The organism is Sphingomonas sp. GM_Shp_2 (assembly GCF_026540875.1).
GTDB classification, from domain to species: domain Bacteria; phylum Pseudomonadota; class Alphaproteobacteria; order Sphingomonadales; family Sphingomonadaceae; genus Sphingomonas; species Sphingomonas carotinifaciens.
Genome location: NZ_JALNUQ010000024.1, coordinates 1 through 50,956, shown reverse-complemented (window position 1 = coordinate 50,956; position 50,956 = coordinate 1). Strand labels below are relative to the sequence as shown.

Sequence of the window (50,956 nt, the reverse complement as noted above, 5' to 3'; positions counted from 1 at the left end):
GCAACGCGGCCCATGGCCACAATGCCAGCAGCCTGATCGTCACCACCATCGCGATCCCCACCGCCGCAGTGATGTGCAGCCCGCTCACCGACAACAGATGCGCCAGCCCCGCCCTGCGCATCGCCTCCGCATCCGGCTCCGCGATCGCCCCCACATCCCCCGTCGCCAAAGCCGCCGCAATGCCACCCGCGCTCCCCGGCAACCGGCTGATGATATGCGCGGACGGTCGCGCCCGCACCCGCCCGGCCGCCGGGTCGCTCTCCTCCACCACGACCGGGCCCAGACTGCGCCCCATCGCGCCGATGCCGTTGAACCATGCCGCCCGCGCCGCATCATAGGCGCCCGGCACCGCCGGGTCCGGCGGCGGCATCAGCCGCGCCCGCAACCGCACGACCTTCGCCCCGCCAAGATCGGCAGGCGCGTCGCGCTCCGCGACGTTCACCCGCACCCGCGGTGGCAGGCCCCCGCCATGTGCGACCCTGAGCGTCAGGCGCACCAGCTCCCGCGCCGGCAGCGGTTCGACCCGCTCGACCCGCGCGGTGAATGCCGCCACCACCGGCCGCACCAGCACTGGCGCCGCCACCCGTTCGGCGCGCCACCATATCCATCCCAGCCCAAGCGCGATCATCAGCCCGGCCATGCCGATCGCCCGCGCGAGGCGACCGCCCCCGGCCATCGCCAGCGCCACCGCGGCCACGCCGCCCCCGCCCAGCATCACCCCTGCCCAGCCCAGCGGGTCCGGCAGCACGAACCACAGCGCGACGCCCAGCCCCGCCATTACCGGCACCCACAGCGCCAGTTGGTCGCGCTCCGCCTCCAGCCACCGTTCCACGGCACCTGATCCCGGTATTTGGCGCCGGGGGAGCGACATGCTAGGGGCGGCGGCGGCTGAACTGGCCATGGATCATCCAGCTTGGGAGCAAGCGCGCTTGGGCGCAACCACCGATACCGGCGCAGCACCTGCGCCCCACCGCGACGCAAACGTCGTCACCCGCTTCGCCCCGTCGCCGACGGGGTTCCTGCATCTGGGCGGCGCGCGCACCGCGCTGTTCAACTGGCTGTTCGCCAAGGCGAATGGCGGCAAGTTCCTCCTGCGGATCGAGGACACCGATCGGGCCCGCTCGACGCAGCCTGCGATCGACGCGATTCTGGAGGGGATGCGCTGGCTGGGCCTGGACTGGGACGGCGATGCCGTGTTCCAGTTCGCCCGCAGCGCCCGCCATGCGGAGGTCGCGCACCAGATGGTGGCGAACGGCCATGCCTATCGCTGCTACATGACCGCCGAAGAGATCACCGCGCAGCGCGAGGCGGCGCAGGCCGCCAAGCAGCCGCTGCGCATCCGCTCGCCCTGGCGCGATGCCGATCCCGCGACCGCACCGGCCGACCAGCCCTTCGTCGTCCGTCTGCGTGCCCCGCGTGAGGGCGCGACCACGATCGCCGACCGCGTACAGGGCAGCGTCACCGTGCAGAATGCCGAGCTGGACGATCTCATCCTGCTCCGCTCGGACGGTACGCCGACCTATATGCTCGCGGTGGTGGTGGACGATCACGACATGGGCGTCACCCATGTCATCCGCGGCGACGACCATCTGAACAACGCCTTCCGCCAGCTGCCGATCTACAAGGCCAATGGCTGGCCCGAGCCGATCTATGCGCATATCCCGCTGATCCACGGATCGGACGGCGCCAAGCTGTCCAAGCGCCACGGCGCGGTCGGGATCGAGGCCTATCGCGACGAGATGGGCATCCTGCCGGAAGCGCTCGACAACTATCTCCTGCGCCTCGGATGGGGTCACGGCGATGCCGAGATCATCACCCGCGAAGAGGCGATCGAGTGGTTCGACCTCGCCGCCGTCGGCAAGGCGCCGTCGCGTTTCGACCTGAAGAAGCTCGAAAATCTGAACGGCCACTATATCCGCGAGGCGGACGACGCAGCCCTGGCACGTCTCGTCGCAGGCCGTATCGGTGATTCGGCCGATGTCGAGCTGCTCACCCGCGCCATGCCGTCGCTCAAACCCCGCGCCGCCAACCTCGGCGAACTGGCGGACGGCGCCGCTTTCCTGTTCCGCCAGCGCCCGCTGACGCTGGACGATGCCGCCGCCGCCCTGCTCGACGACAAGGGACGCGAGACGCTTGCCGCGGTGCACGCCGCGCTTGACGCGGTGCACAACTGGGATACGGAGACGCTAGAAGGCGCGGTACGGCAGGTGGCAGAGACCCGGCAGCAAAAGCTGGGCCAGGTCGCACAGCCGCTTCGCGCCGCACTCACCGGTCGCAAGACGTCGCCGGGCATCTACGACGTGCTGGTCCTGTTGGGCCGGACCGAGAGCCTGGGGCGGATCGCCGACCAGACGACCGCAGAGAGGAAGGACATTACTGCATGACCGACACCGCGAAAATCAACCTCGGCGGCAACGATCTCGAATATCCGGTCCTGTCGGGCTCGGTCGGCCCCGACGTGGTCGACATCCGGAAATTCTATGGCCAGTCGGGCGCCTTCACCTATGATCCCGGCTTTACCTCGACCGCCTCGTGCCAGTCGAAGCTGACCTATATCGACGGCGACGAAGGCGTTCTGCTGCACCGCGGCTATCCGATCGGCGAACTGGCAGAACATTCCAGCTTCATGGAGGTCGCCTATCTGTTGCTGAACGGCGAGCTGCCGTCCTCGTCGGACCTGTCGACCTTCACCAACACGATTACGCGCCACACCATGGTGCATGAGCAGCTGGCGAACTTCTTCCGCGGTTTCCGCCGCGACGCGCACCCGATGGCGATCCTGTGCGGCGTCGTCGGCGCGCTCAGCGCCTTCTACCACGATTCGACCGACATCCACGATCCGGTACAGCGCACCATCGCGTCGCACCGCCTGATCGCCAAGATGCCGACGATCGCGGCGATGGCCTACAAGTACAGCGTCGGCCAGCCCTTCCAGTATCCGGACAACTCGCTGTCCTATACCGGCAACTTCCTGCGCATGACCTTTGGCGTGCCGGCCGAGCCCTATGAGGTGAACCCGGCGGTCGAGCGTGCGATGGACCGCATCTTCATCCTCCACGCCGATCACGAACAGAACGCGTCGACCTCGACCGTACGTCTGGCGGGTTCGTCGGGCGCCAACCCGTTTGCGTGCATCGCGGCCGGCATCGCCTGCCTGTGGGGCCCGGCGCATGGCGGCGCCAACGAGGCGGCGCTCAACATGCTGCGCGAGATCGGCACCCCCGATCGCATTCCGGAATTCATCGCCCGCGCCAAGGACAAGAACGATCCGTTCCGCCTGATGGGCTTCGGCCACCGCGTCTACAAGAACTACGATCCGCGCGCGACCGTCATGCAGAAGACGGTGCGCGAGGTGTTCGACGCGCTCAAGGTCAACGACCCGCTGTTCGAGACCGCGTTGCGCCTTGAAGAGATCGCGCTGTCGGACGATTACTTCGTCGAAAAGAAGCTGTTCCCGAACGTCGACTTCTATTCGGGCGTGATCCTGTCGGCGATCGGCTTCCCGACCGAGATGTTCACTGTGCTCTTCGCGCTCGCCCGCACCGTCGGCTGGGTCGCGCAGTGGAACGAGATGATCACCGATCCGGACCAGAAGATCGGCCGTCCGCGCCAGCTCTACACCGGCCCGACGCAGCGCAGCTACGTCCCCGTCGGCCAGCGCTGAGCCGATGCCGAGGCTCCGTCCGATCCTGATCGCGCTCGGCGTCCTGGTGGCGCTGATCGGGGCGCTCTGGATCGGCCAGGGTCTCGGCTACATATCCTGGCCGGCGTCCAGCACGATGCTGGACGACCGCGCCTGGGCCGACCGCGGCGCCGCCGTCGCGGTCATCGGCCTGCTGCTGATCCTGGTCGCCCGCCGCCTCCGCCGCTGACCGCCCGATAGATCAAGCGCACCGCATCCTCCCCCACCTCCGCTCGTGCTGAGCGAAGTCGAAGCACACGCGCCGCCCCATGGACTGCGACTTCGCTCAGTCCGAACGGTGGCACCTTCGATGTCAGCGCAAAAGCCGCCCCGCCAACAAAGCAACGATAACGGCAGGCAGGGCCAACACGCCGAGCATCAGCAGACCCACCGCCCATAACGGCCCGGCCGCACCCCCGATCGCCATCACCGGCGCTTGCGCAAAGGTGACGATCACCCCGGCCAGCCATGCGCGTCGTCGCAGCAAGCGCCCGCCGACACCGGCGATCACCAGCGACAATGGATACCAGAGCCACCAGTAACGCGCCGCATCCCAGGGTTCACGCACGCCCGACAGCGCACCGACCATGAACCAATAGGCGATGGCAACGCCGGCAAGGCCGATCGCCCGTGCCGCCCCCGCGCTCACCGTTCGGGCAGGCTCAGCGTAAAGGTCGCGCCCTCGCCGGCGGCGCTCTCCACGGTCAGGTCGCCCCCCATCGCGCGGGCCAGGCGCCGTGCGATATACAGGCCCAGTCCGTTGCCCCCCGGCTCGCTCGGATCGACCCGCTCGAATTTTTCGAAGATGCGCATCTGGTCGGCCGCCGCGATCCCCTTGCCCCGGTCCGCGACGCGCACGCAGACGCACCCCTCGCCCTGCCCGACCGACACGGTCACCGCCTCGCCATGCGGGGAGTAGCGCAGTGCATTGCCGATCAGGTTCAACAGGATCTGCAACACCCGCCCGAAATCGCCCCAGGCCGGGCCGCTCGCCTCGAACCCCGGTCGCGCGATCCGCACGCCCGCCGAATCGGCGCGCACCGCCAGCAATCCCGCCGCGCGCCGCGCCACATCCGCCAGGTCGATCGGCTCGGGGCGAAGCGCGAAATCCGGCTGCTCGATCAACTGCAACTCGACCAGATGATCGACCAGCCCCAGCAGGTGCCGGCCCGCCGTCGCGATATCGGCGGCATAGTCGGTATAGTCGTGCAGCATCGGCCCGTCCGTCTGCGCCTGGATGCTGTCGGCACTCGCCACGATCCGCGCGAGCGGGGTGCGCAGCGCCCGGTCCAGCCCTGCGGTAAAGGTCGCGGTCAGCGCCGTGCCATCCACCGGTGCGCTGCCGGCGGGTTCGCCCTCCTCGTCCATCCGCGCGGTGCCGACAAAGCCGGCGAACATGCCCTGCCCGTCACGGTGGATCGCCGCCGACAGCCGCACGCCCCGCCCCGATGTCTTCAGCCGCGCACGTTGCCCATCCAGCGGCCGCCGCCGCGCCAGCGCACCCAGGATCGGCAGGTCGCCCTGCCCATCGGCCTCCAGCGTGAACAACGCCGTCAGCGGTTGCCCGAGCAGCGCCAGCGCGTCGAAACCGTATCGCGGCCCCGCATCCAGCGACAAAAAGGTCAGGCGCAGACCGGCATCGGTTTCCCACCGCCAGTCGGCTTCCGCACGCGCGGCCTGCATCTCGCCATCGTCCGCCGGTCGCCAGGGCCGCTGCTCGTGCCAGCCGCTCGCCGCCAGTCGCACCCGCCCGCCCTCGGGCTGGGCGCGCAGCCACAAGGTGATGTCGGCATCCTCGTCCGCCACCGTCACGCTGCGCGAGACCACGATGCCCAGCCGCCGCGCCAGCCGCACCACCGTCGCCAGTTGCGGCACTGCCAGCGGCTCGCCCAGCGCACCGCCGGCCCGCCGGTTCAGCGCATCGATCGCCGGCTCGGCCGAGATCAGGATGCCCTCGGCATCGATCACCGCATGCGCCACCGCCTGCGCCCCGCCGTCGCCGCCCGGTGCCATCATGCCGCCGCCCGCTCGATCGCGCCGATCGCTGCCCGAAAGTCGCGCGGCAATCCGATCGGCCCCAGCGCGTGGCGTGCCGCCTCGGGCGGGATCGCCACGATCGCATCCAGTTGATCGGCCAGTGCCTCGATATCGCGCCGTGCATCCGCCTCCGACAGGGACAGCGCGATCTGCGCGATCGTCGGCCGGTCCAGGTCCAGCGCCCGCGCCGCCAGCCACAGCCGGTCGCCCTCCGGCTCCAATACCATCGCGCGCGCTTCCTCGATCTCGATGTTCAGCGCATGCGCCAGCAGCGCCATGAACAGCGCCAGCCGTCGGTCGCCCAGCGCCTCGATCAACAGGTCGGGCAGCTCGTCCGGCCGCGCGTCGATCGCCACCGCCAGCCGCAACGCCGCCGCCTCCGGCCGCTCCCCCTCGTCATGCGCCGCCAGGCTGCGCGCCGCCGCCTCGGCGATCGCCCGGTCGATATCCGGGGCATCGCCCGGCCGCACCGCCGCCGCCACCCACCACACCAGCCGGTGGTGCAGTTCGGCGGGCAGGTCGCTGCGCCCGGTCGCCTCGTCCAGCGCGGTGCGCCGACGGCTCTCCGCCGCCAGCAGCGCCCGCGCGGCTGCCGCGATCACCCCGTCCGGCGCATCCGCCAGTCGGACCAGCAGGCTGGGCGCATCCGGCCCCGCCACCGCGGTCGGCAGCGAATCGGCCAGCATGTCCGCACGCACCCGCGCTATCATTTCATCCATCAACGCCGGGTCGCGCAACAATCCCGCTTGCGTCAACCGTTCGGCGACATCGTCGCGCGCTTCCAGCAGCGTCTCGGCCAGCGCCGTGGCACCGCGCCCGGCCAGCACCCGTGCGGCATGACGGCGCAGGTCCTGCGCGATCGCACCCACATTGGCCCGCAGGCTGCGACCCAGCATCCAGCGCGTGCGATCGTCCAGCCGCGCGGCATCGTCCAGGAACAGGTCGGTCGTCGCGCCCGACAGCCGGGCATCGGCAAGCACCCGCGCCCGCGACGCCCGCGCGCTCAGCGCGGACGCGTCCCAGGCGTCCGGCCAGGCATCCGGAAAAGGGGCTTTGCCGACCGACATCGGCGATGTGCTACCGTGTCGAACATTAAAGCGACACTAAGCTTGCGTGCGAAGTGTCTCAATTGCGGACGCCAGGCTGGCCACCGCATAGCCACATGCCAGCACCAGCCCGAACACCGGCAGGCCCAGCAGCGCCGGCAACAACAGCACCGGCAGATACGCCGCGGGCACCGCCCACCAGCGCCGCCGCACCCGCTCCACCACCGCCCGCGCCGCCAGCCCGCCGCTGACCACCAGCGCGACCGCGAGCAGCAGCGGCACATCGTCGGCGCGCGCCTCGCGCAGCATCCATCCCAGCGCCAGCACCGCCGCCGCCGGGATCGCCGCCATCGCCCCGTCCATCAGCCGGGGCTGCCCCGCCTCGTCCCGCAAATCGCTCAGCGTCCGGCCCAGCCCCAGTCCCAGGCATCCGATCAGCGTCAGCAACAGTCCGGCGACCGGCGCTCCCATCAGGATCGCCGCGCATCCGGCCACCCCCAGCGCCCCGCCCGCACCGCCGACCACCGCGCTGCCCACGCCGCGTGCCACCAGCCGCGGCAGCGCAATCCGCGCGATCGGCGCCAGCAGCCAGCGATCAAACCCGCTACGCCGCCCGGATACCAGCGCCGCCAACACCGCGCGGCTGCGCTCGTCCAGCATCCGCCCGTCGCGCACCACGCCGTGCCCGGCCCGGATCGCCTCGCCGGGCACCAGCACATGCGTCGCCCGCGCCTGCGCCGCCATGCGCAGCAATGTCGATTGCAGGTCGTAATCACGCGGCAGTGCCGCCACCTCGGCCACCCGCTTGGGGTCCAGCCGGGCGACGCCGGCCCAGGCCATCTGGCCGCCGACCCGCTCCAGCCCGGCCTGCGCATCCACCTCCGGCACCACCAGCAGGGCGTCGCCGCCTTCCTGCGCCAGCGCCGCCACCGTCGCCTCGTTTGCCACAAGCCCGTCCGCCAGCATCACCAGACGCGACAGCGGGTGCAGCTTCTCCACCGTTTCGGCGGCGGAGCGCACCGCGTCCACCACCACCCCGCGCTGCCCGATCCGCGCGATCGCACCCAGCAGTTCGGGGGTAAGTCGCGCCACCACCACGATGATCTGCGCGGCGCCCGCCGCCATCAGCAGGCGCGCCTGATATTCGATCAGCGTCACCCCCGCGAACGGCAGGGTCGCGGTCAACCGCCCGGGGCGGTCCTCGGCGTCGTCTATGGCGAAAAGAAGCCCGGCAAGCATGATCGGCTGTTAGGCGGGTCGCGGGCTCACGGCCAGCCCCGTTTCCAACGCCGTCGCACCCGCACCATAGCCGGTCCGGGCGAGCGCCGCGCCGAGCCGGTGCGGCGAAGCGTGCGCTATCCCCTTCCTGATGCCGACAAACATGATAAACCGGGCCCGTGAACGGGGGCCAGAAATGATCGTAGATTTGCGCGCGGATCAACCGCGATCGGCCATGGAGCCCATGGAAGACGACCTCGCCCCCGAACCGGCATCCGAAAACCACTTCGCCTTTGCCGAGCATCAGGCCGCCGATCCGCTGCCCGATACGCCGTCGCGCCTGCCGCTGATCCTGGCCGTCGCCGCCACGCTCGCCTGGATCGTCCTCGTCCTCGCACTCGCCGGATCGCAACTGACCCGGCTGACCGCGATCGAGGGCGTACAGTTCGTCGCCGCGCTGGCCAGCGTTCCCATTCTTATCGCCCTCGTCTGGCTCCTTACCCAGCGCAACAGCCGCGCCGAGGCGGTCCGCTTCGGCCTCACCGCGCACGGCATGCGGCAGGAGGCCGCCGCGCTCCAACACAGCGTCGCCGCCGTCACCCGTTCGCTCGACGCCAACCGCGTCGAACTGGCCAAGCAGGTGTCCGCGCTCATGGAAATGGGCCACGCCGCGCAACAGCGGCTGGGCGCGGTCAGCAGCGGGTTCGCCGACGAGATCGCCGCAGCCGACGCGCACGCCCGCAGCCTGTCCGACGCCGCGGCCGCCACCCAGGCCAGCCTCGGCGTCCTTCTCGCCTCCCTCCCCCGCGCCACCACCGACATCGAAGCCGTCGCCACCCTCCTCGACCGCGCCGCGCACTCTGCCGGCGACCACGCCGCCGCCCTCGACGCGCAACTCGTCGCCCTCGGCCGCCGCGGCGAGGATGCCGACATGATCGCCACCGGCGCCGCCCAGCGCCTCGCCGCGCATATCCAGCGCATGGAGGCATCGGGCGACAATGCCGGCGCGCGGCTGGAGTCGGTGGCGGCCGAGATGTCCGCCACCGTCGACCTGCTGCTCGACCGGACGGCGCATGCGGTGGACGAATCGCGCAAGTCGATCGCCGCGCAGGGCGAGGCGATGCTGGCGATGGTCTCCACCCACCAATCCGCGCTGGAGATCAGCGCGCGTGACAGCGCCGACGCGCTCGCCGACCGCATCGGCTCGATCGACACCGTGATCGAGCGCGTCACCGCACGGCTCGACGCGCACCGGGTCGCGGGCGATGCGATGGTGGACCAGCTGCACGCCGGCATCGATCAGGTCGAAACCCGCATGGCCGCGCTGCAGGCTCAGGGGATCGAGCGCAACCAGATGCTTGCCGCCTCGATCAGCGCGCTCACCGGCTCGGCCGATGCGATGACCGTCGCGCTGGAGGCGGGCGATGCCATGGCGACCCGCACGATCGTCTCGGCCGAACAGTTGCTGGTCGCGCTCGATGCCGCCGCGCGGGAGATCGACGAAACCCTGCCCGAGGCGCTGGCGCGGCTCGATACCCGCCTGACCGCCAGCAAGCAGGTGGTCAGCGCCGCCAAGCCGGAGCTTCTCGCCCTCGTCACCGCCGCCGAAAGCACGCATGACGCGATCGAGGCGATCGCGGGCGTGATCGCCGAACAGCGCCGCACACTCGACACCCTCTCCGCCACCCTTCTCGACACCCTCTCCGCCGGCCGCGCCAAAGCCGACGCACTCGGCCACGTCGTCGACGAGACGATCGAGCGCACGCACCGCTTCGCCGAAGAGGCCGCACCCCGGCTGGTCGACGCCTTGCTCCGCGTTCGCGAAACCGCCGTCACCGCCGCGGACGAGGCCCGCGATACGCTCGCCGGCATCGTGCCGCAGGCGGCAGGGCTGCTGGAACAGGCGAGCAGCGAGGCGATGCGCCGGGCGACGGCCGATACCGTGCAGCGCCAGATCCAGGCCATCGCCGACGCCACCGACCAGGCGGTCGCCGCCGCCACCCGCGCCACCGAACGCGTCGCCGCGCAGGTCCAGTCGATCGCCGAGCAGGCCGCGGTGGTGGAAACCCATGTCGAAGAAGCGCGAAACGAACGCGAGGCGGCCGACCGCGACACCTTCGCGCGCCGCGCCTCGCTCCTGATCGAATCGCTCAACTCCGCCGCGATCGACCTGACCAAGATCTACGCGCCCGACGTCACCGACAGTGCTTGGGGCGCCTATCTGAAGGGCGACCGCGGCGTCTTCACCCGCCGGGCGGTCCGCATTCTCGATGCGGTGCAGGCGCGCGACATCGCCCGGCTTTATGACGACGACGCCAAGGTCCGCGAGCAGATCAACCGCTACATCCACGATTTCGAAGCGATGCTGCGCGGCGTGCTGGCACAGCGCGACGGCTCCCCGCTCGGCGTCACGCTCCTGTCGTCGGACATGGGCAAGCTCTATGTCGCGCTTGCCCAGGCGATCGAGCGTCTGCGCTGATCGCACGCGGCGGAGCAAAACATATGCTGACGGGTTTGGCCCAGGTCAGCATTGCCGGGTGCAAGGCGCCGGCTACGGTCTGATCCCCACAGGGACACCTCCGGCACCGCCTTTGTCACCATCAGGGGGGTTTGAAGCATATGTCCGTCGATCGTGGCCGGGTGGAAAATGGCGGATTGATCCTGTTCATCGCCGGGATCACCCTGGCACTGGCGCTGGTGGTATCCAGCTTCGCCGGCGCGCTGCTCTGGGCGGCGCTCGCTGCCCTGCTGTTCCAGCCGCTCTTCCAGCGCCTGCTCGCGCGCTGGCCCGACCGCCGCAACATGGCGGCGGCGGTGACGCTGCTCATCATCACCGTCGCGGTCGTCATCCCCGCGATCGTGATCACCAGCCTCGTGATCGACCAGGCGGCGGGCGTCTATACCCAGATGCGCAGCGGCCGGATCAACTTCGCCGCCTATTTTCAGCAGGTGCACGATGCCCTGCCGCTGCGGCTCCAGCATCTGCTCGACAATTCCGGTTTCAACAGCTTCGAGCGTGCGCAGGCGCGCATCTCCGCGGTCATCAGCAACAGCGTCAGCGTGATCGCGTCCCAGGCCCTGTCGATCGGACGCAACGCCGCCGCCTTCCTGCTCGCCTTCGGCGTCGGCCTCTACGTCACCTATTTCCTGCTGCGCGACGGCGATCGCCTCGGCCCTGCCGTCGTCCGCGCGCTACCCCTCCGCCCCGCCGTGGCGGAGCGCATCGCAGACAAGTTCGTCGCGGTGGTCCGCGCCACCATCAAGGGCTCGGGCGTCGTCGCCCTGGTGCAGGGTGCGCTTGGTGCGATCACCTTCTGGATCGTCGGCATTCCCGCCGCGCTCCTCTGGGGCCTGCTGATGGCGATTGCCGCGCTGCTGCCCGCGATCGGGCCGGCGATCATCTGGGTCCCGATCGCCATCTATCTGCTGGCGACCAGCGCGATCTGGCAGGCGGCCGTGGTCATTCTCTCGGGCGTCCTCGTGATCGGCCTTGCCGACAACATCCTGCGCCCCATCCTCGTCGGCCGCGATACCGGCATTCCCGACTGGCTGGTGCTCGTCACCACGCTGGGTGGCATCGACCTGATCGGCCTCAGCGGCATCGTCGTCGGGCCGCTGGCGGGCGCGCTGTTCATCACCGGATGGCAGATCCTGACCGAACAGCGCGAGGCACAGGCTACACCTTCGGAACGCCCACCCAGTCCAGCATATCGGCCGTGATCCAGCCGAACACATAGTTGGCGTAGAAGGCGACGAACATGGCGGTGGCGACGATCGTCACCCAGACCGCGGCCCGCCCCGGCCGGAATGTGTGCGGCGCGCTTTCGGCGGTGCCGGGGACATGCTCGCCCCCGGCCTCGTGTGTGGTCCTGACCCCGAAGGGCAGGACCAGAAACACCGCCAGGAACCAGAACAGGACGTAGATCGCAAGTGCCGACGTCCAGTGCATGGTCCTTACGCCTCGATTACCAGCACGTCGACGATCGGCTTCTTGCCGGTCCAGCGCGTCGCGACACGGCGCACGGCCAGCCGTACGTCCTCACGCATCTTCTCCATCGGACGCCGGCCATTCTCCACCGCCTTGGCTGCGGCTTCGACGGCCTCGGCGATGAACGCGTCGCGCTCATCCTCCACCGGCACGCCCTGCACCCGCACCTGCGGCCGGCCGAACGCACGCCCCTTGGCCGTCGCCACCGCGACCGAGATCTGTCCGTTCAGCGCCAGCTTGCGCCGCTCGTTGATCGTCGAGCCATCGGACGGCAGGATCACGTCCCCGTCCAGCACCAGCCGGCCGATGCTGGCGCGGCCGACCTTCTTGGGGTCGCCGGGCAGCAGGCGCACGATGTCACCATCGGATTGCACGATCGCCTGCGGCACGCCCTTCGACAGGCCGAAGCGGGCATGCTCCATCATGTGCCGCATCTCGCCATGCACCGGCACCAGCGCATTCGGTTTGATCCAGCTATACATCTGCGCCAGCTCGGGCTGGCCCGGATGGCCGGAGACATGGACATGCGCCTGGCGCTCGGTCACCATCCATACGCCCTTGCCGGCCAGTGTGTTCTGGATGCGGCCGATCGCCACCTCGTTGCCCGGGATCTGCTTGGACGAGAAGACGACGGTATCGCCCGCGTCCAGCCGAACCGTGTGGCTGCCCTCCGCGATCCGGGCCAGCGCGGCACGCGCCTCGCCCTGCCCGCCGGTCGCGACGATCAGCACCCGGTCCCGCGGCAGCTTCATCGCCGTCTCGGGATCGACCGTCTCCGGGAACCCCTTGAAGTAGCCGCAGGCGCGGCCGACCTTCAGGATGCGGTCGAGCGAGCGACCGGTGACGCACAGCTTGCGCCCCGTCTCCTTGGCCACCTCGCCCAGCGTCACGAGCCGCGCCGCGTTCGACGCGAACGTCGTCACCACCACACGCCCGCGCGCCTTGGCCACCGTCTCTGCCAGACCCTTGCGGACGCTGGCCTCGGAACCCGACGCCTCGGTGTTGAAGATGTTGGTCGAGTCGCATACCAGCACGTCGACGCCCTTGTCGCCGATCGCGCTCAACTCGTCGGCGGATGCCGGATTGCCGATGATCGGCGTGGCATCCAGCTTCCAGTCGCCGGTATGGAACACGCGGCCGGCCTTGGTCTCGATCAGCAGCGCGCTCGATTCCGGAATCGAGTGCGACAGCGGCACGAAGGTGAAGCCGAACGGCCCCACCTGGAAGCTTTCACGCTGTTCGATCACGCGCAGCTTTACGCGGTCGGCAATGCCTTCCTCGTCCAGCTTGCCGCGGATCAGGCCTGCGGTGAACGGCGTGGCGTAGAGCGGCACGCCCAGATCTTCGGCCAGATAGGGCAGCGCACCGATATGGTCCTCATGCCCGTGGGTCAGCACGATGCCGACCAGGTCGTCCAGCCGGTCCTCGATAAAGGCCAGGTCGGGCAACACCACGTCGATACCGGGATAGGCCGGATCGGCGAAGGTGATGCCGCAATCGACCATCACCCACTTGCCCTCGGTGCCGTACAGATTGACGTTCATGCCGATCTCGCCGGAGCCGCCGAGTGCGCAGAACAGAAGTTCGTTGGTCTTGGGAGTCATTCATTTCCTGTCAGAAGGGCCCGGTTGTATCCGGGTCTTGGGGAATGGCACCGCCATCGGTGCCGTCATACGTTGCGTTGCTGGGCACGGGCAGCACGCCCGCGCGGGAATTCGTTTCAATGAATATGGGCGCGTTCCCACATGATCGCCAGCCCCTGGATCGTCAGATCCGGCTCGATATGGTCGAACACGGCCGTGTGCCGCTCGAACAAGGTCGCCAGTCCGCCCGTCGCGATCACCTTTACCGGCCGCCCGACCTCCGCCTTCAGGCGGGCGACGAGCCCTTCGATCATCGCGATATAGCCCCAGTAGATGCCGATATGCATCTGGTCGACCGTGTTGCGCCCGACTACCGTTTCCGTCTCCGGCGCCTCGATCGCGATGCGCGGCAGCTTGGCCGCCGCGGTCACCAGCGCATCCAGCGACAGGTTGATGCCCGGCGCGATGATGCCGCCCTTATACGCGCCGGAATAATCGCTGACGTCGAAGGTCGTCGCCGTGCCGAAATCGATCGTGATCAGGTCGCCGGGATAAAGGGCATGCGCCGCGATCGTGTTGACCGCCCGGTCCGCCCCCAGCGAGGCCGGCTCGTCCACGTCGATCGCAATACCCCATTCCAGCGGCGCACGCCCGGCGATCATCGCGTCCGACCGGAAATATTTGCTCGCCAGCACCTGCAGATTGTGGAGCGCACGGGGCACGACGGTGGCGATGATCACGCCCTTCACGTCCTCGCGCGCATAGCCCTCCAGCGCCAGCAACTGGCTCAACCAAACCGCATATTCGTCGGCGGTGCGCCGCGGATCGGTCGCGATGCGCCAGCGGCCTTTGATCGTCCGCCCGTCGAGCAGCGCGAAGACCACATTGGTGTTGCCGGCATCGATCGCGAGCAGCATGGTTTTCCTCAGATCAGGAAGATGTCGGCGGCGTGCATGACACGGACGGCCCCGTCCGCCAAGCGCAGCCGCAACGCACCATCACGCGCCAGCCCGTCGAACCGCCCCTCGACCACCGCCCCGTCCGGCACTCGCGCCGTAATCGGCGTCCCAACCGGATGCGCGCCGGCGAGCCATCGATCGATCACCGGCTCCAAACCTTTGTTTCGCCAGATGCTTATCCATTGCCCGACCGCTTCGGCCAGGCGATTGAGAAAGGCTTCCGGCGTCACCGACACGCCGTGCATCGCCAGGCTCGTCGTCGCTCGATCCGGCAGATCGGGGTGATGCGCCAGATTGACGCCGATGCCGATGACCAGTGCATCCTCTGCGCGCTCCAGCAAGATGCCCGACAGCTTCGCGCCCGACAGCAGCAGGTCGTTGGGCCATTTCAGGCACAGCGTCCCTGCGTCGCGCGCGTTCAACAGGTCGCGTACCACCTGTTCCAGCGCGACGGCCGCGGCAAAGGCCAGCCCCGACGCGCCGGGATCGCCCGGACGCAGCCGGACGAGGGTGCTGGCATAGAAATTACCCGGCGGGGATATCCAGGCCCGCCCCTGCCGCCCCCGCCCCGCGGTCTGCCGGTCGGCCCGAAACCAGCTTTCCTCCTCGACCCCGGCCTTGGCCAGCGCGAGGAGGTCGGCATTGGTGGAGCCCGTTTCCGCGACGTGAACGATACGGGTCAGCGTGGCATCCCGATCAGAACAGCGCCTGCGCCGCCGCCATCGTCCAGACGCCCAGCGCCGGGATCAGGAAATATCCCAGCGGCGACACGAAGATCGCCGTCAGCGCGATCAGGCCGCCCTCCACCGGATTGGCGACCGGGGCGAATGCGGGCGCAGGCTCGTCGAAGTACATCGTCTTGACGACACGCAGATAATAATAGGCACCGATTACCGAGGCGGCGATACCGATCACCGCCAGCGGGAACAGCCCGGCATGAACCGCCGCCTGGAACACCGCGAACTTGGCATAGAAGCCGAACAGCGGCGGAATACCAGCCAGCGAGAACATGAAGATCGCCAGTGCCGCGGCAAGGCCGGGCCGCGTGCGCGACATGCCCGACAGGCTGGCGATGCTTTCCACCGACTGTCCATCGGCGCCGCGCATCTGCAATACCACCAGGAAGCTGCCCAGCGTCATGACCACGTAGATGGTCATGTAGGTCAGAACCGAGGCGACACCCTCGGCGGTCCCGGCCGCCAAACCGATCAGCGCGAAGCCGACATTGTTGATCGACGAATAAGCGAGCAGCCGCTTGATGTTCGTCTGGCCGATGGCGGCGACCGCACCCAGCACGATCGATGCAAGCGCTGCGAAGATCACGATCTGACGCCACTGGTCCGTCGCCGGACCCATCGCCTCCACCGCGACCCGCACGCTGAGCGCCACGGCGGCGACCTTGGGTGCGGAGGCGAAGAAGGCCGTGACCGGCGTCGGCGCGCCCTCATACACGTCGGGCGACCACATGTGGAACGGGACGGCGGCAATCTTGAACGCCAGGCCGGCGAACACGAACACCAGGCCGAACATCAGCCCCAGCGAGCGCGCTTCACCTGCGAGCAGGTGATCCGCTGCATAAGCGTTGGCGATGCCGTCGAACATGGTCGTGCCGGTAAAGCCGTACACCAGGCTGATCCCGTAAAGCAGGATGCCCGAGGCGAGTGCGCCCAGCACGAAATACTTCAACCCCGCTTCGGCCGAGCGCGTGTCCCGACGCATGAAGCTGGCCAGCACATAGGCGGACAGGCTCTGAAGCTCCAGACCGACGTACAGCGTCAGCATGTCACCGGCCGACACCATCATGCCCATGCCCGCTGCCGACAACAGCATCAGCACCGGATATTCGGGCCGCAGGTCTTCCCCGGAGGTTCGCTGGAAGAAGCCCGGCGCCATGATGATCGCCACGGCGGTCGCGATGTAGATCAGCACCTTGGCGAAGCTGGAGAACGCATCCGCGAGGAACAGGCCACCGAACGCCGCGCCGCCGCTCGACGCCGGCCCGGTCAGCGCGACCAGCGCGCCTGCCAGGACGAAGATCGCCGCGATCGATACCGCCCGCGTGGAGCCGTTACCGCCCCAGGCGGACACCAGCATCAGGGCAATGGCGCCGAGCGAGAGCACCAGCTCCGGCAGCACCATCGCCAGGTTCATCGAAGTATCCATCAGTGCGCCTCCCCATGCGTGGGCGCATGGGCATTGTGTTCAGTTGCAGCAGCGGGCCTGCCGGCGGTCGGCTGCGAGTCGCTGTGCGGCGACGCGCGTTCGATACGGGCGAGCAGCGTCGAGACATCCTGCCGCATCGGCGCCAGGAAGCTTTCCGGATACACGCCCATCCACAGCACCACCGCCGCGATCGGCGCGAGCAGCCACAATTCGCGGCTCGACAGGTCCGACATGCCACGCACCTCGTCCGACTTGATCTCGCCATAGGCGACCCGCCGGTACAGGTAGAGCATATATGCCGCACCCAGGATGATGCCCGTGGTGCACAGCAGCGCTGTCCAGGTCGACACCTGATAGGTGCCCATCAGCGACAGGAACTCGGCGACGAAGCCGCTGGTGCCCGGCAGGCCGATGGAGGCCATGGTGAAGAACAGGAAGAAGATCGCATAACGCGGCATGTTGATCGACAGGCCGCCATACCGCGCGATCTCGCGGGTATGCAGGCGGTCGTAGATCACGCCGACGCACAGGAACAGCGCGCCCGACACCAGGCCGTGGCTCAGCATCATGATCATCGCGCCCTCGATGCCCTGCGCATTGAAGGCGTAGAGGCCGATGGTCACGATCGCCATGTGCGCGACCGACGAATAGGCGATCAGCTTCTTCATGTCGCCCTGCACCAGCGCGACGAGGCTCGTGTAGATCACCGCGATCGACGACAGCGCGAAGATCAACCAAGTGAGCTGCCCCGACGCTTCCGGGAACATCGGCAGCGAGAAGCGCAGGAAGCCGTAGCCGCCCAGCTTCAGCAGCACGCCCGCAAGGATCACCGAGCCTGCGGTCGGAGCCTGCACGTGCGCGTCGGGCAGCCAGGTGTGCACCGGCCACATCGGCATCTTCACCGCGAACGAAGCGAAGAAGGCCAGCCACAACCATGTCTGCACCGAAGCGGGGAAGTCATAGTTCTGCAGCGCCGGGATCGACGAGGTGCCTGCGGTGCCCGCCATGTAGAGCATCGCGATGAACATCAGCAGCGAGCCGAGCAGCGTGTACAGGAAGAACTTGTACGACGCGTAGATGCGGTTCGCCCCGCCCCAGATGCCGATGATCAGGTACATCGGGATCAGGCCGGCTTCGAAGAAGACGTAGAAAAGAAACAGGTCCTGCGCCGCGAAGGTGCCGATCATCAGCACCTCCGTGAACAGGAACGCCGACATATACTCCGGCACCCGGTTCGTCACCGACCGCCAGCTCGCCCCGATACAGATCGGCATCAGGAACACGCTCAGCATGATCAGCATGAGCGCGAACCCGTCGATGCCCAGCGACCAGCCGAACGGACCGAAGAGACCCGGCGCATTTTCCACGAACTGCCACTGCGGGCCGCCCACCTGGAAGTTGGACCAGAGGATGATGCCGAGGACGAAGTCGATCAGCGTGGCGACCAGCGCGGTGCGCCGCGCGGCCTCCGCACCCAGGAACAGGCAGGCGACCGCGGCAATCGCGGGCACCGCCAGCATGACGGAAAGGATCGGAAAGTCGAACATCAGCCGATCACCCCGCAATGGCCCAGGTGACCGCGGCGGTAAGCCCGATCAGCATGACGAACGCATAGGTATAAAGATATCCCGTCTGAAGGTGCGCTGCCGCCCGGCTGCCCGCCTGGACGATCCAGGCCGAACCGTTGGGGCCGAAGCGGTCGATCGTCTTCTCGTCGCCGCGATGCCAGAGCAGGCGGCCGAGCGCGAAGGCGGGGCGCACGAAGAGGAAATGGTAGATCTCGTCGAAATACCATTTGTTGAGCAGGAAGCGGTACAGGATGCGGAACTGGTCCGCGAACTTCGCCGGGAAGCCGGGCGAGACGATATACGTCAGGAACGCGATCGCCAGACCGATCAGCATGACCACGGTCGCCGCCAGCTTCACCCAGATCGGCACGCCGTGCATCTCGTGCATCAGATGCTCGTTGAAGAACAGCGAACCCTTCCAGAACGCACCGGCGCTTTCCGGCTCCACGAAGAAGCCTGCGAACACGAAGCCCGCCGCGACGGCACCGATCGACAGGACGATCAAGGGGATCAGCATCACCAGCGGGCTTTCGTGCGGGTGATAGCCCGCCGTGCCGGTGGGCAGTTCCTCATGCGACGGACCATGGACGTGCGGCTCGTCACCGGCATCCTCGGCATGCGCCACATTGTGATGCGCTTCGTCGTGATGATGCGCATCATGCTGGTCGTGGCCATGCGCCCCGTGTCCATGCGCATCGTGAACGGCATGCTGGATATGCTCGGAAGCGGCCCAGCGCGGCTTGCCCCAGAAGGTCAGGAACATCAGGCGCCAGGAGTAGAAGCTCGTCAACAGCGCCGCAAACGTACCCACCCAGAAGGCACCCGGCGAACCGCCGGCCCACGCGACCTCAAGGATCGCATCCTTGGAGTGATAGCCGGCAAAGCCGCCCACGCCATAGATGCCGACACCGGTGATCGCCAGCGTGCCCATCATCATGCCCCAGAAGGTCACGGGGATGTGCTTACGCAGGCCGCCATAATAGCGCATGTCCTGCTCGTGGTGCATCGCGTGGATCACCGAGCCCGCACCCAGGAACAGCAGTGCCTTGAAGAAGGCATGCGTGAACAGGTGGAACATCGCCGCGCCGTACGCGCCGACGCCCGCTGCAAAGAACATGTAGCCGAGCTGCGAGCAGGTCGAATAGGCGATGACGCGCTTGATATCGGTCTGCACCGTGCCGACGGTCGCCGCGAACAGGCAGGTCGCCGCGCCGATGAACGTCACAAAGGTCAGCGCCGTCGGGCTCGCCTCGAACATCGGCGACAGGCGGCACACCATGAAGACGCCCGCGGTGACCATCGTCGCCGCGTGGATCAGCGCCGACACCGGGGTCGGGCCTTCCATCGCGTCCGGCAACCAGGTGTGGAGGCCGAGCTGCGCCGATTTGCCCATCGCGCCGACGAACAGGAGCAGGCACAGCACGGTCATCGTGTCGAAGCGATAGCCGAGGAAGCCGATCGTCGAACCCGCCATGTTCGGCGCTTCCGCCAGGATCGCCGGGATCGACACGGTGCCGAACACCAGAAACGTCCCGAAGATGCCGAGCATGAAGCCCAGATCGCCGACGCGGTTTACGACGAATGCCTTGATCGCGGCCGCATTGGCCGAAGGCTTGCGGAACCAGAAGCCGATCAGCAGGTAGGATGCGAGACCCACGCCTTCCCAGCCGAAGAACATCTGCACCAGATTGTCCGCGGTCACGAGCATCAGCATCGCGAAGGTGAACAGGCACAGATAGGCGAAGAAGCGCGGCTGATCCGGCTCCTCGCTCATATAGCCCCAGCTATACAGGTGGACGAGCGCCGACACGCTGGTGATGACCACCAGCATGACCGCGGTCAGCGCATCGACGCGCAACGCCCAGTCCACGCTCATGTCGCCGCTGGTGATCCAGTGCAGCACAGGCGTGACGGTCGCACCGTTCGCACCCGTCAGGAAGCCGATGAAGATCGGCCAGGACAACGCACAGGACACGAACAGCGCGCCGGTCGTGACCAGCTTGGCCGGCGTATTGCCGAGCGCCTTGTTGCCGAGGCCCGCGATCGCGGACGCCAGCAACGGCAGGAAGACGATAAGGAGGATCAACCGTTTACCCCTTCATCCGGTTGACATCGTCGACCGCGATCGTGCCGCGGCCACGGAAGTAGATCACCAGGATCGCAAGCCCGATCGCGGACTCGCCGGCGGCGACCGCCAGCACGAACATCGCGAACACCTGGCCCACCAGGTCCTGGAGATAGGCGGAAAAGGCGACCAGGTTCAGGTTCACCGCGAGCAGGATCAACTCGATCGCCATCAGGATGACGATCAGGTTCTTCCGGTTCATGAAGATGCCCAGCACCCCCATGGTGAACAGGATGGCCGCGACCACCAGATAGTGGATCAAGCCGATCACAGCTGCACCCCCTGCCCCACGGGCTGGTTGACGTTGCGCGTGGCATCCTGCGGACGCCGCGCGATCTGGCGCGCGATATTCTGCGGGCGCGTACCACCGCGCGGACGATGGGTCAGCACGATCGCGCCGATCATCGACACCAGCAGGACCAGGCCCGCTCCCTCGAACACGAACAGGTAGCGCGAATAGAGCAGGTTGCCGATCGACTGGATGTTCGACACCGTCGCATCCATCGGGGCGACGCGGCGGGCAAGCTGCACGCCGCCCGCGCTCCATGCGCCGAGCGCGATGATGATTTCGGCGGCGAGTGCGATCGACAGCGCAAGCCCGATCGGCAGATAGCGCGCAAAGCCAGCCCGCATCTGTGCCACCTCGATGTCGAGCATCATGACGACGAACAGGAACAGCACCGCGACCGCGCCGACATAGACGATGACCAGCAGCATCGCGATGAACTCGGCGCCGCACAGCACCATCAGTCCGGCCGCGTTGAAGAAGGCCAAAATCAGCCACATGACCGAGTGGACCGGGTTGCGCGACGAGATCGTCATCGCAGCAGACCCGATCACCACGATCGCGAAGATGTAAAAGGCGATAGCCTGTATCACTGCCTGTCAGGCCCCTTATTGTGTCGCCCCGAAGCGCCGAACATGTCGGTCGCGGCGGGCATTAACGGTACGGCGCATCGGCGGCAAGGTTCGCCGCGATGGCGCGCTCCCAACGGTCGCCGTTGTCGAGCAGCTTCGCCTTGTCGTAGATCAGCTCCTCGCGCGTCTCGGTCGCGAACTCCAGGTTCGGCCCCTCGACCACCGCGTCGACCGGGCACGCTTCCTGACACAGGCCGCAATAGATGCACTTGGTCATGTCGATGTCATAGCGCGTCGTGCGGCGACTGCCGTCGTCACGCGGTTCGGCCTCGATCGTGATCGCCTGCGCCGGGCACACCGCCTCGCACAGCTTGCACGCGATGCACCGCTCTTCCCCGTTGGGATAGCGACGAAGCGCATGCTCGCCGCGGAAACGGGGCGACAGCGGGTTCTTCTCGAACGGATAGTTGATCGTCGCCTTGGGCTTGAAGAAGTAGCGCAAGGTCAGCGCATGCGCCTTGACGAACTCCCACAGGGTAAAGGCCTTCACATATTGCGCAACGCTCATGCGCCCACTCCCGTCCGCACCCACATCAGGATGCCCGACACCAGAAATACCCAGAACAGCGACACCGGCAGGAACACCTTCCAGCCCAGCCGCATCAGCTGGTCATAACGATACCGCGGCACCGTCGCCTTGACCCAGCTGAAGACGAAGAAGAAGAATGCGATCTTGCCGAGCAGCCAGATGATCCCGGGAACCGCATAAAGCGGCGCCCAGTTGATCGGCGGCAGCCAGCCACCCCAGAACAGCGTCGCGTTCAGCGCGCACATCAGGATGACGTTGGCATATTCGCCCAGCCAGAACAGCGCGAAGGACATCGAGCTGTATTCGGTCTGATAGCCGGCGACGAGTTCGGACTCCGCCTCGGTCAGGTCGAACGGCGCGCGCTGCGTCTCGGCCAGTGCCGAGATGAAGAACATCACCGCCATCGGGAACAGCAGCGGGTTGATGAAGAACCCGTTGATCCCGGTGTTCAGCGTGCTTTGCTGCGCCATCACGATGCCGGACAGGTTGAACGTGCCCGCCCACATGACGATCGAGATCAGGATGAAGCCGATCGCCACTTCATAGGACACCATCTGCGCCGCCGCACGCAGCGCCGAGTAGAAGGGATATTTTGAGTTCGACGCCCAGCCCGACAGGATCACGCCGTACACGCCAAGCGACGATGCCGCGAGGATGTAGAGCAAGCCGACATTGATGTCGGCCAGCACGACGCCAGGTGCGAAGGGCACGACGGCCCATACGATCAGCGCGGTGGTGAAGGTGATGATCGGCGCGAGCAGGAAGAGGCCGCGGTTGGCGGCCGCCGGAATCATGGTTTCCTGCAGGAACACCTTCAAACCGTCGGCAAACGACTGGAGCAGGCCGAACGGCCCCACCACGTTCGGGCCGCGGCGCAGCGCCATCGCCGCCCAGATCTTGCGATCGGCATAGATGATCATCGCCACCGCCAGCATCAGCGGCAGCGCGATGACCAGGATGCCGACGATCGTCGCCAGGAACCAGCTCCATCCATAGGACAGGCCCAGCGTCGTGTTGAAGAACGCGGTCACTCCGCTGCCTCCGCAAATTCCTCACCATGGACCAGTTCGGCCGAGCAGCGCTGCATCGTCGGGCTGGCCCGGCAGATCGCGTTGGTGAGATAGAAGTCCTTGATCGGATAGCCTGCGATCGATCCGGTCGCCGTCGCATTCAGCGAGGGCACCGACCAGTCGAACGTCACCAGCCCTTCCTTCGCCAGCATCGGCACGGCATCCGCCATGGCGAGGCGCAGCGCCGGCAGCGTGTCGAACGGCAGGGTGTGGCCCAGCACTTCGGACAAGGCGCGGAAGATCGTCCAATCCTCGCGCGCGTCGCCCGGTGCGAACACCGCCTGCTCGCCGCGCTGCACGCGACCTTCCAGATTGACCCACGTACCCGACTTCTCGGCATAGGTCGCACCGGGCAGGATCACATCGGCGTGATGCGCGCCCTGATCGCCATGATGGCCGACGAACACCTTGAAGCTGCTGCCGAACTTCGCGAAGTCCACCTCGTCCGCGCCCAGGAAGAAGGCCAGCTTCGGCGCGGCGTTCGCCACGTCGGCGATACCACCCTTCTGCGCATAGCCGAGCATCAGCCCGCCCATCCGCGACGCCGCCATATGAACGACGTTGAACCCGTTCCAGCCGTCACGCACCAGGTTGAAGCGCTCGGCGAACTTCAGCGCAGCGCCGTGGCCGCCCTTCAGCGCCCCGCCGCCGACGATCACCGCCGGCCGCTCCGCCTTGGCGAACAGGTCCGCCACCGCCTGCGGCACGTCGCCCAGCACGCCCAGATCGCTGCCCAGCCATTCGATCTTGTAGGTCAGATCGGTCTCGGGCCCGATCGCGAACACCTTGGCGCCGCGCTTGATCGCCTTGCGGATGCGCGTGTTCACCAGCGGCGCTTCCCAGCGCAGGTTGGTGCCCACGAGCAGGATCGCGTCGGCCTGTTCCAGCCCTGCGATCGTCGTGTTGAAGTTGACGGCCGCCAGGCTGGACACGTCATAGTCCATGCCGGTCTGCCGCCCCTCGAGCAGCGTCGAGCCCATTTTGCCGAGCAGCGCCTTGGCCGCGAACATGGTCTCGCAATCGACCAGATCGCCCGCGATCGCGGCAACGCTGGAGCCGGCATTCACGGCCTTGATGGCGGCGAACGCCTCGTCCCAGGTGGCCGCGACGAGCTTGCCGTCACGTCGGATATAGGGGCGGTCGAGACGGCGACGGACCAGACCGTCGACGGCATGGCGCGTCTTGTCAGACGCCCATTCCTCGTTCACCTCGTCATTCACTCGCGGCACGGCGCGCAGCACCTGGCGGCCACGGCTGTCGAGGCGGATATTGGTGCCCACCGCATCCATCACGTCGATGGCGAGCGTCTTGCGAAGCTCCCAGGGGCGCGCCTCGAACGCATAGGGCTTCGACGTCAGCGCGCCGACCGGGCACAGGTCGACGACATTGCCCGAAAGCTCGCTGGTCACCGCCTGTTCCAGATAGGAAGTGATCTGCATATCCTCGCCGCGATAGATCGCGCCGATCTCCTCCACGCCGGCCACTTCCTCGGCGAAGCGGACGCAGCGGGTGCACTGGATGCAACGGGTCATGATCGTCTTGACGATCGGGCCCATATACTTCTCGGTCACCGCCCGCTTGTTCTCGGTGTAGCGGCTATGGCCCTTGCCGTACGCGACCGACTGGTCCTGCAGGTCGCATTCGCCACCCTGATCGCAGATCGGGCAGTCGAGCGGATGGTTGATCAGCAGGAATTCCATCACGCCTTCGCGTGCGGCCTTCACCATCGGCGTGGTGGTGAAGATCTCCTGGTTGTCCGCGGCCGGCAACGCGCAGGACGCCTGCGGCTTGGGCGGCCCCGGCTTCACCTCGACCAGACACATGCGGCAATTGCCCGCGATGGACAGCCGCTCATGATAGCAGAAGCGCGGGATTTCCTTGCCCGCGATCTCGCACGCCTGCAGGACGGTGGCGCCCTGCGGAACCTCGACCTCGACGCCGTCGACTTTGACCTTTGGCATTATTCGGCAGCTTCCATCATCGGCGCAAGGTCGCCCCCACGCTCACGGATACGGCGCTCCAGTTCGGGGCGGAAATGGCGGATCAGGCCCTGGATCGGCCACGCCGCGGCATCGCCCAGCGCGCAGATCGTGTGGCCTTCCACCTGCTTGGTCACCTGGTGCAGCGTGTCGATCTCGGACACATCGGCATCGCCGGTGCGCAAACGCTCCATCACCCGCCACATCCAGCCGGTGCCCTCGCGGCACGGCGTGCACTGGCCGCAGCTTTCATGCTTGTAGAAATAGGACAGGCGGCTGATCGCGCGCACGATGTCGGTGGACTTGTCCATCACGATCACCGCCGCGGTACCCAGACCCGATCCGACCGCCTTCAGCCCGTCGAAATCCATCGGCGCATCGATGATCTCGCGCGCCGGCACCAGCGGCACCGACGATCCGCCGGGGATCACCGCCAGCAGATTGTCCCAGCCGCCACGAATGCCGCCGCAATGCTTTTCGATCAGCTCGCGGAACGAGATCGACATGGCTTCCTCGACCACGCAGGGACGATCGACATGGCCGGAGATCTGGAAGAGCTTGGTGCCCTTGTTGTTCTCGCGCCCGAAGGAGGAGAACCACTCGGCCCCGCGCCGCAGGATCGTCGGCGCGACCGCGATCGACTCGACGTTGTTGACCGTCGTCGGGCAGCCATACAGGCCCGCACCCGCCGGGAAAGGCGGCTTCAGACGCGGCTGGCCCTTCTTGCCCTCCAGCGACTCCAGCATCGCGGTTTCTTCGCCGCAGATATAGGCGCCGGCGCCGCGGTGCACGAACACGTCGAAGTTGTAGCCCGAGCCACAGGCGTTCTTGCCCACGAAGCCGCGGTCATATGCCTCGGCAACGGCGGCGAACAGCGTCTCCGCCTCGCGGATATATTCGCCGCGGATATAGATATACGCGGCGCGCGCGCGCATCGCATAGCCCGCGATCAGCGCACCCTCGATCAGCTTGTGCGGATCGTGGCGGATGATCTCGCGGTCCTTGCAGCTGCCCGGCTCGGACTCGTCGGCATTGATGACCAGGAAGCTGGGGCGGTCCGGCTTCGGTTCCTTGGGCATGAAGCTCCACTTCATGCCGGTCGGGAAGCCTGCCCCGCCGCGCCCGCGCAAACCCGACGCCTTGATCACGTCGATGATCGCGTCCTGCCCGCGGGCCATCAGGTCCTTGGTATTGTCCCAGTCGCCGCGCATGATCGCTGCGTCGACGTTCCACGGCTGATAGCCGTAGAGATTGGTGAAGATGCGGTCCTTGTCGGCAAGCATCACGCCCACTCCCCGCGATAATCATGGTTCTCGCCGACCATCGCGGTCAGCGTCGTCGGGCCGCCGACCGGCTCCACCGTGTGGCGGCCGGGCTCCTGCGTACCCGTCTTCGGGCTTTCGCCACGCGCCAGCGCTTCCAGCAGCGCGGTCGTGCGGTCGTAGTCCAGATCCTCGTAATTGTCGTCGTTGATCTGGACCATCGGGGCCGACGCGCAATTGCCCAGGCATTCCACCTCGGTCAGCGTGAACATGCCGTCGGGCGTAGTGCGGCCCTTGATCAGCCCCTTGTTCTTGCACGCCGCCAGCACGTCGTCCGACCCGCGCAGCATGCACGGCGTCGTGCCGCACACCTGCACGTGATAGCGGCCCACCGGCGCGAGGTTGAACATGGTGTAGAAGGTCGCGACCTCGTACACGCGCATATACGGCACGCCGATCGAACGCGCGACGAACTCGATCACCGGAACCGGCAACCAGCCCTGCGTGTTCGTCTCGGCACCCACCTGGCGCTGCGCCAGATCGAGAAACGGGATCGACGCCGACTGTTCGCGCCCCTTGGGATAGCGCGACAGGATTTCGTTCGCCTTGCGCTGGTTCTCGTCCGACCAGGCGAAATTGCCCCAGCGTGCGCGGGTCTCGGCCTCGTCGGGGATCTGCGGTGCTTCAGCCATCAGCGGTCACATTCACCAAAAACGATATCCATCGCGCCCAGGATCGCGGTCGTATCCGCCAGCATGTGGCCCTTGGACATGAAGTCCATCGCCTGCAGGTGGCTGAACGCGGTAGGCCGGATCTTGCAGCGGTACGGCTTGTTGGTCCCGTCCGACACCAGATACACGCCGAACTCCCCCTTGGGGCTTTCCGTCGCGACGTACACTTCGCCCGCCGGGACGTGATAGCCCTCGGTATAGAGCTTGAAGTGGTGGATCAGCGCTTCCATCGAGCGCTTCATCTCGCCGCGCTTGGGCGGCACCACCTTGCGATCGGTCGCCGCGATCGGTCCTTCGGGCATGTCGTTCAGGCACTGCTTCATGATCCGCGCCGACTGGCGGACCTCTTCCACGCGCACCATGAACCGGTCGTAGCAATCGCCGCGCGTGCCAACCGGCACGTCGAACTCGACGCGGTCATAGGCATCATAGGGCTGCGACTTGCGCAGATCCCACGGAATGCCCGCCGCACGGATCATCGGCCCGGAGAAGCCCCAGGCGATCGCGTCCTCGCGGCTGACCGTCGCGATGTCGACGTTGCGCTGCTTGAAGATGCGGTTGTCCGCGACGAGGCTGATCGCATCCTCGAACAGGCGCGGCAGGCGCGTATCGAGCCATTCGGCCAGGTCGGCGAGCAGCTTGACCGGCAGGTCCTGATGCACGCCGCCGACGCGGAAATAATTGGCGTGCATGCGCGCGCCCGAAATCCGCTCGTAGAAGCCCATGCAGTCTTCGCGGATCTCGAACAGCCACAGGTTCGGCGTCATCGCGCCTACGTCCATGATATGGCTGCCCAGATTGAGCATATGGTTCTTGATGCGCGTCAGCTCGGCGCACAGCACGCGGATATATTGCGCGCGCAGCGGCACTTCGAGGTCGAGCAGCTTCTCGATCGCCAGCACGAAGCTATGCTCCATGCACATCGGCGAACAGTAATCGAGCCGGTCGAAATACGGGATCGCCTGCGCATAGGTCTTGTATTCGATCAGCTTCTCGGTGCCACGGTGCAGCAGGCCGACATGCGGATCGATCCGCTCGACGATCTCACCGTCCAGCTCCATCACCAGGCGCAACACGCCGTGCGCGGCCGGATGCTGCGGGCCGAAGTTGATCGTGTAGTTCTGGATCGACACGTCGCCGACCGTGGGGTCGACGCCGTCCGTCTTGTGCATCAGTTCGTCGACATAGTCGCTCACTGGTTCTGTCCTCCGCCCTTGGCCGTCGGGACGTCCGACTCCTCGGGCTTATGCTCGGGCTTGTTGCCCGGATGCGGCTGCCCGGCACCCGTCTGCGCCGGACTTTCCGTCGTCTTGGTATCGCGGGCCTTGGGATCGGCATTGGGGGCCGGCGGGGCATCCGCCTTCTTCACCGCCTCGGCATTTGCCGGGGTCTGTGCACCCTTGGCCTGGGGCTGCGTGCCCTTCTCGTCGCCCGGCAGCACATATTCCGCGCCTTCCCATGGGCTCATGAAGTCGAAGGTGCGGAAATCCTGCGCCAGGCTGACCGGCTCGTACACCACCCGCTTCTCCTCCTCGGAGTAGCGAACCTCGGTATAGCCCGTCAGCGGGAAGTCCTTGCGCAGCGGATGGCCGCGGAAACCATAGTCGGTCAGGATGCGGCGCAAGTCGGCATTGCCCTCGAACAGCACGCCGTACAGGTCATACACCTCGCGCTCCAGCCAGCCGGCAACCGGCCACAGCCCCGTCACCGACGGCACCGGCTTGGCGTCGTCGGTCGAGACATGGACGTGCAGGCGGTGGTTGCGGGTCAGCGACAACAGGCAATAGACCACCTCGAAACGCTCCGCGCGTTCGGGATAGTCGACGCCTGCGATCTCCATCAGCTGCTGATATTCCAGACCGCGCGTATCGCGCAGCGCCGCCAGCGCGTTGACCACGTTGACGCGGTCGACGACCAGCGCCACCTCGCCCGCATGGTCGCGCGCATCCAGCAGCCACGGGCCGAGCGCGGCCCGGGCCGCGTCGATCACGCCGTCATTGCTGGCGAAACGGGGTGCAGGCGCCCTCACCGTTCGATGCTCCCCGAACGGCGGATCTTCCGCTGCAACTGCATGATGCCGTAGAGCAGCGCCTCCGCGGTCGGTGGGCAACCGGGAACGTAGATGTCCACCGGCACCACGCGATCGCAGCCACGGACCACCGAATAGCTGTAATGGTAATAACCGCCGCCATTGGCGCAGCTACCCATCGAGATGACGTATTTCGGCTCCGACATCTGATCGTAGACGCGGCGGAGCGCCGGGGCCATCTTGTTGCACAGCGTGCCCGCGACGATCATCACGTCCGACTGACGCGGCGATGCGCGCGGCGCGGCACCGAACCGCTCCAGATCGTAGCGCGGCATGTTGACGTGGATCATCTCGACCGCGCAGCAGGCGAGGCCGAACGTCATCCACCACAGCGAGCCCGTACGCGCCCACTGGAACAGCTCCTCGGTCGAGGTGACCAGAAAACCCTTGTCGGTCAACTCGCCGTTAAGGCTGTCGAAAAAGCCCTGATCGGGCGGGACGACGCCCTGCCCGCTGGCCGGAACCTTGAGTTCGACCGGACCGGAGTGAGGAATTACTCCCAATCCAACGCTCCCTTCTTCCATGCATATACAAGCCCGAGGCCGAGCTCGCCGATGAAGATCATCATCGAGATCCACGCGGTCCAGCCGAGGCTGAAAACGCTTACTGCCCAAGGATATAGGAACGCCGCCTCCAAATCGAAGATGATGAACAGGATGGCAACGAGATAAAAACGAACGTCGAACTGGGAGCGCGGGTCCTCGAATGCGGGGAAGCCGCATTCATACTCGGCGAGCTTCTGCTCGTTCGGTTTGTGCGCGCCCGTCAGCCGGCCGACGACCATCGGCAGGAACACGAACGCACTCGACAGGACCAGGGCGACGCCCAGGAACAACAGGATCGGCAGATATTGCGACAGATCGACCAAGGCTTCTCTCGCGGGTGCGGAATGGATGAAGGCGCTTTAAGCCGATGCCACCCGAGGGGCAAGCGGCGGAGCCTGTGAGAATGAATCGCAACTTAACGGGTGGCTTAGCACCCTATTCCCTCTCCCCCTCGGGGAGCATCAGGTAAACAGCGCCCCGCGCTGTTTAGTCGATGCCGGGGGGCATGGACGACCTGATGCTGGAGGGGCCCGTCGCGAAGCGATGGGAGGGCGAGGGGCCGCCAAGCAGCGCAGCACTGCTGGTCTACCCCCCACCCTTCCCCCTCCCCAACTGGAAGAGGAAGGCCACTCAGCGCAAAGCGTTCGCGACCAGCTTGTGCAGTCGCGAGTGCAGCGCCTCGTTGCCCGCCAGATACTCGCCGCGTTCGATCGAGCGATCGGTGCCGCGGAAGTCGGTGACGAAGCCGCCGGCTTCCTTGACCAGCAGCATGCCCGCCGCCCCGTCCCACGGCTTCAGCCCGGATTCCCAGAAGCCGTCATACCGGCCCGCCGCCACCCAGGCGAGATCGAGCGCGGCCGAACCGAACCGGCGAATGCCCGCCACTTCCGGTGCCACCGCACCGAATATGCGGCTCCATTCGACGAAGTCGCCATGCCCCAGAAACGGAATGCCGGTCGCGATCAGCGCTTCCGACATGTCGCGGCGTGACGACACGCGCAGGCGTCCGCCCTGCAACCACGCACCGCGGCCCTTTTCCGCCCAGAAGCTTTCGTCGGTCAGCGGCTGGTAGATCAGGCCCGTCGTCACCTCGCGCTTGCCATTCGCCAGCGGCTCCTCGACCGCGATCGAAATGCAGAAATGCGGGATGCCGTGCAGGAAGTTGGAGGTGCCATCCAGCGGATCGACGATGAAGCGCGGCTTGGTCGGGTCGCCCGCGATCTCGCCGCCCTCTTCCATCAGGAAACCCCAGTCGGGCCGCGACTTGCGCAGTTCCTCGAAGATGGTTTCCTCGGCACGCTTGTCGGCCATCGACACGAAGTCGGCAGGCCCCTTGCGGCTGACCTGCAGGTGCTGGACCTCGTTGAAGTCGCGACGCAGCCGCGGCGCGGCCTTGCGCACCGCACGCTCCATGATGGTGAGAAGACCGGAATGGGAGGGCATGGCTCTGTTCTTTCTCTCCGTTCACGATGGCGCGAACGGAGCCTGTTCTTGTCGCCCCGGCCGCGTCGAGGCGACCGGAGCGAAGGTTTGGATCAATCCGCGCGGCGGACGTAGGTCTGCTCGTACACGTCGACCACAATGCGCGTGCCGGCCGCGATGTGCGGCGGCACCATCACGCGCACGCCATTGTCGAGCATCGCGGGCTTGTAGGACGACGAGGCCGTCTGCCCCTTCACCACCGCATCCGCCTCGACGATGGTCGCCTCGATCGTGTCGGGCAGCTGGACGCTGATCGGCTCTTCGTCATAGAGTTCCATGACCACGTCCATGCCGTCCTGCAGGAACGCGGCGGCATCGCCCAGCAGATCGCGCGGCAGCGAGACCTGGTCGTAGGTGTCCTTGTCCATGAAGACCAGGCTATCGCCGTCGGCGAACAGGAACTGGAAGTCCTTGGTGTCGAGGCGGACGCGCTCCACCGTCTCGGCCGAGCGGAAGCGGACATTGTTCTTGCGGCCGTCGCGCAGGTTCTTCAACTCGACCTGCATATAGGCGCCACCCTTGCCGGGCTGCGTATGCTGGATCTTCACCGCGCGCCAGATGCCGCCTTCATACTCGATGATGTTGCCGGGACGAATGTCCACGCCGCTGATCTTCATGGGGTTCAACCTGCTGGAAAGAGCGAAGGGCGTCGCTACGCCCGGTGTCGCGCGATCTAGCGATTGGCGTCCGGTTCGGCAAGCAGCGGGTATGGGTTGACGTTCGTGCCCTGCCACCAGCGCTCGCCCGGCGCCATCCGCTTGATTTCGAAATGCAGATGGGGTGCGCCGGGATCGGCATTGCCCGTCGCCCCGACAAAGCCGATCGCCTCGCCGCCGCGTACCGCCTGCCCTTCGTGCAACCCGGGCCGATATCCCGCCAGATGCGCATAATAATAGACGGTGCCGCCGTCGGTGCTGCGCTGGTAGATGGTATGCCCGCCGTCATGGCTGTCGAACAGCTTCTCGATGGTGCCCGGCGCGGTCGCGAGTACCGGCGTTCCCGTCGCCGCCATGATATCGATGGCATGATGTTCGCGCGATCCACCGGCCCGCGCCTCGCCCCAATTGTCCCGCAATGCCGCCATGGAGGCACCGCGCACCGGCACTCGCAAGCCCTTCGCCACTACCTCGACTGCCGGAGCCGAAACCCGCGGGGTCGGCACAGGCGCCGGCGACGGCCCGAAGGACAGCATCGAGGCAAAGGCGCCAGCCACGAGCAGGATCAGCACCAGGATAGCCCAACCGAGCCGCGTCACCGCATCACGCCCGGCACATCACGCCAACGCTCATTCTCATCATCCGCAACGATGGCGCCCAGGCCCGACACGGCACATCCGGATCAGCGCGTTCCCGTGTCGCCGCTCGCCGCCACATGAAGAGCCGTCGTCGGACCATGATGCGGCTGCGTACCGTCACCGGCACGCGATTGTGCCGGCGCCGGCCCGGTCGCGACGGCCACTACCGCAGCGGCGATACCACCCGCCATCGCCATACCCAGCTTCCGCATCACACGCTCCACACACCCATCGCCCAGATCGATGAAAAACGCAGCGCCTGCTGCTTGTTTCCGATCCGCAATGAGTTCCGCGGCTTATCTGGCGTTCAGCACCTCGGAAAAGGCACGCACTGCCGCAGCCTCGTCGCCGTTCCACACCGCACCACAGGTCGCGATGAAGTCGGCGCCCGCCCGGATCAGCGGCGCGGCGTTGTCCGGGGTGATCCCCCCGATCGCCACCGCCGGCAGTTCGAACACCGTCGACCACCAGGATAGCAGCACCGGTTCCGCCTGATGCTTCACCGCCTTGGTCGTGGTCGGATAGAAGCTGCCGAACGCGACATAATCCGCGCCGCGCTCGCCCGCCTCCATCGCCAGATGGCGGCTGTCATGACAGGTCACGCCGATCTGCACCGACGGCCCCAGCACGTCGCGCGCCTCGCGCGGGTCGCCGTCATCCTGCCCCAGATGCACGCCGTCCGCCCCGAGCCGCTTGGCCAGGCTGATCGAATCGTTGACGATAAAGGCGACCTCGCGATCGGCGCACAGCCGCTGCAACGGCTCGGCCAGCTTGGCCGCGACATGCTGGTCCATGTCCTTGACCCGGAACTGGAACGCCGCCACCGGCCCGGCGTCCAGCGCGCGCGCCAGCCGATCGGGAAAGTCGCCCCCGACCTCCAGCGGCGAGATCAGGTAGAGCTGGCACGGCGGGCGCCGCACGTCGCGCGTGAACGCGGCGGCGAAATCGGGGTCGAGCGGGCCAAGCGGATCGTCTTCAAGCGTCATGCCCCGCTCCTAGTCGCGCAACCGGCGCGCAACAACTCCCCTCCCGCAAGCGGGAGGGGAAGATGGCTCATGCCTCGCCCTTGTAGATCGCGACCAGCTTGTCGAGCATCGCCACCGCATCGGCCCGCGGCCGCTGGAAGGTGTTGCGCCCGATGATCGATCCGTTGCCGCCCCCGGCCAGAATGTCGCGGGCATCCTGATAGACCGCGTCCGCGCCCTTGGCCGCACCGCCCGAGAACACCACGATCCGGCGCCCGGCAAAGCTCGCCTGCACCACATGGCGCACGCGGTCCGCCTGGTTGGACCAGTCGGTGCCCTCATACACCTTTTGCGCCTCCGGCTGCTCGATATGCGCGGAGGGCAGCTTCACCTTGATGATGTGCGCGCCCAGCAGCGCCGCCATGTGCGCGGCATAGGCCCCGACGTCCAGCGCCAGCTCGCCGTCCTTGGACAGCTTGCCGCCGCGCGGATAGCTCCAGATCACCGTGGCGAGGCCCGCCTCCTTGGCCTGTGCGGACAGGATGGCGATCTGGTCCATCGCATCGAAGATGCCGTCCGACCCGGGATAGATGGTGAAGCCGATCGCCGCGCAGCCCAGCCGCACCGCGTCCTCGACGCTGCCCGTCACCGCCTGGTTGATCGAGGTGGCCCAGCTGTTGGAGCTGTTGATCTTCAGGATGGTCGGGATCTGCCCGGCAAAGGTCTCCGCGCCCGCCTCCAGCATGCCCAGCGGCGCGGCATAGGCCGACAGGCCGGCATCGATCGCCAGCTGGAAATGGTAATGCGGGTCGTAGGCGTCGGGGTTGACCGCAAAGGAGCGCGCCGGCCCATGCTCGAACCCCTGATCGACCGGCAGGATGATCAGCTTGCCGGTGCCGCCCAGCCGTCCCTGCATCAGGATGCGGGCCAGATTGGCCTTCACCGCCGGATTGGTGCCTTCGTACTTGTCCAATATGGCCTTGACGATCGGGGTCATCGAACTCTCCTGAGGAAGGTGACGTGAAAGGATCGGGATCAGAGCATCAGCCAGCGCCGGAGCGCCTGGTCCACCTGCTCCATCCGTGTGGGCGAGGCATGGCCCAGCACCTTGACGATGCGCCCGCGCGGCACCGACAGGATCTTGTCGCACTGCACCTCGCACTCGACGGTGAGGCCGGTATGCTCGCGCGGGGAGAAGGCGACGCGGAACAGCGCCTCGCCCCCCACCACGCTGGTCATCGGGCACAGGGTGATGGTGTTGTGCGTCTCGTTGTACAGGTCGGACTGGACCACCAGGAACGGGCGGTGATCGCCGCCCTCCTCCCCGGTGCCCGCCAGCACGATCGCGCCGTGGCTGATCTTCATGCCGCGTCCTCGGCCGCCATCGCATTCCACAGCGCGAAATCCTCGGCCTTGTCCCGCCGCGATGCGCGCTCGGACTGACGGCGTGCCTCCCGGCGATACGCTTCGTCGTGCAGGTCGACATAGCGCCGCACCGCCTCGCGCGCGATGTCGCTCTTGCTGCGCCCCTGCGTGCGCGCCACGGCCGCCAGCCGTTCTTCCAGTTCCGTATCCAACCGGACGCCGAGCATCCATCACTCTCCGTTTAACGCGTTTAACCTACGCCGCTTGGCCGTGCATTGCAATGCACCATGACGAAAAACGCCGCGGCGGCCCGTAAGCCCCCGCGGCGTCTAAATGTCTAACCTTTTGAGGGTGTTCAGGCGCGAAGCGCGGCCACCCCCGGCAGTTCCCGGCCTTCCATCCATTCCAGGAACGCACCGCCTGCGGTCGAGACGAAGGTGAACTTGTCCCCCACGCCCGCCTGGTTCAGCGCGGCCACCGTATCCCCGCCGCCGGCGACGGAGACGAGGCTGCCATCCTGCGTCAGCGCCGCGGCGGTCTTGGCCAGGCTGACGGTGGCGGTGTCGAAGGGCGGCGTTTCGAACGCACCCAGCGGCCCGTTCCACACCAGCGTCCGGCAATTCTTCAGTACGTCGCCCAGCGCTTCCACCGCGTTCGGCCCCAGGTCGAGGATCATCTCGTCCGCGGCCACTTCATGGACGTTCACCGTCCGCGTCGCGGGGTTCGGCTTGAATTCGGTGGCGACCACCACGTCGTACGGCAGGTGGACGGTGCAGTTCGCCCGGTCCGCCGCCTCCAGAATCTCTTCGGCCGTGTCGGTCAGGTCGTGTTCGCACAGCGACTTGCCCACGTCGACGCCGCGCGCCGCCAGAAAGGTATTGGCCATGCCGCCACCGATGATCAGGTGATCGACCTTGCCGACCAGATGCTTCAGCACCGCCAGCTTGGTCGAGACCTTGGCCCCGCCGACCACGGCCGCCACCGGATGCTCGGGCGCGCCCAGCGCCTTTTCCAGCGCGTCGAGTTCGGCCTCCATCGCGCGGCCCGCATAGGCGGGCAACACCCGCGCCAGCCCCTCGGTCGAGGCATGCGCCCGGTGCGCGGCGGAAAACGCATCGTTGACGTACAGGTCGCCGAGCTTCGCGAACCGCTCGACCACCGCCGGGTCGTTCTTTTCCTCGCCGCCGAAGAAACGGGTGTTCTCCAGGATCGCGATGTCGCCCGGCTGCATCGTGGCCACCGCCGCCGCGTCGCCTTCCCAGTCGATGTAGCGCACTTCGCGCCCCAGCACCGCGCCATAGGGCCGCGCCAGCATCGCCAGCGACATGTCCGGGTTCGGCACGCCCTTGGGCCGGCCGAAATGCGCCAAGATCAACACGATTGCGCCCTTGTCCGCCAGTTCGGTGACGGTCGCGATCGTGGCGCGCAGCCGGGTGTCGTCGCTCACCTGTCCGTCCGCCATCGGTACGTTCAGGTCCTCGCGCACCAGCACGCGCCTGCCATGGAGTTCGCCGATATCGTCGAGCGTCTTGAATGCCTTGGTCATGCTTCCTCGATCCTGATCTGATCGCCGACAGCGATCGTTCCGCCCTCGATCACGCGCGCCAGCGCGCCGCCGCGCCAGTCCGGGGTCAATGCCGCCTCCAGCCCGGGCGCCACCGCCTCCATCCGGATGCACGGATCGCATTCCACCGTGATTTCCAGCAGCACCGGGCCGATGCGCAACCGCGTCCCCGGTACCTGCGGCAAGTCGAAATCATCGACCAGCAGGTTCGCGCGCCGCTCCTGCCAGGGCAGGTCGGTGCCCAGCTCGGCCATCGCCGCCAGCCAGTCGCGCCGCTCGATCAGCGACACCTGCCGCCGGCCGCGGCCACCGGGCTTTACCTGGCCTCGCCAGTCGCCCTCGACCCCGCCGTCCAGCGTCACCGCCGCGCTGGTCAGCACCTCCATCGGTGCCTTGGGGCGGGCACGCCGTGCGATGCCTGCAAGCGTACCCGTCATGCCCGCCCCATCCTTCCAATCACGCTCGGCTCAGAGGAACTTCGCCATGGCGGTCGCGGTGTCGACCATGCGGTTGGAGAAGCCCCATTCATTGTCGTACCAGCTGACCACGCGCACCAGCTTGCCGTCGATCACCGCCGTCTCCAGGCTGTCGACGGTCGAGGATTGCGGCGAGTGCATCAGGTCGATCGAGACCAGCGGCTCGTCCGAGAAGACCAGCACGCCCTTCAGCGGGCCCTCGTCCGCGGCGGCCTTCAGGATCGCGTTCACCTCGTCCTTGGTGGTGTCGCGCTTGGGCGTGAAGGTCAGGTCGACCAGGCTGACATCGGGCACCGGCACGCGGATCGCCGAGCCGTCCAGCTTGCCCTTCAGCTCGGGCAGGACCTCGCCGACCGCGCGGGCGGCACCCGTGGTGGTCGGGATCATCGACATCGCCGCGGCGCGCGCGCGGCGCAGGTCCGGGTGGATCTGGTCGAGGATCTTCTGGTCGTTGGTATAGGCATGCACCGTGGTCATCAGGCCGCGCTCGATGCCGATCGCATCGTTCAGCACCTTGGCCACCGGCGCCAGGCAGTTGGTGGTGCACGACGCGTTCGACACGATCGTGTGACCGGCCTCCAGCTTGTCATGGTTCACGCCGTACACGACGGTCAGGTCCACGCCCTTGCCGGGTGCCGAGATCAGCACCTTCTTGGCGCCGGCATCCAGATGCTTCTGGCACGATGCCTTGTCCGTGAAGAAGCCGGTGCACTCCAGCACCAGGTCGACGCCCAGTTCCTTGTGCGGCAGGTTGGCCGGATCGCGCTCGGCGGTCACGCGGATGTGCTTGCCGTCGATGACGATGTCGTTGCCCTCGGCATGAACCTCGCCCGGATACTTGCCGTGCACGCTGTCGCGGCTGAACAGCCAGGCGTTCGACTTGGCGTCCGCCAGGTCGTTGATCGCGACCAGCTCCAGTTCGCCTGCGCCGCGCTCCAGAATGGCGCGGGCGACCAGACGACCGATGCGGCCGAAGCCGTTGATTGCAACCTTGACCGTCATGCCAGCAATCTCCTACAAATGTCTGTCAAATCACCGGGAGCACCCCGGCGATCATCACGCCCGCCCGTCACGGTACATCGCTGCACTGCACGCGCTTAAGCGTTCGGCACTGCCTTTCGGAGCCGCGCCGCCTGCTGTCAACCGTTGCGCCGCCTTCGCCGGCAACATGGGCGGTGCACTGCTTCCCGCTTGCCGCAACCCCGGCCGCCGCCTAAGTCCGGATCATGCCAGAGCCGACCGCACCGCCCGCCACCGCCGTGGACCGTATCGACGCCGCCATCGCGCGCATCGAATCCGCGATCGAGGCGCGGCTGGACAGTGCCGCTGCGCTGGCCGAACGCCACGCCGCGCTTAAGGAGCGCATGGCGGAGGCGGTGCATGCGCTCGACGAGGTCATCGCGCGCGGGGCGCAGAACTGATGGCACAGGTCACGCTCAGCATCGGCGGCCGCCCGCACACCGTGCAATGCCGCGATGGCGAAGAGGCGCGGCTGCGCACGCTGGGGCAGGTTCTCGATCAGCGCTGGACCGCGGCGCTGCGCGCCGCCGGCGGCCAGCATGGCGAACGCGCGATGCTCTTCGTCGCCCTGATGCTCGCCGACGACCTCGAAGCCGTCGAGCGCCAGCCCCCGGCGGGCGCCGCGATCAGCGAGGCGACGCTCGATCGCATCGCCGATCGGTTGGAAAGTCTCGCCAATGCCCTTGAGCAAACCGGTCCGAGCGCCTAAGTCCGTGTCCGGCGGGTTCTGCCCGGTACGAGCCTCGATCATCCCTGAGGCTATTCATCATCCAAGGGGGCTGTCCCTGCCCGGGCCCTGGCCCGACGCACATGGTCCCCACCTGACGTACTGGGCGTCAGTGGATATTCCGGCAAACGGCCATGGCGGTCCCGCCACCCGCCTTTCATGACCGATAAGCGCGCTCTGCGCGCCCGCATGCGGGCGGTTCGCGACGGGCATGATCGCACGCACCCTCTGCCCGTACCGTCCGCCTTCGCGGGCCTGCTGCACGGCGCACGCACGATCGCCAGCTACATGCCCGTCGGTGCAGAGGCCGATCCCGCGCCCTTCGCGCGGGCCGCACTGACCGCTGGGCTGCGCCTGGCCCTCCCCCATGTCGTCGACCGCGCGACGCCGCTCCGCTTCCTGCACTGGGACGGCACGTCGCCGCTCGCCGCCGGCCCCTTCGGCCTGCTCCAGCCCCTGCCCGCCGCACCGCCCGCCACGCCGGATATCATCCTCACGCCCCTCGTCGCCTTTGACGCGCGGGGCAACCGGCTGGGCCAAGGCGCCGGCCACTATGACCGCGCCTTCGCCGAATTTCCCGATGCCCGCCGCATCGGCATCGCCTGGAGCGTGCAACAGGTCGATGCCCTCGCGCCCGACGCCTGGGACATCCCGCTGCACGCGATCGCCACCGAACTCGATTGGATCGTCCCATGAACCCCAGTTGGCGCAAACCCGCAGGCATGCTCCTGATCCTCGCGATCATCGCCGCCTGGGCCATCCTGATCACCAGCCTGTCCGTCACGGTCGGCCGCTGGCACTGGACGCTGCAACTGGTGTTCTATCTCGTCACCGGCATCGTCTGGATCACGCCGATGAAACCCCTCCTCCGCTGGATGGAAGGCGGGCGGCGGTAATCTTGATTCACGCGAAGACGCGAAGACGCGAAGATAAGAAGATGGGTTCACGCGGAGGCGCGGAGGCGCGGAGAAGTTGCGCCTGCCGCAGCCGCGCCTGACCTCCGCGATCGGAAGACAAGCAACGGCCTGTGGTAAATGAATGAGCCTTCGGCTCGGCGAACCTCTCCGCGCCTCCGCGTCTCCGCGCGAACAAAATCTTCTTCGCGCCTTCGCGTCTTCGCGCGAACAAAAATCAACAGGCGCCCGACCAAAGCCGCACCTGAGTTTTCAACATCACCGGGGAGAATAAAACCCTCGCATCCCGCGAGGCGGTGGATACGCCGTCCCATGAAAGGGATGGCGCGAGTGACGGGGCTCGAACCCGCGACCTCCGGCGTGACAGGCCGGCGCTCTAACCAACTGAGCTACACCCGCTAAGCGTCCGATGTCGCACTAGCGCGAGATCGTGCGATCCACAGGGATTTCGACATTCCTTGACCACCGCCCCGACAAGGGGAAATGGCGCGAGTGACGGGGCTCGAACCCGCGACCTCCGGCGTGACAGGCCGGCGCTCTAACCAACTGAGCTACACCCGCTGAAAGCGTCGAGGCGCGCCAACTAGGCGAGCGCCCGACGGGTGTCAACGCCTCTTTTTCACGGCTCTTTCGCGGCCGGCTTGCGGCGGTCCTGCTGCTGCTGGACGAGCGTGCCGTGCTCGAACAGGAAACCGGCTATATCGGGCTTGCCCGCCGCCTTGATGACGGTCTGGATGATGATGAGCAGCGGCACCGCCAGCAGCGCGCCGATCGTGCCCCACACCCATCCCCAGAAGCTCAGCGAGATCAGGATCAGGATCGGATTGATCGTCAGCCGGTGGCCCACCACGAACGGCGTGATCGCGTTCGCCTCCACCAGGTGCATGCCGTACATGATCGCCGGCGGCACCAGCGCGGTCCAGATGTCGCCAAAGGTCATCAGCCCGCCCAGTGCCAGCAGGATCGCGCCGATCACCGGCCCGAAATAGGGGATGTAGTTCAACAGCGCGACGATGCCGCCCCACATCAGCGGATAGGGCATGCCGTAGAGCGCCAGCACCCCGGCCACCGCCCCGCCCAGCGCCAGGTTGATGATCGTGATCGTCCCCAGATAGGCCGACACGTCGTCCACCACGTCCTGGATCACCCGCGCTGTCGCCATCGCCCCATCGAAGCTCGTCCGCCCGGTGATCGTCTGCTGGCGCATCCGCGTCCACCCCGACAGGAAGAAGAACACCACCAGCACCCCGAACAGGAACTGCACGATCACCGTCGGCGCCGACGTCGCCGCCAGCTCCAGAATGGAAGACGGCGGCGCCACCGCCGGGGTCGAGGGCGATCGCACCGGTGTCGACGCCACCTGCCGCAGCGCCCGGTTCACATAGCGTTCCAGGTTGGAATACAGGTCGAGCAGCGGCGCCAGATTGTCCTGGATGCGCCCCAGCCGACTCGGCAACAGCCGGAAGAAGTCGGTCGCCGGCACCACGATCGCGGCCAGCGCGACATTGGCGACGATCAGGAAGATCAGCACGCACAGGATCGACGCCAGCGGCGACGGCACCCGCCGCCGCTCCAGCCATTCCAGAACCGGCACCAGCGCCACCGCGATCACCAGTGCGGTGGTGAGCGGCAGGAAGAACTCCGCCCCTTCCTTCAACGCAAAGGGCAACGCCAGCACCAGCCCCACCCCCGCGGTCAGGGTCAGCGCGGCGAGCAGCCGGTCGCGCCGCATCGCGATCCGCACCGCATCCTCCGCGTCCACGCCGCTCGGAATGCCCAGGATACTGTCCCCCATGGGAAGCGTCGGGGGCGGCGCGGCATCCGCCGGCTGATCGGGATCGGTGTCTTGCATGATATCTGGTCTAGCGCCTTTCCTGGTCCAAGTAATCCCGGCTAGCGTACCGCCGATGCGTGAATATCTTCTGGTCCTGGACGAGGGCACCACCTCCACCCGCGCGATGCTGTTCACCGCCGATGGCCGCTGCGTCGCCAGCGAGGCGTCGGCCCTGACCCAGCATTATCCCCGGCCCGGCTGGGTCGAACATGACGCCGCCGAAATCTGGCGCCGCTCACTCAACGTCACCGCCGCGATGGTCGCGCAAGCCGGCGGGGCGGACCGGATCGCCGCGATCGGCATCGCCAACCAGCGCGAAACCGTGGTGTTCTGGGACAAGGCGACCGGCGAGCCGCTCGCCCCCGCCATCGTCTGGCAGGATCGCCGCACCGCCGCCGAATGCCGCCAGTTGCGCGAGCATGGCCATGAACCGCTCGTCCAGGCGCGCTCCGGCCTGATCCTCGATCCCTATTTCTCCGCCTCCAAGATCGGCTGGGCGCTGCGTCACTGGCCGCAACTGGCCGAAGCCGGCGACCGGCTGGCGATCGGCACCGTGGAAAGCTGGCTGGTCTGGAAACTGACCGGTGGCCTGCACATCACCGATGCCAGCAACGCCAGCCGCACCGCGCTGATGAACACCGCCCCCGGCGGCGGCTGGGACGACGATCTGGCCGCGCTGTTCGACGTGCCGCTATCCGCGCTGCCCGAAATCACTGACTGCGCCGGCCGCTTCGGCACCACCAGCGCCTTCGGCGGCGCCATCCCGATCACCGGGCTTGCCGGCGACCAGCAGGCCGCCACCATCGGCCAGTCGTGCCTCAAGCCCGGCGAGACCAAGGCGACCTTCGGTACCGGTGCCTTCATCCTGTCGGTCACCGGCACCCGCGCCTGCACCTCCGGCCATCGCCTGCTGTCCACCATCGCGTGGCAGGTCGGCGGCATGCGCACCTATGCGCTGGAAGGATCGGTGTTCGTCGCCGGCAGCCTGATCCAGTGGCTGCGCGACTCGCTTGGGCTGATCCGCGACGCCGCCGAAACCGACGCGCTCGCCCGCAGCGTGCCGGACAGCGCCGGTGTCTATCTCGTGCCCGCGCTCAGCGGCCTTGGCGCCCCCTGGTGGGAGCCGGACGCGCGCGCCGCCATTTCCGGGCTCAGCTTCGCCTCGAACAAGGCGCATGTCGTGCGTGCCGCGCTGGAGGCGATGGCGCATCAGGCGCACGACCTGAAGACCGCCTTCGCCGCCGACGGTCAGGACTGGCACCGCCTGCGCATCGACGGGGGCATGGTCGCCAATGACTGGATGGCGCAGGATCTGGCCGACATGCTCGCGCTGGAGGTCGAACGGCCGCACTTTGCGGAGACGACCGCGCTTGGCGCCGCGATGCTCGCCGGCGTCGGCATCGGCCTGTTCGGCTCGCTTGAGGAGGCCGCGGCGATGCGCGGAGCCACCACTACCTTCCGCCCCTCACTGGACGCATCGACCCGCGCCGCGCGTCTCGCCGGCTGGGCGGACGCCGTCCGCCGCGTCACCGGCGCCTAGCCGCTACCAGGCGCGCGGCACGCTGCCCGTACGCTCGGCCACCGCATTCTCGATCGCCTGCAACTGCGCACGGCTCAGCACGCCCGCGTCCATCAGGTGGCGCATCAGCTCGTCGGTCAGCGCCGCCAGAAAATGCAGCTCCGCACGCTCCGAACCCTGGTCATCGCTCGCACCGTCCATCACCGATCTCCCTGAAGTCCGCCGCCCAAGGCTAACGCGCTTGTACGCCAACACAAACACACAAAGCGTTAAGCCTTTGCTTCCAACATCATGTTGAAGATCGGGTTCGGCCGGACGGCACGATAATGCGCTTGCGCCGCCGTAGATACGGCGCGATACACTCCTTCAGATTAGAAAGCATGGTATGGCGCATGACGCCGCCGCCATCGACCAGGAGAGTGTTCGATGACCACCGCCGCATCCCCCATCCGCACCGAACGACATGACGACATCCTCGTCATCGTCTCCGACAACCCGCCGGTGAACGCGCTGGGCGCCGCGGTCCGGCAGGGGCTGGAGGCGGCGGTGAAGCAGGGTGTCGCCGATGCGTCGATCGCCGCGATGGTGATCCGTTGCGACGGCCGCACCTTCTTTGCCGGCGCCGACATCACCGAATTCAGCAAGCCGATGCAGGCACCGCTGCTCCCCATGCTGGTCGACATGATCGAGGTGTCGGACAAGCCGATCGTCGCCGCGATCCACGGCACCGCCCTGGGCGGCGGGTGTGAGGTGGCGCTCGCCTGCCACTACCGCGTCGCCGCGCCCTCCGCCAGGCTCGGCACGCCCGAGGTGAAGCTGGGCCTGCTCCCCGGTGCCGGCGGCACGCAGCGTCTGCCCCGGGTCGCCGGCATTCCGCTGGCTCTGGAAATGACGGCCAAGGGCGATCCCGTTTCCGCGCGCACCGCGCTCGATGCCGGCCTGATCGACCGCATCGTCGGCGAGGACAGCCTGGCCGAAGACGCGCTCGCCTTCGCCCGGGAGATCAGGGCAAAGCGTCCCATCCCCCGCGCGTCGCAGCGTGCGCTTGCCCCCGACCCGGACGCCGTCGCCGCCTTCACCAAGGCCAATGCCCGCCGCTTCCGCGGTTTCGAGGCGCCGGCCGCCAACATCGCCTGCATCGTCAAGGCCAGCGAGACCGGCTACCCGGAGGGCGTCGAGTTCGAGCGGTCCGAATTCATGCGCCTGATGACGGGCAACCAGTCCGCCGCGCAGCGCCATCTGTTCTTCGCCGAGCGACAGGCCGCCCGCATCGACGACGTGCCCGCCGAAACCGCGCTCCGCCCTGTCGATCATGTCGGCATCATCGGTGCCGGCACGATGGGCGGCGGCATCGCCATGAATTTCCTGTCCGCCGGCCTGCCCGTCACCATCGTGGAAACCAGTGCCGAGGCGCTGGACCGCGGCGTTGCCGTCATCCGCCGCAATTACGAGGCGACCGCGGCCAAGGGCCGGATGACGCCCGAACAGGTCGAACGCGCCATGGCGCTGTTGACCCCGACCCTCGATTTCGACGCGCTCGGCACCCCCGATCTCGTCATCGAGGCCGTCTATGAGAATATGGAGGTGAAGCAGGATATCTTCACCCGCCTCGATGCCATCGCCAAGCCCGGCGCGATCCTGGCGTCGAACACCTCCTATCTCGATATCGACGCCATCGCCGCCTGCACCGCCCGGCCGCAGGACGTGGTGGGCATGCACTTCTTCTCGCCCGCCAACGTCATGAAATTGCTGGAAGTGGTCCGGGGCGCAAAGACGGCGGGCGACGTCCTCGCCACCGTCATGGCGCTTGCCAAAAAGATCCGGAAGGTCGCGGTGGTCGCCGGCGTCACCTACGGCTTCATCGGCAACCGCATGCTGATACCGCGCCAGACGGAGGCCAACGCCCTTCTGCTCGAAGGCGCCAGCCCCGAACAGATCGACCGCGTCCATGTCGAATTCGGCATGCCGATGGGCCCGTTCCAGATGGCCGACCTCGCCGGCGTCGACATCGGCTGGCACCGCGATCCGACCCGTATCGAAAGCGTCCGCGACCAGCTCGCCGCGGAAGGGCGCTGGGGCCAGAAGAAACAGGCCGGCTTCTACGATTATGACGAGAAGCGCACGCCCCGGTCCAGCCCGCGCGTCGCCGAGATCCTCGACGAATGGCGCCTGAAGACGCAAACCCCGCAACGCCAGATCAGCGACGAGGAGATCGTCGAGCGCACCCTCTACACCATGGTCAACGAAGGCGCGCTGATCCTGGAGGAGGGCAAGGCGCAGCGCGCATCCGACATCGATGTGGTGTGGATCTACGGCTATGGCTGGCCGGTCTATCGCGGCGGCCCGATGTTCTGGGCAAAGGCCGAGGGCTATGACAAGATCGTCGCCGGCCTCGACAAGCACGGCTTTCCCGTCGCGAACAGCCTGCGCCAGGGCAACATCAAATGAGCGACCTCGCCACCTTTCGCGCCGAAACCCGCGCCTGGCTGGAGGAAAACTGCCCGCCCGAAATGCGCGAGCCGGTCCGCTCCGACACGGACATCTGCTGGGGCGGCCGCCGTTTCCAGCCATCCTCGCCGGCACAGAAGGATTGGCTCGACCGCATGGCGGCGCGCGGCTGGACGGTGCCCGACTGGCCGCGCGCTTACGGCGGCGGCGGTCTGTCGCCGGCAGAGGCCAAGATCCTGCGGGAGGAGATGCGCACGCTCGGCGCCCGCTCCCCGCTTTATTCCTTCGGCATCTCGATGCTCGGCCCCGCGCTGCTCAAATACGGCACCGAGGAACAGAAGCTCGACCACCTGCCGAAGATCGCGCGCGGTGAAATCCGCTGGTGCCAGGGCTATTCCGAACCCAATGCCGGCTCCGACCTCGCCTCGCTCGCCACCTGGGCGGAGGATGCCGGCGATCATTATGTCGTCTCGGGCCAAAAGGTCTGGACGTCCTACGCCGACAAGGCCGACTGGATCTTTTGCCTCGTCCGCACCTTGAAGGAGAGCAAGCAGGGCGGGATCAGCTTCGTCCTGTTCGACATGGCATCCCCCGGCGTCTCGACCCGGCCGATCCTGCTGATCAGCGGCTATTCGCCCTTTTGCGAAACCTTTTTCGATGGCGTGAAGGTTCCCAAGGCCAACCGCGTCCACCACGAGAACAAGGGTTGGGACGTCGCCAAATATCTGCTCGGCCATGAGCGCGAGATGATCTCGGGCATGGGGCTGGGCGCGCGCGGCGAGACCGCGCTGGTCGACGGTGCGCTGAAGGCGATCGGCCGGGACGAAGCGGGTCGCCTTGCCGATCCGCTGCTCCGCGGGCAGATCGCGCTGTTCGACATTCGCGCCCGCGCCTTTGCCGCGATGAGCGAGCGGTTCATGGACGAACTGAAGGCCGGTCAGGCGCATCCGGCACAACCATCGATGATGAAATATTACGGCACCGAGCTGAACAAGGCGCGCCACGAACTCGTCATGGCAGCAGGCGGATCGGCCGCGCTGGAATGGGAAAGCGAGCGTTCGCACGGCGGCGCGAAGCCCCGCGCCTGGCTGCGCACCAAGGCCAATTCGATCGAGGGCGGCACCAGCGAGATCCAGCTCAACATCATCGCCAAGCGCATCCTCGACCTGCCCGGCGCCTGAGGAGTCTACCCCCATGCCCCTGTTCCTGAACGAAGAACAGTCGATGCTGCGCGACACCGCGCGCGACTTTATCGGCGATGCCGCGCCGCCGTCGCACCTGCGCGGCTTGCGCGATGCCGATGACCCGACCGGCTTCTCGCGCGACCTGTGGAAGCAGTTCGCCGAGTTGGGCTTCACCGGCATCCTCATTCCCGAGGCACAAGGCGGCCTCGGCCTCGGCCATGTCGAGGCGGGGGTGGTGCTGGAGGCGATCGGCCGCAACCTTTCTCCGTCCCCGTTCCTGTCCACCGCAGTAGCGGCCGTCGCCGCGTTGAGCGATACGCCTCATGCCGCAAACGTCTTTCCCGGCATCGTCTCGGGCGACACTGTCGCCGCGCTCGCCATCGACGAAGGGCCCAAGCATCGCGACCATATCGCCCTGCGCGCCGAACGCGCCGGCAACGGCTTTCGCCTGTCGGGTACCAAGCGCTTCGTCACGCACGGTCACACCGCCGACCTGATCCTCGTCGCCGCCCGCACCGCAGGCGCACCCGGCGAACACGCGGGGCTCACCCTCTTCCTGCTCGATCGCGACCGTGCCGGTCTGTCCGCGGACGCTCACCGGCTCGCCGATGCCGGCCTTGCCGCCGATCTCGTCTTCGACGGCGTGGAGGTCGATGCCGATGCCGTCGTCGGAGAGGTCGATGCGGGCGCCGTCCCCCTCGCCCGCCTGCTCGCCGCCGGCCGCACCGGCGCCGCGGCCGAACTTCTCGGCGTCGGCACCGGCGCGATGGACCGCACGGTCGGCTATCTCAAGGAACGCCGCCAGTTCGGCCAACCGATCGGCAGCTTCCAGGCACTGCAACACCGCGCCGCGCACCTGTACAGCGAGATGGAGGTGGCCCGCGCCGCGGTGCTGAAGGCGCAGCAACTGCTCGATGCCGGCGATCCGGCAGCGGATGAAGCGGTGTCGGTCGCCAAGGCGATGTCCGGCCTCGCCGCCACGCTCGCCGTGCAGGAGGGCATCCAGATGCACGGCGGCATCGGCATGACGGACGAATATGACATCGGCTTCTTCATGAAGCGCGCGCGCGTTCTCGCGGAGTTCTTCGGCGACGCCAATTATCATGCCGACCGGCTGGCAGCCGCATCGGGCTATTGACGTTTACGGAAAGCACGCCATCACGGTCGGTGATGGATGACACCACCGATCCCCGCCGCCTTGCGCAAGACCTGGTCGACCTGCTCGATGTCGAGGAACTGGATACCGACCTTTATCGCGGCCGTCGCCAGCCCGGCGGGGTCGGCCGCGTCTTTGGCGGACAGGTCATCGCGCAGGCCTTGCAGGCGGCACAGCGCGCCACCGACGCGCCCAAGGTCGCCCATTCGCTCCACGCCTATTTCATGCGGCCCGGCGACGAGGACTTCCCGATCATCTACCGCGTCGTCCGCGATTTCGAGGGGCGCAGCTTCGCCACCCGTCGGGTGATCGCCATGCAGCGCGGCCGGCCGATCCTCAACATGGCCTGCTCGTTCCAGATGCCCGAGGACGGCCTGGTGCATCAGGACATGATGCCCGAGGTGCCGCCCCCGGAATCCCTGCGCAGCGAGGCGGAACTGCGCCGCGACACGGCCGATGCCATTCCCGAAAAGCTCCGCCGCCTGCTGCTGCGCGAACGCCCGATCGAGATGCGCCCGGTCTATCCGCACGACTGGATGTCGCCGGAGAAGCATGCCCCCAGACAGGCCATCTGGTTTCGCCTCGTCGCGCCCATCGACGCCGATGACGCGATGCACCGCGCGATCCTCGCCTATGCGTCGGACATGGCGCTGCTCGGCACCGCCATGCTGCCCCACGGTGTCCACTGGCTGACGCCCTCGATCCAGACCGCCAGCCTCGACCATGCGCTGTGGCTGCACGAGCCGTTCCGCGCCGACGAATGGCTGCTCTACGTCACCGACAGCCCTTGGGCCGGCCACGCACGCGGGTTCAACCGCGGCACCATCTTTGCCGCCGACGGTCGCCTCGTCGCCAGCGTCGCCCAGGAAGGCCTGATCCGTCAGCGCATCTGACGCGCCCCTTGCCCTGCCCACAATCCTTTGCTACCCGCCCCGCCACAACATCAAGAGTCGGGCCGACGCCCGGCACCAACCTGCTCCCGGGCAAGGTGGTGCCCCCATCCGCGGATGGGGGGATGTGGCCGACTGGCAAACCTCGGGCCCTTCCCATTGCGTCGTTCCGTCTCTGCAAGACAGGAACCCTACGCGTGCCCCACACTGCCCAGCAATTTGCGAGCGACAACTACGCCGGCATCTGTCCGGAGGCTTGGGACGCGATGGCGCAGGCGAACCGCGGCCATGCCCCCGCCTATGGCGACGATCCCTGGACGGATGCCGCTGCCGATGCGTTTCGTCGCCTGTTCGACACCGATTGCGAGGTCTTCTTCGCCTTCAACGGCACCGCCGCCAATTCGCTGGCGCTCGCCGCGCTCTGCCAGTCCTATCACAGCGTCATCTGCTCCTCGTCTGCCCATGTCGAAACCGACGAGTGCGGCGCGCCCGAATTCTTCTCCAACGGCTCCAAGCTGCTCGTCGCGCAGACCGCCGACGGCAAGCTGACGCCTCAGGCGGTGCGTGCGCTCGCCACCAGCCGCTCCGACATCCACTTCCCCAAGACGCGCGCCGTCACCATCACCCAGCCGACCGAGACCGGCCAGGTCTATACCATCGCCGAGATCGAGGCGCTGTCCGCCACCTGCCGCGAACTGGGCCTGCGCCTTCACATGGACGGCGCCCGCTTCGCCAACGCCTGCGCCACGCTCGGCTGCTCGCCCGCGGCGATGACATGGCAGGCCGGGGTCGACGTGCTGTGCTTTGGTGGCACCAAGAACGGCATGGGCGTGGGCGAGGCGATCCTGTTCTTCGATCGCGCGCTGGCGCAGGATTTCGATTATCGCTGCAAGCAGGCGGGCCAGCTTGCGTCCAAGATGCGCTTCCTCGCTGCCCCCTGGGTCGGCCTGCTCGACAGCGGTGCCTGGGTCCGCAATGCCGCCCACGCCAATGCCTGTGCACAGCGCGTGGCACAGCGGGTCGCCGACCTGCCCGGCATCGGGCTGATGTTCCCGGTGGAGGCGAACGCGGTGTTCCTCCAGGCGCCCGAATCCGTGCTCGCGGGCCTGCGGGAGCGGGGATGGCGCTTCTACACCTTTATCGGCGGCGGCGCCCGGTTCATGTTCGCCTGGGATGCCGATCCGGACCGGGTGGAGGCGCTGATCGCCGACATTCGCGCCGCCGCCCTGGCGGAGGACCTCGTCCCCGCTTGATCTCAGCGGGTGGCGAACGCCGCCGTATCCGCCAGCATCGCGCGCGCCGCATGGGTCGCGGCGCGCGTGTCGTTGGCCAGTTTCTTCACCTCGCTGGCGACGATGCCGAAGCCGCGCCCGGCGTCACCCGCCCGCGCTGCCTCGATCGTCGCGTTCAGGGCCAGCATGTTGGTCTGGCTGGCGATGCCGGCGATGCTGTCCACCACGCGGGTCAGCTCGTCCAGCACATGCTCTACGTCCGCGCGGCGCGCATCCGCTTCGCCCCGGAACCGCTGGCTCTCGTCCAGCCGCGCCGCCACCTCCTGCTCCAGCTTGACCTGTGCGGAGATATCGGTGGCGAACTTCACCACCTTCCACGGCTGACGGTCCGCATCCAGGATCGGGGTGTAGGTCGCCTGGATCCAGATCGGCCGGCCGTCCGCGCCGCGCCGCTGGAACCGGCCGGACGCGAAATGCCCCTTGCCCAGCGCCTGCCAGAAATCATGATATTCCAGCGAGGCGCCATAGCCGCTGTCGCAGAACAGGCGGTGATGCTGCCCCACCAGCTGCTCGACGCCATATCCGAACAGGTCGGAGAAGATCGCGTTGGCGTGCAGAATGCGGCCGGTCAGGTCGAACTCGATCACCGCCTGCGACCGGTCGATGGCGCTCAACATGCCCTCGGCCGCGGCGGCGGCGCGGCGCTGCCCGGTCACGTCGGTGGCGATCTTCAGCACCTTTTGCGGCACCCCTGCGGCGTCGCAGATCGGGTTGTACGTCGCCTCCACCCACAAGGCGCGTCCGTCCCGTCCCAGCCGGCGATGCTGCCCGGCCTGAAAGCACCCTTTCGCCAGCGCGCGCCAGAATGCGTCATATTCGGGGGAGGCGGCGAAATCGGGCGGACAGAACAGCCGGTGATGCTGGCCGACAATCTCGGCCAGCCGATACCCCGTCGCCTTCAGGAAATTGGCGTTCGCCCATGCCACACGGCCATCCAGCTCGAACTCCACCAGCAACTGCGACCGATCGATCGCCGTCCACAAGGCGCCTTCCCGCAACGCGCTGCTGGTAATCTCGTCGGAAAGCCGTTGTGCCATGGTCCCCGTCTGCACCGGATACCGCTAAGCCAATCTTAACCCGGCAACTATTCCACCAAACATGGATCGATGTCGGACCATGCCGGTGCCGTGCTCACGCCCCCGCGCGCGTCGCGAAATGCCACGCCGCCGCCGCCAGCATCGGCAGGCGTGCCACCGTCTGCTCGGCCTGTGCGCTTGATGCATTGCCATCGATCATCCGCCGCTTGATCCCCTGCACGATACCCACCAGCCGGAACAGGTTATAGGCAAAATACCAGTCGAGCTGCGGCACCCCGTCCCGCCCCGTCGCCATGC

At 67.3% G+C, this 50,956-nt stretch carries 52 protein-coding genes, 2 tRNA genes, 1 pseudogene and 1 riboswitch; of the genes and pseudogenes, 15 read left to right on the top strand and 40 right to left on the bottom strand.

All coding sequences use genetic code 11. The features are described 5' to 3' along the window. Positions 1-832 (bottom strand): ComEC/Rec2 family competence protein (locus tag OXR08_RS10305; RefSeq protein WP_267349562.1); only part of this gene is annotated, 832 nt, incomplete at its 3' end. A 97-nt stretch (positions 833-929) separates the two neighbouring features. Between OXR08_RS10305 and gltX the strand changes: the two genes are divergently transcribed. From gltX to OXR08_RS10290, 3 genes are read left to right on the top strand one after another with little or no spacing between them, the layout of a single operon-like run. Then, positions 930-2,384 carry a glutamate--tRNA ligase gene (gene gltX, locus OXR08_RS10300; protein ID WP_267349560.1) on the top strand — a complete coding sequence of 485 codons (1,455 nt, stop codon included), beginning with the start codon at positions 930-932 and terminating at the stop codon, positions 2,382-2,384. Beyond that, positions 2,381-3,664: a citrate synthase gene (locus OXR08_RS10295; RefSeq protein WP_112382823.1), complete on the top strand. Its 1,284-nt coding sequence runs from the start codon at positions 2,381-2,383 to the stop codon at positions 3,662-3,664. Before gltX ends, OXR08_RS10295 begins: the two co-directional genes overlap by 4 nt. Positions 3,665-3,668: 4 nt before the next feature. Continuing rightward, positions 3,669-3,872 carry a hypothetical protein gene (locus tag OXR08_RS10290; RefSeq protein WP_112382822.1) on the top strand — a complete coding sequence of 68 codons (204 nt, stop codon included), beginning with the start codon at positions 3,669-3,671 and terminating at the stop codon, positions 3,870-3,872. Positions 3,873-3,995: 123 nt separating this feature from the next. Here OXR08_RS10290 and OXR08_RS10285 read toward each other — a convergent pair whose 3' ends face one another. From OXR08_RS10285 to OXR08_RS10270, 4 genes are read right to left on the bottom strand one after another with little or no spacing between them, the layout of a single operon-like run. Beyond that, positions 3,996-4,331, bottom strand: a complete 336-nt coding sequence (locus OXR08_RS10285; RefSeq protein ID WP_267349557.1) for a hypothetical protein — start codon at positions 4,329-4,331, stop codon at positions 3,996-3,998. Further along, positions 4,328-5,698, bottom strand: coding sequence for a HAMP domain-containing sensor histidine kinase (locus tag OXR08_RS10280; RefSeq protein ID WP_267349555.1), 1,371 nt, complete (start codon positions 5,696-5,698; stop codon positions 4,328-4,330). The genes OXR08_RS10285 and OXR08_RS10280 overlap by 4 nt, the downstream gene beginning before the upstream one ends. Then, on the bottom strand, positions 5,695-6,786 hold the full coding sequence (locus OXR08_RS10275; RefSeq protein WP_267349553.1) for a DUF2336 domain-containing protein: 1,092 nt from the start codon (positions 6,784-6,786) through the stop codon (positions 5,695-5,697). The genes OXR08_RS10280 and OXR08_RS10275 overlap by 4 nt, the downstream gene beginning before the upstream one ends. A gap of 36 nt (positions 6,787-6,822) precedes the next feature. After that, positions 6,823-8,004, bottom strand: coding sequence for a hypothetical protein (locus OXR08_RS10270; protein WP_267349551.1), 1,182 nt, complete (start codon positions 8,002-8,004; stop codon positions 6,823-6,825). A 223-nt stretch (positions 8,005-8,227) separates the two neighbouring features. On the opposite strand from OXR08_RS10270, the gene OXR08_RS10265 reads away from it, so the two are divergent. Both OXR08_RS10265 and OXR08_RS10260 read left to right on the top strand, forming a co-directional pair. After that, positions 8,228-10,462 (top strand): hypothetical protein, encoded by a 2,235-nt coding sequence (locus OXR08_RS10265; protein ID WP_267349549.1) that lies wholly within the window; start codon positions 8,228-8,230, stop codon positions 10,460-10,462. A gap of 140 nt (positions 10,463-10,602) precedes the next feature. Continuing rightward, entirely contained in the window at positions 10,603-11,703 is a 1,101-nt protein-coding gene (locus OXR08_RS10260) for an AI-2E family transporter (RefSeq protein ID WP_267349548.1), read from the top strand. Here OXR08_RS10260 and OXR08_RS10255 read toward each other — a convergent pair. The 29 genes from OXR08_RS10255 to gap all read right to left on the bottom strand — a co-directional run bounded on the left by OXR08_RS10255 (position 11,660) and on the right by gap (position 37,640). Next, complete coding sequence (locus OXR08_RS10255) at positions 11,660-11,932, bottom strand: DUF1467 family protein (protein ID WP_149683269.1); 273 nt, start codon at positions 11,930-11,932, stop codon at positions 11,660-11,662. The two genes, OXR08_RS10260 and OXR08_RS10255, sit on opposite strands and share 44 nt — an antisense overlap. Positions 11,933-11,937: 5 nt before the next feature. After that, entirely contained in the window at positions 11,938-13,575 is a 1,638-nt protein-coding gene (locus OXR08_RS10250; protein ID WP_112382814.1) for a ribonuclease J, read from the bottom strand. A 116-nt stretch (positions 13,576-13,691) separates the two neighbouring features. After that, positions 13,692-14,471, bottom strand: a complete 780-nt coding sequence (locus OXR08_RS10245; RefSeq protein WP_267349547.1) for a type III pantothenate kinase — start codon at positions 14,469-14,471, stop codon at positions 13,692-13,694. A gap of 8 nt (positions 14,472-14,479) precedes the next feature. Next, complete coding sequence (locus OXR08_RS10240; protein WP_267349566.1) at positions 14,480-15,187, bottom strand: biotin--[acetyl-CoA-carboxylase] ligase; 708 nt, start codon at positions 15,185-15,187, stop codon at positions 14,480-14,482. A 22-nt stretch (positions 15,188-15,209) separates the two neighbouring features. Beyond that, on the bottom strand, positions 15,210-16,676 hold the full coding sequence (gene nuoN / locus OXR08_RS10235) for an NADH-quinone oxidoreductase subunit NuoN (RefSeq protein WP_112382811.1): 1,467 nt from the start codon (positions 16,674-16,676) through the stop codon (positions 15,210-15,212). After that, positions 16,676-18,223 (bottom strand): NADH-quinone oxidoreductase subunit M, encoded by a 1,548-nt coding sequence (locus OXR08_RS10230; protein ID WP_267349546.1) that lies wholly within the window; start codon positions 18,221-18,223, stop codon positions 16,676-16,678. Before OXR08_RS10230 ends, nuoN begins: the two co-directional genes overlap by 1 nt. 7 nt (positions 18,224-18,230) lie before the next feature. After that, entirely contained in the window at positions 18,231-20,330 is a 2,100-nt protein-coding gene (nuoL, locus tag OXR08_RS10225) for an NADH-quinone oxidoreductase subunit L (protein WP_267349545.1), read from the bottom strand. A 4-nt stretch (positions 20,331-20,334) separates the two neighbouring features. Continuing rightward, positions 20,335-20,640, bottom strand: coding sequence for an NADH-quinone oxidoreductase subunit NuoK (gene nuoK, locus OXR08_RS10220; RefSeq protein ID WP_112382808.1), 306 nt, complete (start codon positions 20,638-20,640; stop codon positions 20,335-20,337). Continuing rightward, positions 20,637-21,248, bottom strand: a complete 612-nt coding sequence (locus tag OXR08_RS10215) for an NADH-quinone oxidoreductase subunit J (RefSeq protein ID WP_112382807.1) — start codon at positions 21,246-21,248, stop codon at positions 20,637-20,639. The genes nuoK and OXR08_RS10215 overlap by 4 nt, the downstream gene beginning before the upstream one ends. Positions 21,249-21,309: 61 nt before the next feature. Beyond that, on the bottom strand, positions 21,310-21,795 hold the full coding sequence (gene nuoI, locus OXR08_RS10210) for an NADH-quinone oxidoreductase subunit NuoI (protein ID WP_112382806.1): 486 nt from the start codon (positions 21,793-21,795) through the stop codon (positions 21,310-21,312). Beyond that, positions 21,792-22,847, bottom strand: a complete 1,056-nt coding sequence (nuoH, locus tag OXR08_RS10205; RefSeq protein WP_267349544.1) for an NADH-quinone oxidoreductase subunit NuoH — start codon at positions 22,845-22,847, stop codon at positions 21,792-21,794. Before nuoH ends, nuoI begins: the two co-directional genes overlap by 4 nt. After that, complete coding sequence (gene nuoG, locus OXR08_RS10200; protein ID WP_267349543.1) at positions 22,844-24,847, bottom strand: NADH-quinone oxidoreductase subunit NuoG; 2,004 nt, start codon at positions 24,845-24,847, stop codon at positions 22,844-22,846. The genes nuoH and nuoG overlap by 4 nt, the downstream gene beginning before the upstream one ends. Next, the gene (gene nuoF, locus OXR08_RS10195) at positions 24,847-26,148 is read right to left on the bottom strand and encodes an NADH-quinone oxidoreductase subunit NuoF (protein ID WP_267349542.1); all 1,302 of its coding nucleotides are present in this window, start codon (positions 26,146-26,148) and stop codon (positions 24,847-24,849) included. The genes nuoG and nuoF overlap by 1 nt, the downstream gene beginning before the upstream one ends. Next, positions 26,148-26,819 carry an NAD(P)H-dependent oxidoreductase subunit E gene (locus OXR08_RS10190; RefSeq protein ID WP_112382803.1) on the bottom strand — a complete coding sequence of 224 codons (672 nt, stop codon included), beginning with the start codon at positions 26,817-26,819 and terminating at the stop codon, positions 26,148-26,150. The genes nuoF and OXR08_RS10190 overlap by 1 nt, the downstream gene beginning before the upstream one ends. Then, a complete protein-coding gene (locus OXR08_RS10185) occupies positions 26,819-28,054 on the bottom strand; it encodes an NADH-quinone oxidoreductase subunit D (RefSeq protein WP_112382802.1) in 1,236 nt (411 codons plus the stop codon). The genes OXR08_RS10190 and OXR08_RS10185 overlap by 1 nt, the downstream gene beginning before the upstream one ends. Then, positions 28,051-28,887, bottom strand: a complete 837-nt coding sequence (locus tag OXR08_RS10180) for an NADH-quinone oxidoreductase subunit C (RefSeq protein WP_112382801.1) — start codon at positions 28,885-28,887, stop codon at positions 28,051-28,053. The genes OXR08_RS10185 and OXR08_RS10180 overlap by 4 nt, the downstream gene beginning before the upstream one ends. Then, positions 28,884-29,471, bottom strand: coding sequence for an NADH-quinone oxidoreductase subunit B (locus tag OXR08_RS10175; protein ID WP_235904145.1), 588 nt, complete (start codon positions 29,469-29,471; stop codon positions 28,884-28,886). Before OXR08_RS10175 ends, OXR08_RS10180 begins: the two co-directional genes overlap by 4 nt. Then, positions 29,441-29,815: an NADH-quinone oxidoreductase subunit A gene (gene ndhC / locus OXR08_RS10170; protein WP_112382800.1), complete on the bottom strand. Its 375-nt coding sequence runs from the start codon at positions 29,813-29,815 to the stop codon at positions 29,441-29,443. Before ndhC ends, OXR08_RS10175 begins: the two co-directional genes overlap by 31 nt. Before the next feature lie 307 nt (positions 29,816-30,122). Beyond that, complete coding sequence (locus OXR08_RS10165) at positions 30,123-30,935, bottom strand: inositol monophosphatase family protein (protein WP_112382799.1); 813 nt, start codon at positions 30,933-30,935, stop codon at positions 30,123-30,125. A 92-nt stretch (positions 30,936-31,027) separates the two neighbouring features. Continuing rightward, positions 31,028-31,591 carry an elongation factor P gene (gene efp / locus OXR08_RS10160; protein ID WP_112382798.1) on the bottom strand — a complete coding sequence of 188 codons (564 nt, stop codon included), beginning with the start codon at positions 31,589-31,591 and terminating at the stop codon, positions 31,028-31,030. A 56-nt stretch (positions 31,592-31,647) separates the two neighbouring features. Next, positions 31,648-32,202, bottom strand: coding sequence for a M23 family metallopeptidase (locus OXR08_RS10155; protein WP_346731900.1), 555 nt, complete (start codon positions 32,200-32,202; stop codon positions 31,648-31,650). Between the two features lie 110 nt (positions 32,203-32,312). Next, on the bottom strand, positions 32,313-32,480 hold the full coding sequence (locus OXR08_RS10150; RefSeq protein WP_267349540.1) for a hypothetical protein: 168 nt from the start codon (positions 32,478-32,480) through the stop codon (positions 32,313-32,315). Between the two features lie 84 nt (positions 32,481-32,564). Beyond that, positions 32,565-33,254 (bottom strand): thiamine phosphate synthase, encoded by a 690-nt coding sequence (gene thiE, locus OXR08_RS10145; RefSeq protein ID WP_267349539.1) that lies wholly within the window; start codon positions 33,252-33,254, stop codon positions 32,565-32,567. A 67-nt stretch (positions 33,255-33,321) separates the two neighbouring features. Beyond that, positions 33,322-34,230, bottom strand: coding sequence for a class I fructose-bisphosphate aldolase (locus tag OXR08_RS10140; protein WP_149683280.1), 909 nt, complete (start codon positions 34,228-34,230; stop codon positions 33,322-33,324). Positions 34,231-34,268: 38 nt separating this feature from the next. Continuing rightward, entirely contained in the window at positions 34,269-34,598 is a 330-nt protein-coding gene (locus OXR08_RS10135) for a type II toxin-antitoxin system PemK/MazF family toxin (RefSeq protein WP_112382795.1), read from the bottom strand. Further along, positions 34,595-34,825, bottom strand: coding sequence for a ribbon-helix-helix protein, CopG family (locus tag OXR08_RS10130; protein ID WP_112382794.1), 231 nt, complete (start codon positions 34,823-34,825; stop codon positions 34,595-34,597). The genes OXR08_RS10135 and OXR08_RS10130 overlap by 4 nt, the downstream gene beginning before the upstream one ends. A 128-nt stretch (positions 34,826-34,953) precedes the next feature. Continuing rightward, positions 34,954-36,144 carry a phosphoglycerate kinase gene (locus tag OXR08_RS10125; protein WP_267349538.1) on the bottom strand — a complete coding sequence of 397 codons (1,191 nt, stop codon included), beginning with the start codon at positions 36,142-36,144 and terminating at the stop codon, positions 34,954-34,956. Further along, complete coding sequence (locus tag OXR08_RS10120) at positions 36,141-36,599, bottom strand: MOSC domain-containing protein (protein WP_112382792.1); 459 nt, start codon at positions 36,597-36,599, stop codon at positions 36,141-36,143. The genes OXR08_RS10125 and OXR08_RS10120 overlap by 4 nt, the downstream gene beginning before the upstream one ends. A gap of 30 nt (positions 36,600-36,629) precedes the next feature. Continuing rightward, complete coding sequence (gene gap / locus OXR08_RS10115; protein ID WP_149683282.1) at positions 36,630-37,640, bottom strand: type I glyceraldehyde-3-phosphate dehydrogenase; 1,011 nt, start codon at positions 37,638-37,640, stop codon at positions 36,630-36,632. A 224-nt stretch (positions 37,641-37,864) separates the two neighbouring features. Between gap and OXR08_RS10110 the strand changes: the two genes are divergently transcribed. From OXR08_RS10110 to OXR08_RS10095, 4 genes are all read left to right on the top strand, one after another. Beyond that, the gene (locus OXR08_RS10110) at positions 37,865-38,059 is read left to right on the top strand and encodes a hypothetical protein (RefSeq protein ID WP_112382790.1); all 195 of its coding nucleotides are present in this window, start codon (positions 37,865-37,867) and stop codon (positions 38,057-38,059) included. Further along, the gene (locus OXR08_RS10105; RefSeq protein ID WP_112382789.1) at positions 38,059-38,367 is read left to right on the top strand and encodes a cell division protein ZapA; all 309 of its coding nucleotides are present in this window, start codon (positions 38,059-38,061) and stop codon (positions 38,365-38,367) included. Before OXR08_RS10110 ends, OXR08_RS10105 begins: the two co-directional genes overlap by 1 nt. 177 nt (positions 38,368-38,544) lie before the next feature. Then, positions 38,545-39,081, top strand: a complete 537-nt coding sequence (locus OXR08_RS10100; protein ID WP_267349537.1) for a 5-formyltetrahydrofolate cyclo-ligase — start codon at positions 38,545-38,547, stop codon at positions 39,079-39,081. Then, the gene (locus tag OXR08_RS10095) at positions 39,078-39,281 is read left to right on the top strand and encodes a DUF2842 domain-containing protein (RefSeq protein WP_112382787.1); all 204 of its coding nucleotides are present in this window, start codon (positions 39,078-39,080) and stop codon (positions 39,279-39,281) included. The genes OXR08_RS10100 and OXR08_RS10095 overlap by 4 nt, the downstream gene beginning before the upstream one ends. Before the next feature lie 340 nt (positions 39,282-39,621). On the opposite strand, the gene OXR08_RS10090 is transcribed toward OXR08_RS10095, so the two are convergent. The 3 genes from OXR08_RS10090 to OXR08_RS10080 form a co-directional block, all read right to left on the bottom strand. Beyond that, a tRNA-Asp gene (locus OXR08_RS10090) sits at positions 39,622-39,698 on the bottom strand. An 85-nt stretch (positions 39,699-39,783) separates the two neighbouring features. After that, positions 39,784-39,860 (bottom strand) — tRNA-Asp (locus OXR08_RS10085). A gap of 58 nt (positions 39,861-39,918) precedes the next feature. Next, entirely contained in the window at positions 39,919-41,094 is a 1,176-nt protein-coding gene (locus OXR08_RS10080) for an AI-2E family transporter (protein ID WP_240313510.1), read from the bottom strand. 112 nt (positions 41,095-41,206) lie between these two features. Here OXR08_RS10080 and OXR08_RS10075 point away from each other — a divergent pair, with 112 nt between their 5' ends. Continuing rightward, complete coding sequence (locus tag OXR08_RS10075) at positions 41,207-42,673, top strand: glycerol kinase (RefSeq protein WP_267349536.1); 1,467 nt, start codon at positions 41,207-41,209, stop codon at positions 42,671-42,673. 3 nt (positions 42,674-42,676) lie between these two features. Here OXR08_RS10075 and OXR08_RS10070 read toward each other — a convergent pair whose 3' ends face one another. Further along, positions 42,677-42,853 carry a hypothetical protein gene (locus tag OXR08_RS10070; RefSeq protein ID WP_162844001.1) on the bottom strand — a complete coding sequence of 59 codons (177 nt, stop codon included), beginning with the start codon at positions 42,851-42,853 and terminating at the stop codon, positions 42,677-42,679. A gap of 225 nt (positions 42,854-43,078) precedes the next feature. Here OXR08_RS10070 and OXR08_RS10065 point away from each other — a divergent pair, with 225 nt between their 5' ends. The 5 genes from OXR08_RS10065 (at position 43,079) to OXR08_RS10045 (ending at position 49,583) form a co-directional block, all read left to right on the top strand. Next, entirely contained in the window at positions 43,079-45,100 is a 2,022-nt protein-coding gene (locus OXR08_RS10065) for a 3-hydroxyacyl-CoA dehydrogenase NAD-binding domain-containing protein (RefSeq protein ID WP_267349535.1), read from the top strand. Next, positions 45,097-46,281 (top strand): acyl-CoA dehydrogenase family protein, encoded by a 1,185-nt coding sequence (locus OXR08_RS10060; RefSeq protein WP_267349534.1) that lies wholly within the window; start codon positions 45,097-45,099, stop codon positions 46,279-46,281. The genes OXR08_RS10065 and OXR08_RS10060 overlap by 4 nt, the downstream gene beginning before the upstream one ends. Positions 46,282-46,294: 13 nt before the next feature. Continuing rightward, complete coding sequence (locus OXR08_RS10055; protein WP_267349533.1) at positions 46,295-47,422, top strand: acyl-CoA dehydrogenase family protein; 1,128 nt, start codon at positions 46,295-46,297, stop codon at positions 47,420-47,422. Positions 47,423-47,454: 32 nt separating this feature from the next. Next, entirely contained in the window at positions 47,455-48,333 is an 879-nt protein-coding gene (locus tag OXR08_RS10050) for an acyl-CoA thioesterase II (protein ID WP_267349532.1), read from the top strand. Between the two features lie 42 nt (positions 48,334-48,375). Further along, a riboswitch (SAM-I-IV-variant riboswitch) is annotated at positions 48,376-48,486 on the top strand. Between the two features lie 41 nt (positions 48,487-48,527). Next, entirely contained in the window at positions 48,528-49,583 is a 1,056-nt protein-coding gene (locus tag OXR08_RS10045) for a low specificity L-threonine aldolase (protein WP_205411615.1), read from the top strand. A 2-nt stretch (positions 49,584-49,585) separates the two neighbouring features. Here OXR08_RS10045 and OXR08_RS18690 read toward each other — a convergent pair whose 3' ends face one another. Next, a complete protein-coding gene (locus OXR08_RS18690; protein WP_346731898.1) occupies positions 49,586-50,659 on the bottom strand; it encodes a PAS domain-containing methyl-accepting chemotaxis protein in 1,074 nt (357 codons plus the stop codon). 94 nt (positions 50,660-50,753) lie between these two features. After that, positions 50,754-50,956: pseudogene (locus OXR08_RS10030) on the bottom strand (phosphotransferase family protein); the annotation flags it as partial.

Coding starts and splice junctions, on each gene's coding strand:
- OXR08_RS10125 (WP_267349538.1), bottom strand. CDS start 36,144: ATGACCAAGGCATTCAAGACGCTCGACGATATCGGCGAACTCCATGGC.
- OXR08_RS10150 (WP_267349540.1), bottom strand. CDS start 32,480: ATGCGGAAGCTGGGTATGGCGATGGCGGGTGGTATCGCCGCTGCGGTA.
- OXR08_RS10230 (WP_267349546.1), bottom strand. CDS start 18,223: ATGTTCGACTTTCCGATCCTTTCCGTCATGCTGGCGGTGCCCGCGATT.
- OXR08_RS10165 (WP_112382799.1), bottom strand. CDS start 30,935: ATGCCCTCCCATTCCGGTCTTCTCACCATCATGGAGCGTGCGGTGCGC.
- OXR08_RS10130 (WP_112382794.1), bottom strand. CDS start 34,825: ATGCTCGGCGTCCGGTTGGATACGGAACTGGAAGAACGGCTGGCGGCC.
- nuoG (WP_267349543.1), bottom strand. CDS start 24,847: ATGCCAAAGGTCAAAGTCGACGGCGTCGAGGTCGAGGTTCCGCAGGGC.
- OXR08_RS10095 (WP_112382787.1), top strand. CDS start 39,078: ATGAACCCCAGTTGGCGCAAACCCGCAGGCATGCTCCTGATCCTCGCG.
- efp (WP_112382798.1), bottom strand. CDS start 31,591: ATGAAGATCAGCGGCGTGGACATTCGTCCCGGCAACATCATCGAGTAT.
- OXR08_RS10190 (WP_112382803.1), bottom strand. CDS start 26,819: ATGGCTGAAGCACCGCAGATCCCCGACGAGGCCGAGACCCGCGCACGC.
- OXR08_RS10175 (WP_235904145.1), bottom strand. CDS start 29,471: ATGGAAGAAGGGAGCGTTGGATTGGGAGTAATTCCTCACTCCGGTCCG.
- OXR08_RS10290 (WP_112382822.1), top strand. CDS start 3,669: ATGCCGAGGCTCCGTCCGATCCTGATCGCGCTCGGCGTCCTGGTGGCG.
- OXR08_RS10275 (WP_267349553.1), bottom strand. CDS start 6,786: ATGTCGGTCGGCAAAGCCCCTTTTCCGGATGCCTGGCCGGACGCCTGG.
- OXR08_RS10110 (WP_112382790.1), top strand. CDS start 37,865: ATGCCAGAGCCGACCGCACCGCCCGCCACCGCCGTGGACCGTATCGAC.
- OXR08_RS10070 (WP_162844001.1), bottom strand. CDS start 42,853: ATGGACGGTGCGAGCGATGACCAGGGTTCGGAGCGTGCGGAGCTGCAT.
- OXR08_RS10140 (WP_149683280.1), bottom strand. CDS start 34,230: ATGACCCCGATCGTCAAGGCCATATTGGACAAGTACGAAGGCACCAAT.
- OXR08_RS10245 (WP_267349547.1), bottom strand. CDS start 14,471: ATGCTGCTCGCGATCGATGCCGGCAACACCAATGTGGTCTTCGCGCTG.
- OXR08_RS10250 (WP_112382814.1), bottom strand. CDS start 13,575: ATGACTCCCAAGACCAACGAACTTCTGTTCTGCGCACTCGGCGGCTCC.
- OXR08_RS10265 (WP_267349549.1), top strand. CDS start 8,228: ATGGAAGACGACCTCGCCCCCGAACCGGCATCCGAAAACCACTTCGCC.
- OXR08_RS18690 (WP_346731898.1), bottom strand. CDS start 50,659: ATGGCACAACGGCTTTCCGACGAGATTACCAGCAGCGCGTTGCGGGAA.
- nuoF (WP_267349542.1), bottom strand. CDS start 26,148: ATGCTTGCCGACAAGGACCGCATCTTCACCAATCTCTACGGCTATCAG.
- OXR08_RS10280 (WP_267349555.1), bottom strand. CDS start 5,698: ATGATGGCACCGGGCGGCGACGGCGGGGCGCAGGCGGTGGCGCATGCG.
- OXR08_RS10135 (WP_112382795.1), bottom strand. CDS start 34,598: ATGAAGATCAGCCACGGCGCGATCGTGCTGGCGGGCACCGGGGAGGAG.
- OXR08_RS10080 (WP_240313510.1), bottom strand. CDS start 41,094: ATGGGGGACAGTATCCTGGGCATTCCGAGCGGCGTGGACGCGGAGGAT.
- OXR08_RS10055 (WP_267349533.1), top strand. CDS start 46,295: ATGCCCCTGTTCCTGAACGAAGAACAGTCGATGCTGCGCGACACCGCG.
- OXR08_RS10075 (WP_267349536.1), top strand. CDS start 41,207: ATGCGTGAATATCTTCTGGTCCTGGACGAGGGCACCACCTCCACCCGC.
- OXR08_RS10060 (WP_267349534.1), top strand. CDS start 45,097: ATGAGCGACCTCGCCACCTTTCGCGCCGAAACCCGCGCCTGGCTGGAG.
- thiE (WP_267349539.1), bottom strand. CDS start 33,254: ATGACGCTTGAAGACGATCCGCTTGGCCCGCTCGACCCCGATTTCGCC.
- OXR08_RS10295 (WP_112382823.1), top strand. CDS start 2,381: ATGACCGACACCGCGAAAATCAACCTCGGCGGCAACGATCTCGAATAT.
- OXR08_RS10260 (WP_267349548.1), top strand. CDS start 10,603: ATGTCCGTCGATCGTGGCCGGGTGGAAAATGGCGGATTGATCCTGTTC.
- OXR08_RS10120 (WP_112382792.1), bottom strand. CDS start 36,599: ATGACGGGTACGCTTGCAGGCATCGCACGGCGTGCCCGCCCCAAGGCA.
- OXR08_RS10270 (WP_267349551.1), bottom strand. CDS start 8,004: ATGCTTGCCGGGCTTCTTTTCGCCATAGACGACGCCGAGGACCGCCCC.
- OXR08_RS10050 (WP_267349532.1), top strand. CDS start 47,455: ATGGATGACACCACCGATCCCCGCCGCCTTGCGCAAGACCTGGTCGAC.
- OXR08_RS10105 (WP_112382789.1), top strand. CDS start 38,059: ATGGCACAGGTCACGCTCAGCATCGGCGGCCGCCCGCACACCGTGCAA.
- nuoN (WP_112382811.1), bottom strand. CDS start 16,676: ATGGATACTTCGATGAACCTGGCGATGGTGCTGCCGGAGCTGGTGCTC.
- gap (WP_149683282.1), bottom strand. CDS start 37,640: ATGACGGTCAAGGTTGCAATCAACGGCTTCGGCCGCATCGGTCGTCTG.
- OXR08_RS10065 (WP_267349535.1), top strand. CDS start 43,079: ATGACCACCGCCGCATCCCCCATCCGCACCGAACGACATGACGACATC.
- OXR08_RS10255 (WP_149683269.1), bottom strand. CDS start 11,932: ATGCACTGGACGTCGGCACTTGCGATCTACGTCCTGTTCTGGTTCCTG.
- OXR08_RS10100 (WP_267349537.1), top strand. CDS start 38,545: ATGACCGATAAGCGCGCTCTGCGCGCCCGCATGCGGGCGGTTCGCGAC.
- nuoI (WP_112382806.1), bottom strand. CDS start 21,795: ATGAGCGTTGCGCAATATGTGAAGGCCTTTACCCTGTGGGAGTTCGTC.